Genomic DNA, 53,699 nt, shown 5'->3' on the forward strand with positions numbered 1-53,699 from the left:
ACCTCCGGCACGACCGGGCGCTCCAAGGGCGCCCGGTCGTGCCGGAGGTGTAGAGGATCGCCGCGAGATCCTCAGGCGCCCGGGGCACGTCGGCGAAGGCGGCCCCGTCCTGCGCGTCCGCCGCCTCCGCGGCGCTGCCGGTGCCGGCCGCATCGAGGGTCCAGACCTGCCGCACGCCCGCGGCGGCCCCGGCCAGGGCCTCGCGTTTCGCCGGATCGCACACAAACAGGGCGGGCTCGGCGTCGCCGAGGAAGTAGCCGATCTCGGCCGGGGTGTAGGCGGTGTTCAGGGGCAGGAACATCGCCCCGGCCCGCACCACGCCGAGATAGAGGAAGATCACCTCCGCGCTCTTCTCCACCTGCACCGCCACCCGGTCCCCCGGCGCGACGCCCGCCGCCACGAGGGCGGCCGCGTAGGCGCCGGAGCGGGCGAGGAGGTCGGCGTAGGAATGGTGCCGTCCCTCATGCGTCTCGATGACGGTCCGGGTCGGGTCGGCGGCGCCGTCACGGACGAGGGAGAACAGGTGGTTGGTCATGCGGAGCAGGGTTTGCGGACGTCGATATCCTGTCTCATTAACGGCCCTGCCCGCCTCCCGCGAGCCCTTTCAGGCGGCGAGCCTCTGCCGGGACGACAGGAAACCGCCCTCCGGAGCCCGTTCGGGGGCGAACAGGCCGAGGCCGGTGGGCGCGGGCATGCCCACATAGATCGCCTCCATGCCGCCGCGGGAATAGGCCTCGTGCCAGAAGCCGGAGCCCCGGGCATCCCGGGAGAAGTCCCGCCACCACGTCCGGTGCGGCTCCGAACGGGTGAACCGCTCCAGGCTGTCGAGGTCGCGCCAGTACTGGCGCATGCCGACATGGGTCAGGCCGAAGAACAGGTTTTCATGCGCCAGCAGCCCGTCCGGCTGCGAGCGGACCGAGGCGGCGATGCCCCGCCCGACCCCCATCAGCGCGAGCAGCCCGCGCCAGCGGGTGACCCTGAAGCCGAGATAGACCACGACGAGGTCGGGATAGGTGGAAAGATCCACCGAACGGCGGGCGGGGGTGGCTTGCATCGCACGGCCTCATGGGATCGTTTACAGCGCATACATCGCGCGTTTTGTTTACAGTGTCAACATCCATGCCGGACAAGGACTACCATCATGGCGACCTGCGGGCCGCGCTGGTCTTAGCGGCCCTCGAACGGCTGGAGGCCGGGGGCGCGGCGGCCCTGTCGCTGCGCGGAATCGCCAGGGATTGCGGGGTCTCGGCGATGGCGCCCTACCGCCACTTCGCCGACAAGGACGCCCTCCTCGACGCGGTGGCGGGGCATGGCTTCCAAGAACTGGCCCGTTGCCTGGAGGAGGCCGACGCCACGGCCGGCGGGAGAGAGGCCCTCGCCGCGCAGGGCGCCGCCTACGTCGCCTTCGCCTGCCGACACCCGGCCCTGTTCCGGCTGATGTTCATGGCGCCGCGCCGGAGTTCGGACGGGTCTGCGGCCTACGCGATCCTGGCGCGGCGGGCCGCGGCCCTCGCCGGGCCGGGTCAATCCGCCGGGGACCTGACCCTCGCGGCGTGGTCGCTGGTGCACGGGCTCGCCGCCCTGATCCTCGACCGCCGGGTGCCCCTCGAGCCCGGCGAGGTCGACGGCGTCGCCCGCCGGATCACCCTCGCCTTCGCCCGGATGACGGAGGGTCCGACGGTCGGTTGATCCCCTACGCCTCGGCCAGGGCCACGGCCCGGGGGGGCGGAAGCTTGGCGCGCAGGTCGCGGGTGACGGCTGGGGACGCCGCCACGGTGCCGAGATTGGCGTAGGTCTCGTGGTTCTTCTCGATGGCGGCGAGGTCGTAGAGGTAGTTGACCATCAGCCCGTGGGACTGGTTGAGCCCCTTGTCCGAGACGTCGCCGAGGAAGTTGATCCGCTCCAGCCTCGCGCCGTTGCCGAGGTGGAACCGGGCCACCGGGTCCAGGGGCCGGCCGCGCTCGTTCTTGGCCCGCAGGAAGTAGGCCGCCGCCGCCGGGACCAGGGCCTTGCGCACCGTGTCGGACAGCGCCTTGTCCTCATGCCAGCCGGGCACGTCGAGGGCCCGCAGGGCCTCGACATCCTCGGGCAGCAGGCCCTGGGGGCTGTCGGCCCGCCGCTCCCGGGTGAGCCACGAGGAGAAGCCGGGGACCGGCGAGAGGGTGACGAAGGTCTTGAGGCTCGGGATCTCCCGGGCCAGATCCTCGACCACCTGCTTGATCAGGAAGTTGCCGAAGGTGACGCCCGCGAGCCCCTTCTGGCAGTTCGAGATCGAGTAGAAGATGGCGGTCGTGGCCGAGCGCGGTGCCAGGGGCTTGCGCTCCCGGGACAGGATCGGGGCGATGGCCGGGGCGATCCCCTCGGTGAGGGCGACCTCCACGAAGATCAGCGGCTCGTCGGCCAGCGCCGGGTGGAAGAAGGCGAAGCAGCGCCGGTCCGGCGGCTCGATCCGGGCGCGCAGGTCGTCCCAGTCGGCGATGGCGTGGACCGCCTCGTAGCGGATGATCTTTTCCAGGATATGCGCCGGGGTCGTCCAGTCGATGTGGCGCAGCACCAGGAAGCCGCGGTTGAACCACGAGGCGAACAGGTGCTCGAAGTCGGAATCGAGGCTGTCGGCCGCGTCGAGCAGGGCCGCATCCCCTTTGCCATCCCCCTTGGCGGCCCGGCGGAGGTCCCGGCGCAGGTCGAACAGATCCTCGCGCATCCGCACGAGGCTCAGCGTCCCGCCACGGGCGAGGTTCAGGCGGCGAATCAGTTCCTGGCTGCGCGGCTCCGCCGCCTCGTGCAGGGTGCCGAGGCGGGCGCGGCTCGGGTCGGCGAGATAGGCCGAGATGGCCGCATCCACGGCCCGGTGGTCCGCGTCGAAGTCGAGGGCGATCGTCCGCAGGAATTCGTGCCGTTCGGCACTGCCGAGGCTGGCGTAGCGGTCGAGGATCGCCCGGGCGAGGGCGACGCCCGAGGCCTCGCCCCGCCGGGAGATGAGATCCTCGCACAGGCGGGCGAGTTCGGCCGCCCCCGCCCTGGCCGCGAGATCGCCGCGGCCGAGGCCGACGAGGTCGCGACCGCGCTCGCTGATGGTCTGCAGCAGGTCGCCGAAGAAGGAGATCGCCGCCATCGCCCCTGAAGATCCCCACCGTGACGCCGGCCCGGCCAGACGCCGCCGGTCGATGGCGCTATGTTAGGGCGTCGGCAGGGTTGCGGCCAAGCCCGGAACGCTCAAGAACCACGTGAGACCGAGACGGTCGAGGTCGACAATGTCGCCGGCAATCCTCAGTCCCGCGGGGCGATGAGGGCGAGGTCGGCCCGCTCGCGCCAGTCGCCGACGCCATGCTGGCGGGCGAAGCGCAGTTCCGCGGCGCGGCGGGCCCGTTCGGGGTCGCGGGCCCGGGTGATCTCGACGGACCCCACCGTGAACGGCACCCCGAGGATCTCCTTGGCGAAATCGACCCGGTAATTCGGCATCCCGTACTCCTTGCTGAGGCCCTCCCCCGGGTTCCCCTTGGGAACGGATCGGCACCTCGCTCGTAGAATGACGGCAGGACCGGCGCAGCGGGATCTCTCGATCCCCGGGCCGGTCCGACGCGGGTTTCTGCCCGCATCTCGTGCATATGGTGCGGCCCCCGCCCGATGGCAGATGCACCCGGCGGGGCGCGGCCATGCGGCGCGCCCGGTTGCCGGACGCGACGGCCCGGGCCTATCCGCACCCATCCCGCCATCCCCCGATTCCGCGAGGGCGTCCTGTCCGCTTCATCCAGCGCCGCCTCCCTCGCGCCCGCCCGCCTCGATGGCAAGGCGCGGCTCGGCCTGACGCTGATCGCGGGCGGGGCCGTGGCGAACATCTATTACAACCAGCCGCTGCTGGGGATGATCGTGGCCGAGTTCGGCGACCGGGCTGCCCTGTGGGTGCCCACCACGGCCCTCGTCGGCTACGGGCTCGGGATCGTCGGGCTCGTGCCCCTGGGAGACGCCCTCCCCCGCCGCCGGCTGATCGTGCTCCAGTGCCTCGCCCTGGCGCTGGCCCTCCTCGCGGTGGGCTTGAGCCACAGCCTCCTGAGCCTCGCCCTGGCCCACCTGCTCGTGGGCGTGCTCGCCTCGGCGGCCCAGCAGGCGGTGCCCTTCGCCGCCGAGCTCGCCCCCGATTCGAGCCGCGGGCGGGTCGTCGGTCAGGTGATGACGGGGCTTCTCACGGGTATCCTCCTCGCCCGGACCGCGAGCGGCTTCATCGGCGCCCATCTCGGCTGGCGCCCCGTGTTCCTCATCGCCTCCGGCCTCGCCCTGGCCATGGCGGGGGTCGCCGCCGCCACCCTGCCGCACACGCCCCAGACCCATCGCCTGCGCTACGGCAGCCTGATGGCCTCGATCGTCGGCCTTGCCCGGACGCAGCCGGTGCTTCGGACGGCGAGCCTGTCGCAGGGGCTGCTCTTCGCCGGCTTCAACGCCTTCTGGGCGACGCTGGCCCTCCTCGTCGAGGGGCCGCCCTTCGGGCTGACCGCCGCCGGGGCGGGCCTGTTCGGGGTGATCGGCGTCTGCGGTGCCTTCGTGGCTCCCCTCTCCGGCCGCTTCGCCGACCGGAGCGGTGCGAAGCCGGTGGTGCTCGGCGGCAGCCTGCTCGTCGCCCTGGCCTTCGTGGTGCTTTGGGCGGGGGGGACATGGTCCCTCGTCGCGGTGGCGATCGGCGTGCTGCTCATCGACATCGGCATGAACGGCGCGCTCATCGCCAACCAGACCCGGGCCTACGCCCTGGTTCCGGGGGCGCGGGGGCGGATCAACACGGTGTTGTTCACCACCGTCTTCGTCTTCGCGGCGATCGGGGCCTATGCCGGCTCGCAGGCGTTCCTGCTGGTCGGCTGGCCGGGGGTCTGCGCGGTGGGCCTGACCTTCTCGGCCCTGGCCGTGCTGGTGGCGGCCCGGGATCGCTGAAACCGGAGGTTTCCAAAGGGGATCATCCCCTTTGGTGGGGTCCAGGGGCGAAGCCCCTGGGAGAACCGCAGGGCTCCGCCCTGCACCCGCCAAAGGGCTCGGCCCTTTGGGATCCCACTACTTCAGCACCCGCGACAGGCGGCACCATGCGTCCTTTCCGGCCGGCAGGCCGAAGCGGAGGCGCTCCTGGCGTTCGGCGAAGCGCCGGACGGCGATCCCCGCCTCCGCGAGGCGCCGGTAGAGGTCCGGGCCGTCGGGGAAGTCGGCGGTGCGGAACAGGCAGGTCCCCCCGACGTTGCGCCCCCCGCCCCGGAGGATCATCCGGTCGAGGCGGGCCGCATCCTCCCCCCGGTCCCGGGCCGCCGCGGCCCGCCATGCCCTGTCCGACAGGGCCGCCCGCCCGATCGCCAGGGCCGGCCCCGACACCGCCCATGGACCCAGCGCCCCTGCGATCCGCTCCGCCGTCCCGGGATCGGCGACGGCGAAACCGAGGCGCAGGCCCGCCAGGCCGTAGGTCTTGCCGAAGGAGCGCAGCACCACGAGCCCCGGCATCGCATGCGGGCAAAGGCTCTCCACCGGCTCCAGGTCGGCGAAGGCCTCGTCGGCCACCAGCAGGCCGCCCCGGTCGCGCATCGCCCGGGCCAGGGCGAGGCGCTCGGACAGGGGAAGGGTCCGCCCGTCCGGGTTGTTGGGATCGACGATCACCGCCACCTGCGCATCGGCGAGGGCTCCGGGGTCGTGGCTCTCCACCACGGCGTGCCCAGCCCGGCTCCATGCGGCGGCGTGCTCGGCATAGGTGGGGCCCAGCACCGCGACCCGGGCCGGGGCCACGAGCCGGGGCAGGGTCTCGATCAGGATCTGGGTGCCCGGCGCGGGCACCACGTGGGCGGGGCCGGGGGCGCCGTAGGCCGAGGCCGCCGCCTCCCGGAGGCCGTGGACCTCGCTGGCCTCCGGAAGCCTCAGCCAGGCGCTGGCCTCCACCGGCGGCACGGGATAGGGGACCGGGTTGATCCCCGTCGACAGGTCGAGCCACGGCTCGGGCGCGTCCGGGTAGGCTTTTCGGAGCCCGCCGAGGTCGCCTCCGTGGGCGATCGCGGCAGGCTCACGCGCGGGAACGCTCCACACCGAATGGTCCATCCGCCCGACACGCTCGCCCTTCTCGCCATCGCCCTCGGGGTCGAGGCGGCGGCCGGCTATCCCGACGCGCTCTACAGGGCCGTCGGCCACCCTGTCACCTGGATCGGCCGGCTGATCGCCGCCCTGGAGCGCAGCCTCAACCGCGGCTCCCCGGGCCGGCGTCGGCTGGCCGGCGTGCTCGCCCTGGCACTGCTGCTGGGGGTGGTGGGGGCCGTCGCGGCAGCACTCACGGGGCTCGCGGGGCTCGCCGGCCCCCTCCCCGCTCTGGTGATCCTCGGGATCCTCGCCGCGAGCCTGCCGGCCCAGCGCAGCCTGCACGACCACGTGACCGCAGTGGAAAACGGCCTGCGGACGGGGGGGCTCGAGGCCGGGCGGCGGGCGGTGGCGATGATCGTCGGGCGCGATCCGGAGCGGCTGGACGAGGCGGCCGTCTGCCGGGCAGCGATCGAGAGCCTGTCCGAAAACTTCTCCGACGGGATCGTGGCGCCGTCCTTCTGGCTCGGATGCCTGGGCCTGCCCGGCGGCGCCCTGTACAAGGCGGTCAACACCGCCGACAGCATGATCGGCCACCGCACGCCGCGCTACGAGGCCTTCGGCTGGGCGGCGGCCCGCCTCGACGACCTCGTCAACCTGCCTGCCTCCCGCCTCGCCGGCCTGCTCATCGCCGGGGCGGCGTGGCTGCGCGGCGCCGACGCCAGGGGCGCGCTCCGGGCGATGGCCCGGGACGCCCGCCGCCATCGCTCCCCCAATGCCGGCTGGCCCGAAGCCGCCATGGCGGGGGCGCTCGGCCTCCGGCTCGCCGGGCCGCGGGTCTATGACGGCGCCCTCGTCGCCGACGCCCATATGGGCGACGGCCGGGCCGGGGCGACGCCGGACGACATCGGCCGGGCGCTCGCGCTCTACCGCACGGCCTGCGTCATCCAGGCAGGACTGGTGCTGGCGCTCCTCACGCTCGGGTTCGCGGTGGCGGGATGACGCCGGCCCGTGGCACACCGGGACACGAGGGAGACAAGCCCATGCGCGCCGTGTTCGTGGATGCCAGCGAGACCCTGGCGGAGGTGGCCCGCCGCCTGAGCCGACCCGGCGATCCGCCGCTGACGATCCATGCCGACCCGGACACCGTCCCGGAGGACCTGCCACGCCTCCTCGCCGGGGCGGAGATCGCCCTCATCGACCACACCGCCCTGCCGCTGTCCGTCGCGAAGGCCTGCACGGGCCTGAGGCACGTCGTGTTCCTCGGCACGGGGGCGCGCAGCTACATGGACCCAGAGGCCCTGGAGGCCGAACTCGGCGTGCGGGTGCACCTGATCCGGGGCTACGGCGATACGGCGGTGGCTGAATGCGCCTTCGCCCTGATGTGGGCGGCGGCCAAGGGCCTCGCCCGGATGGACGGGGCGATGCGGGCCGGACAATGGCTGCGCAGAGACGGGATCCAGCTCACCGGCAAGACGGTGGGCCTCGTCGGCTTCGGCGGCATCGCAGCGGAGATGGCCCGCCTCTGCGCCGGGGCCGGCATGCGGGTGACCGCCTGGAACCGGACGCCCCGGACCCATCCCGGCGTGGAGTTCGTGGCGCTCGACCGCCTGCTCGCGGAGAGCGACGTGGTCTCCCTCCACCTGCTCCTGACCGACGAGACGCGCAATTTCCTGTCCGCGGACCGGATCGCCGCCCTCAAGCCCGGCGCCATCCTCGTGAACACCGCCCGGGGCGCCCTCCTCGACGAGGAGGCGCTGGCGGAGGCTTTGCGCACGGGCCGCCTCGCCGGGGCGGGGCTCGACGTGTTCACGCAGGAGCCCCTGCCGGCCGGGCATCCCCTCGCGGCCTTGCCGACCGTGACCCTCTCGGCGCACTCGGCGTTCCGCACGCCGGAGGCGAGCGACAACCTGATCGCCGCCGCCCTGGACCATTGCCGCCGGATCGCCGGGGGTGTGGTCGAGGGCGGCTGAGGGCGGCTCACGACGCGAGCAGCTCGTCGAACTGCGCTTGGCTGCGCGCCACGATCTTGTCGTAGCCCGACGCGAGGTTGGCCCGGAACGACTCGACCTCGGTCGGATTCGGGCTCGCGGAGGAGAGGAACCGCAGAAGTTCGTCGCGGGTGTCGAAGAAGTATCCGAACGGCCCGATGATCCCCGCCAGCTCCTCCCCGAAATCGGTCCGCAGGCCGATCATCGGAGTGCCCGTCAGCAGCATGTCCATCACGGCGCCGCTGGCCTGCAGCCGGTAGGGGTCGCTCGGGAGGTGAAGGAAGAAATCCGCCGCCGCGATCCGGTTGAGGCGGTCGGTGTACTCCATCGAGAACGCCTTGTTGTCGTTGACCCCGTCGATCCTGTTCGAGACCACCTCGACCTCGAACCGGCGGTCCTCCTGATGGATGCCCTCAAGGGCGTCGAGGAGGGCCCGGTTCTTGGGCGACAAAGCGTGCCACCCGGCCATGAAGATGACCTGGGGAAGCCGGTTCGACCGCAGGGGAGAGCCGGCGCCGCGCTGCGGCAGGGGGGCGACGCCCACGGGATGGATGACCGCGCCGATGTTGCCCCGGCGGAAGAGGGGGCCGATCAGCTCCTCGACATTCGCCCGGATCCGGTCGCCGAGCACGATGAACCGCGCGCCGCGGAAGGCCCGGAAGAAGAAATACCACTTGATGACGTTCTTGATCCGCACCCGCCTGTCCGTCGCGGCGGCCTCCACGAGGTGGCTGTGGAGCACCCAGCGGATCGGCTTCCGGCTCGCGCCCTGGTGGAACAGGCACATGTACACGAACATGTCGTATTCCATGTTCGTGAACAGGATCTGGTCGAATTTCTTGCCGCTGATGAAATCTCGGACGGTCTTCCTGATGTCCGACCGCCGATGCCACGGCACGAAGGTGATGCGCTCGCAGGCCTCGGGCCCGAGATACTCCTTAAGCGCCTCGCAGTGACTGACTTCGGCGATGACCGAGATTCGGGAATAGCGGGCCAGGGCGAGACGAACGACCCCGGTGTTGACCAGAATATGTGACTGACCCACGACCGAAGGGTCGATCAGCAGGGCGCTCGGATCGCCTGGAGGTCCTTCGGGATGTTTCATGTGGTGACCTCGACGGTGCTGACCCCGGACAATGAGCGGAACTCAAGCAGGCTTAACGCCCTCAACCGGGACTGCGAGACAGTTTCCCGTTCTCGCGAAGCGAGATTCGGGCCGGGTAATTCGCCGTGTGGAAGGGTAAACCCGTTTCAAAACGGGATTTTTTCACGGCTCTAGTCTTAACGATCTTTTTTGATCATCCCGGCCATCGCGCCCCTCAGGAAGGTGAACTCGTTCTTGAGGTTCTTCCCTTCGATGGCGAACATCGTGCCGAAATAGCAGACGACCGCTGCAAGGATCGCACCGGAGAGCGCCACGATGCTCCCCCCCGCCACATACAGGACGCCCCAGCAGACGAGGCCGCAGAGGACGGCGGCGATCAAGGATCCGCTCACTTCCTTGATCATGCTGACGAACCTCGCATCCGCGACCCGCACGACGAAGGTGCAGACGACGAGGGCGTAGATGGTGTTGGAGAGTGTCACGAGCCACACGGCTTCCCAGGCCTGCAGATAGTAGCCCGTCGCCACCGCTGCCACCCGCCCGATGCTCAAGAGCACCGTCGTCAGGAAAAAGATGAGGTTGGCATTGAGCGCCAGGAGCAGCGCCGTGCCCATCGAGGCCGTGATGCTGAGGGCATAGCCCGGGGCGAGAATCCGGAGGAAGACGCCCGCCTGCTGCCAGCTCGGACCGAGGACCTGCGCCAGCATCTCTGGCCCGGTCGCCGCCAGCACGGCTGCCGTCGGGAAGGTCACGAAGGCCATCAGCCGGCAGACCTTGTAGAAGATCTGGATCAGCCGCTCGTGCTCCTCGCTGAGGCTCTGGGCGTAGAGGGCGGACCAGCTCGGGTTGCTGAACGCCTCGAACAGGAAGCGCGGCACTTGGTTGGCGAAGTTGTAGGCGCCCAGGCTGGCCGCGCCGAAGGCGTTGCCGAACAGCAGGGTTTCCGCCGAGCGGGCGGCCAGGTCGGCGACCCGCCCGCCCATGAGAATGCCGCCGGAGGAGAGATGGCTCAGCATCGCGGACGGCCGAAAGATGGCCGAGGGCCGCTCGAACGCATACAGGTTCACGATCACCGCCTTGACCACGCAGCCGGTGAAGGACTGGAAGGCGAGGGCCATCGCCCCGAAGCCCATCACGCCCAACCCGACGGCGCAGATGGCACCCGCCACCGTCGCGAGGAGGTCGGCGATGGCGCAGGCGACGAGGTTTCCGCTCCGGGTCAGCCGTGCGACGGGCAGCACCGCGAGGCTGAGGAACGGGAAGCCCGCCGCTAGAATCAGCATCAGGATGTTGAGCCTGGGCTCGGACGAGGCCAGCGACAGCAGGTATCCGCTGGCGACCACGGCCAGGGACAACACGAAGCCGGACGCCATCAGCACCCAGAACGCCGTCGACCAGACCTCCGGCCGGTTCGTCCGGTCCCGGGCCAGGGACAGGCCTACGCCGCCGTCGGCGATCAGCGCCAGGAACGCCACGACGGGCACGGTGAGCGCGTAGACGCCGAATTCCTTGGGGCCCAGCAGGTGCGCCATCAGCGGGAGCAGGGCGAGCTGGATCAGGATCTTGACGACGCTCACCGTCCCCCCGGCGCCGAGGTTCTTGAGCATCCGCGTCGTCCGCTCGTGCGGATGGCTCTCGGTGGCGATGTCGAGGTCGGGACCCGGCACGAAGCCGCCGTCCATCATCAGCTCGGGCACGAGGGGAGACGGGCCATGCGGCGGAATAATATGCGACCGCCTGGAGAGATGATCAGATTCCACGCGCTCTAAAACTCTTTCAAGCTCTTCGAGATAGCGACTCTTTTGAGGGTCTAGGCTGCGATCGCCGCAATCATCGAATTCTGCGATGGTTCTGCGCGCGTGATTATAAATTTCCTGCCGCTGGATAGCCGTACTCTCGCCCAGAGACGCGACCGTCGTCTGGACGATACCGTAGAACCTGGTGCTACTGGATGTTTCGGCCATCGCGAGCTACTATAAAATCCTATTAAGGTTGCTTAGGTAGAAATCACCACTTCCCGGGAACGATCGGACGCGCAAGACTTCGCGGGCCGACCCGCGCAGGCGGGTCGGCCCGCGCGGCCCTCGCGGCGGGCGGGCAACCCGGCTCCCAGGTCAGGTGCATGTCAGACATTGAGGCCGGTCGACGCCCCGGATGCCGACCGTGACCGGCGCAGCCAGCCCATGAGCCGGGATCGCACCGGCTCGTCGAAGACCCGCAGGGCGAGTGCACTCACCACCGGGAGTATCACCAGGAGACCGACGGCCTCGACCATGAAGTTCGTCGTCTTGAACACGGTCTGGTAGGCACCGTTGATCCAGCAGAAGACCGGGTAATGGAGGATGTAGATCGGATACGATACGGCTCCGAGCCAGACCGACACCCGGAAGAGACGGCCTTCGATGCGGATCCGCGCCGCCGTGAGCACGAGGGCGGGGGACAGCAGCGCCACGAAGGCGAGTTCCACGGGAGATGGCAGAAGGTAAGGCAGGGGCAGGGCGAAGACGCCCACCATCAGGACGAAGCAGATCCAGAAAGCCACCTTGCCGAAGGCCGTCGGCTCGCCCTCGCCCGCCCGCTCGTAGATGGCGAACAGGATCGCCCCGGCGTAGAAGGAATAGAGGACCCGGGGCAGCCCACTCCAGAAGGTGTCGGCCGTATCGCCGCCGAGACCGAGCCAGAGGAGGCCGATCAGGGACAACACGACGATCGCGACGTCGAGGCCGCGCCGCCCGATGCGGCTCGTGAACCACCACGCGATGTTGGCGAAGAGCTCGAGGAAGATCGTGTATTGCGGCCCGTTGAGGGGGAACAGCTGCGGGCCGCCCAGCGCCGGGGACGCCCCGGGATATGGGATGCTCAGAAGGTTGAGCGCCATCGCTACAGCCACCTCAATGCCCGAGATGGGCTCTCGGCCCTGCAACGTCCGCGCCCACACATAGGCACCGCTGACGAGCGTCGCGACGACGACCAGGGGCATCAGGCGGATCAGCCGGCCGACAACGAACCGGGACAGGGGCATCCCGGCGGCAAACCGGTCCCTGTACGCGCTCGCCAGCACGAAGCCACTCAGACAAAAGAACAAATCCACCGCGAGGCCAGCGTTGACGGCATAGCCGGGGCCCAGCAGCCAGTGCTGGACGTGATAGATCAGAACGAAGAAGGCGGCCACGCCGCGGATGAGATCGAGGGCGGGGTAATATTGTCGTCGGTCTGACACATCGACCCCATGTCTGTTCGCTCCGTCGAGAGCGTCTGTTCGCTCCGTCGAGAGCGCTCGCCACCTACGCATGCCGTTGCCGGTCACAAACGTCTGAACGGCCGGCTTCGTCCCATCCGAACCCGGCAACGGACCGAGTCCCGGTCCCGGTCCCGGAGGCCCAGGACGATTTGAATCGCCTGGGTTGCACTACGTGCGATCTGATACCTGTGAGTTGCATGAGTCGCATATCGGATATGCAACCGGATGCCAGCGGCCGCTCACGACATGGGTTTATGGGGCGGGCGCAAATGCAATTTAAAGGACACGACGGTGCCCGGCACTTGCCGGCGTGACGGTCCCGCCCCCGTCCCGGAAGATTTTTACCGGCCCTGGCCGAGTCGCCAAGTTTGGTCACAATGGCGGGCCGATGAACGGGGTGCGGTTCCGAAGCGGCCGATCAACCAAGATCGAAGGGATCAGTAGGAAAAGCGATGCACCTCATGTGCATCATAGTTGCCAAGCTGAGCGTTGTTTATAAATTCTGCCCCTGCACTTCGAATCCGCACCCTGTAAGCTAAGCAGAATGCCTAGGGTTGGCTTCCTGATATCAATAATCTAGAGTGAATCTAACAACGCCCATGTCAGCGTGAGCTGTCTTAACGATCTCAAAAAATATTGTGTGCAGTGGCCAGATTCCGAGATTCGATCATCTCGTCGGCACTGACTTGTGACAGCGTTCCCCTGAAAAGGGCGATCGCTGCCAGACGACCGCGCCATAAGCGAGAAGCCGGATGCAGACCAACATTTTCGAGACGCTCGACTGGTTGCCCGATGCGCCCGAAGATTTCCGCCAGCGATGCAAGTCCCTGGCTGAGGATGCGAATGCTTCGGGGCGTGAAGTCTCCGCATTGGCCAACGCGAAATTGGACAATAACAAGCTTCGGGTCCTTGGTGGCGTTATTGCCAAGCTGATCGCCAACGGGCGGACGCTACATCCGCTGTCGCCGTTCAAGCTGGGCATTCTCGGCACCGGCACGACCGATCTGCTGTTACCACCTGTGGTTGCAAGCGCGGCCCGGCACGGTGTCGCCCTCGAGGCGATCGCGGGGCATTACGAGAGCGCGCTCCAGGATGCCCTCGACAGCGGTTCCGTCATCAACACGGCCCGGCCCGACGCGGTCCTGGTGGCGCTCGATCACCGCAGCCTGCCGATCACCGCGGTTCCCGGCGAGCCCGAGCTGGCCGACCGGATCGTGGAGGATTGCGCGCAGATCTACGCCGCCATCTGCGGGGCGGTGCGCCAGCACGGCGGCGCGTTCTGCATCCTTCAGACCCTGGCGAGCCCGCCGGAGGCCATCTTCGGCAGCCTCGACCGGTCCGTGCCGGGGACGCTCGAATGGATCATCGGCCGGGTCAACGACCGGATCATCGACCTCGCCCAGCGCGACGGGAACGTGCTGTTCGATGTCGCCCGCCTCGCGGCCACGGTGGGGACGGCCAACTGGTTCTCCCCGCAGGAATGGAACGTCGCCAAGCTGGCCTTCTCGTACGGCTACGTGCCCCTCTATGCGGACCGGCTCGGGGGGCTGCTCGGCGCCCTGCGCGGCAAGTCCCGCAAGTGCCTGATCCTCGACCTCGACAACACGATGTGGGGCGGGGTGATCGGCGACGACGGCATGGCCGGCATCAACATGCGCCAGGGGGATGCCACCGGCGAGGCGCACCTGACGCTGCAGCAGGCCGCCCTCGAACTGCACAAGCGCGGCATCCTGCTCGCCGTCAGTTCCAAGAACACCGACGAGGTCGCCCGGGAGCCCTTCCGGAGCCATCCCGAAATGCTCGTGCGCGAGAAGCACATCGTGGCCTTCCAGGCCAACTGGCGGGACAAGGCGTCCAACATCGCCGCCATCGCACAGGAGCTCAATATCGGGCTCGATTCCCTGGTCTTCATGGACGACAATCCGGTCGAGCGGGACCAGATCCGGCAGGCGCTGCCGCAGGTCCTCGTCCCAGAGCTGTCGAGCGATCCCTCCGACTATGCCCGGCGGATGCTGGCGACGAACGCCTTCGAGGCCGTCGCCTTCCTCCAAGAGGACAAGGCCCGCTCCGAATCCTACAAGGCCAACGCGCAGCGGCTCGCCCTGAAGAGCGACGCCATCAACATGGAGGACTACCTCGCCTCCCTAGAGATGGAGATCCATTTCGACCCGTTCGACGAGACCGGCCGGAGCCGGATCGCCCAGCTCATCAACAAGAGCAACCAGTACAACCTCACCACCCGGCGCTACACCGAGAGCGAGGTCGCCCAGCTGGAGGAGGATTCCCGTGCCTTCACCCTGCAGGTGCGCCTGAAGGACAAGTTCGGCGACAACGGGATGATCAGCGTCGTCATCTGCCGGGCCGAGGGTGACGACGTCTGGCAGATCGACACGTGGCTCATGAGCTGCCGCGTCCTCGGACGGCAGGTCGAGCACATGGTGCTGCAGGAACTCCTGCATCATGCCCGGGCCGCCGGAGTACGCAGGCTGGTCGGCGAATGGCGCCCGTCCGGCCGCAACGACATGGTGCGCGACCACTACGCCAAGCTCGGCTTCACGGCGGACGGGGAAGGATCCGAGGGCAGCACCCGCTGGACCCTCTCCACCGACCACGAGGCCCCCCGGCCACGGATGACGGTTATCCGCTCAGGCGTTTCCGTCTAGTGCATCGATCCAGACGGAGGCGGCAGCCATGTCTGGAAAAATTGATGCAAAAAAGAGCGAGTGCCCGGTCGCATGAACGAAGTGAATGCGTCTGAGCCCTAGGGCATCCCCTCCCCCGACAGGGGCGCCCGCGACGAACGACCTTGCCGCATCGTTCCGCACCGCCCGGCGGAGGATGCTTCAGAGACCGCGGCCGCCCTTCCGGGCGCCGCCCATGGCACGACCGGATCCCGGACCATGAATTTCGTCTCCCTCCACTTCCTCGTCTTCACCCTCGCCACCGTCCTCGCCTACCAGGCGACACGGAGCGTGACCGTGCGGCAATGGGTGCTGCTGATCGCCTCGGCGTATTTCATCAGCACCTACATGCTCGATTTCAAGTCGGCCCTGCCGCTGGCCGTCTTCCTCGGCCTCGGTTACCTCCTCGTGGCGGCGATGGGCGCGACGCCGAGCCGGGCCTACGTCGCAGCGGCGGTCTGCCTGATGATCGGCAGCTTCCTCTATCTCAAGCAGTTCTTCTTCCTCACCGCGGTCGGCCTGCCCTTCATCTACTCGACCGTCGGCCTGTCCTACGTGCTGTTCCGGATCATCAGCCTGATCGTCGATCTTGCCAACCGGGACATCGAGAAGAAGCCGGGCCCGGGCGCCTACCTCGCCTATACCTGCGGTTTCACCACCTTCCTGTCGGGCCCCGTCCAGACCTGGCCGTCGTTCAAGGGCGAGTACGAGAAGCAGCCGGTCCCGATCACCGAGGGCGAGGTGCTCCACGCCATGTCCCGGATCGCCACGGGCTACTTCAAGCTCGCCATCGTCGCGGCGGTGTTCGACTACCTGTTTCAGAACTTCACTGTGCAGTTCACCGGGGCGGCCGGGCCGGTGTCCTGGCCCAAGCTTGTCGCCCTGTATACGGTGAGCGCAGCCGCCTATACGGGATATCTCTATTACAATTTCTCCGGATACATGGACATCGTCATCGGCATCGGCGGCCTCCTGCAATTCAAGCTGCCCGAGAACTTCAACAAGCCGTTCTCGGCCAAGAGCTTCCTGGAGTTCTGGCAGCGCTGGCACATGACCATGTCGCAGTGGTTCAAGACCTACCTGTTCACGCCGATCATGCTGGCGGCGATGCGGCGCCTCCCTGATCCACGGCATTCGGCGGCGATCGGCCTGTCCGCCTTCTTCATCACCTTCCTGGTGATGGGGATCTGGCACGGCTCGACGGTGGTCTTCGTCGTCTACGGCGTGCTCATGGCGTTCGGTGCCTGCGCCAACAAGCTCTGGCAGCTCGCCATGCCCCGCGCCCTGGGCAAGCCCGGCTACAAGAGCCTGCAGAAGCGGCTGGTCTATATCCAGCTCTGCAAGGGCCTGACCTTCGCGTTCTTCACCCTGGCCCTGACCTGCCTGTGGACGCCCGAAATCGGCCAGCTGTTCGGCCTGACCGGCCGCCTGGGCGTCTCGGGCCTCGTCCTCTCCATCGCCGCACTGACCCTGGTCTTCGCCGCGGTCAACCTCGTCTTCGATCGCGTCGGGGCCATCGCTCCCGGCCGGCTCGCCGCGGTGGGGGCGCGGTACCGGGACACGTTGGCGGTCTCGCGCTGTGCGGGCGTCATCCTGGCTGTGATCTTTGTCTCGGCGATCCTCAACAAAGCCCCTGAATTCGTCTACAAGGCGTTTTGATATGGTCGTCGTCGTTCGGGTCCTGCTGCGTGTCTTACTGCTCACCGCAGCGGTCTATGCTTGCCTCGTCGGAATCGCGGCCCTCATGGCCCCCGGGAGTTCCGAACCTCAGACGGTCGACACGGCCAGCGCCGGATCCACGCTCTACGCCACATCCACCAAGTATCTCATGTTCATGCAGCCCGCCCTCCGGATGCCGGGCCGGCGGGTGATCGTCCTCGGCGCGTCGAATGCCGACATCGAACTGCGGCCGCAGGTCTTGGGGGAGACGGTGAAGTGCGCGACGATCGACAACCTGTCGATCGGCAACGAGAACATCACCGAACTCGACGAGACCGCCCGGATCGCCCTGCAGAACCGGCGCTATGCCCATGCGAGCTCGGACGTCTATGTCCTGGGGGTCTGGTTCGGGCTGTTCGGCGACAGCAAGGCGCGCTGGAACGGCCCCACCCGGGAGAATAACGAGAGCGACATCGACCTCGAGTTCCAGCGCTACGGCACCTACAAGAAGGGCGGCGACTTCTACGAAAGCCGTTTCGGCGTCGCCTACGAGCCGCTCCTCAACGGCCTGGTGAGCCCTTTCCCCCTGATCGAGAAGGTCTCCCGCGAGACCACCAAGCGGTTGAGGGACTTCTTCTTCATCCGCCCCGACTCACGGACCGATGCGGAACGGGAAGCGGCCGTCGTGTCCGACGCCGACCGGTCGGCGGCCGTCACGTACTGGCAGCGGCAGCTCGGCTCCCCTGACCGGCTGTCCCCGGCCCAGTTCGACCTCCTCGCCAAGACCATCACGATGCTGAGCCGCGGCGGGAACAAGGTCATCGTCGTCGACCTTCCCGTTCCGAACTGGTGGGACGCGGCATTGCCGATGAACCGCGAGTACAAGGACCGGCTTGCGGCCATGGAACGGAGCTTCGCCGACGACGGTGCGGTCAAGTTCGTGAACCTCGACCGTTTCAACAACTCCGAGAACTTTTCCGACGAGGTTCACGCGAAGCCGAGTATCGCCAAGCAGATCGGCCAGAGCGTGGCGAAGGTCATCAACGCCGAGACCTGCGACCTCACCCGCCAGACGCACCTCCTGGAAGGACACCATTGATGAGCCAACAAGAAAAGCTGCAGCAGATTTTCCGTGACGTGTTCGACGACCCGTCGATCGAACTCGAGCCGAGCATGACGGCCGACGACATCGCCGAGTGGGACAGCCTGAGCCACGTGCGGCTGATGCTGGAGGTGTCGAAGGCCTTCGGCGTGCGGTTCTCGGCCTCCGAGGTGAGCAGCCTGACCAATGTCGGCGACCTGGAGGCGCTGATCGCGGCCAAGGGGGGCGCATGATGCGGCCGGGCGATGGGCCGGCGCAGGGTGAGACGGACGGGCCGGGGGAGGATTCTCCCTTCCGGTCCCTGACGTTCCACCACTTCGCCGTCGCGACCGACGATGCCAAGCTCTCGTCCGAGTACCTCGCCGCCCTGGGCTACCGGCGCGGGGCGAACGCCTACGACCCCCTCCAGAACGTCAACCTGGAGATGTGGCACCATGCCGGGATGCCGGATGTCGAACTCGTCTGGCCCTCGGGCACGAGCGGCCCCGTCAACACGATGCTGAAGAAGAAGGGCGTGGGGATCTACCACGTCTGCTACGAGGTCGATGACCTCGCCGAAACGGTGGAGACGTTCCGGGCGAAGGACCTGAACTTCCTGGAAGTGGTCGAACCGAGGCCGGCCGTCCTGTTCGGGGGCAGGCCGGTCGCCTTCTACCTCTTCGAGGGGTTCGGGCTGGTGGAGCTCCTCGGCAGGGCGTGACCGCCGGCCGTGACGGGCCGTCCGATCCACCGGGACAGACGGTGGGTCGGACGCTCGATAAAGCGGTAAAACAGGATCGCGACGGGGAAGCTCGCGACCAGGGAGATCGCGAGGGCCCCCCAGAGCGGGAGGACCCCGTGAAAGGCCCTGACGGTCACCTGCAGCACGATGGCGTGGGTGAGATACAGGCTGTAGCTGATCATCCCCAGAGCGATCAGGGCCCGCCAGCGCAGGATGTTCTGAAACCGCTTCGACCCGATGGCGACGTACATAAGGATCGCCGCGCCGAGGCTCGCCGGCTCGTCCCGGAAGATCATCAGCAGACCCAGGGCGGCGCAGAGGAGCAGCCCCGCCTTCATCGGCGTCCGGTCCAGATCGGGAATCGCCGCCCGCGAACACCAGACCGCGAGGAAGATCCCCAGCACGAACGGCATTACGAAATGCACCGTGACGTCGAGGTTCGAGACGAGATCGGTGGCGTGGAACGGGACCGGGTCCCACCGGAACCGATTCGTGATCACCTCCACGACGACGAAGGCCCACAGGCTCCAGGGGAAGCGCACCGCCAGGAGGTACAGGAAGGGCAAGAGCAGCGAGATCCGCAGCTCGTAGACGAGGCTCCAGGCGACGGTGTTGACCGTGTTGGCCGCGGGCGTCCCCGCCAGAAGGAAGAACTGCGCGAGGGTGCTGTCCCGGAGGGGCTGGCTCCACATCTCGTTAAATGTGATCGCCGTGTCGGACAGGACCCGCGGCTGCAGCAGGAAATAGCAGGCGATGGCGATCACGCCCGAGGCGACGTAGGGCAGGTAGATGCGCACGAGGCGGCGCAGGACGAAATTCGGGTACGAGAATTTCCGTGATCCGTTCAAGATTCCGTAGACGATCACGAAGCCGCTCAGCACGAAGAAGAAGATGACGCTGGAGCGGCCGTTGATCAGGAATCGCAGGGGCGTGAAGCGCACGACCTCCTGAAGGAACGGAGCAGTCATGTAATGATGGTGAAGGACGACCATCAGGGCCGCGAGACCGCGCAGGGATTCGAGATAATCCAGCCGCCGCGGCGCCGATACGGTCCCTTCCGTTCTCTCTATCACCCTTGCTTCCGCCATTGAGAAAATCTCGTCCAGGTTAAGCATAAATTTCAGAATTGGGCAATTTTCATCCTGAAACGACTCCGAGAAGCCTACTGGCAATTGTCTTTGCGCGCTTTTGTGGGCGGCGCCTATCCGTAAGATTACATAGCCTTGCGCGAAATGCCTCAGCCCCCGTCATCCATGTGACGGCAATTTGGTGTTGTCATGGGGAAAGACTGCTGAGCCCGGGCTTCAGGGCCTCCGCATTGTACGGCGGGTCTGGAACGGCCCCTCGCGCGTCCGAACCGGCGCAGGACAGTCCCTGCGCCCGGCCGGGGACCGGCGGGGCGGGGCAGTTCGAGCAGCCTCTGTTGGGATCAGTGTTCGGTGCCGGGCCGGTTCGGGCGCGGGGGCCCGCCATGGTCCTGCACGAAGTTGGAGCGGGTGGGATCCCCCTTGGAATCCGCGACCTGCTTGCGGGCGGCCGCCGCCAGGAACCAGATGCCGCCGATCGTGCCAAAGGCGAGAACCAAAAGTGGAATTCCGTCGCTCATCGTCCGCCTCCACCAGAAGCGCCCCGGGTGAGGGGACGCGGTTCCATTCCGGCCGCCGCGAGAGCATGACCGAAACGGCCTTCCCCGGCGGTCCGGCGGAGAAGGCATCCGGGGTAAACCCGAATCCGACACGCCGGCTTTCGCGTGATTAACGCACGGTTGCGGTTTTCGTTCAGGTTGCCGTGGCGGCGTGGGCAGGCACTCCCCGGCGTGCCGCGTCCCGCCGCAGGGCGGAGAGCACGAGGAACATCAATCCCGCCCCGGCGGCGAGGCAGGCCGAGAGGAACAGCATCGGCACGAGGTCGCTGCGGGTGGCGTCGCGGATCATTGGCACCGCGTTCTGGGCCACGAACCCGCCGAGGTTGCCCACCGAGTTGATCGCCGCGATCCCCGCCGCCGCCGAGGCGCCCCGGAGGAAGGTGCCGGGCATCGACCAGAAGACCGGCTGCGCCGAGAACGCCCCCGCCGCGGCGATGCACAGGCAGGCGAACTTCACGGTGTTGCCCGGCAGCACGACGCTGAGCGCCAGCCCCGCCGCACCGACCAGCGCCGGCCCGACCACGTGCCAAGTGAGCGCGTGGCCCGTCGCCCCCGTCCGGGCGGCGTGCCGGGGTACCCACCACAGGGCGACCGCAGCCCCGAGCCAGGGGATGACGTTGATGAAGCCGTTGGCGAGGTTCGACACGCCGAACCCCTTCACCACCGTCGGCAGCCAGTAGCTCAGGCCGTAGGCGGCGAGCGGCAGGCAGATGTACACGCCGGCCAGCATCTGCACCCGCCGGTCGAGGAGCGCGGCGAAGGGGTTGCCGTGGTCCACATGGCCGGCCCCCGTCTTCTCCGCCTCAATGGTGCGGGTCAGCCACGCCTTCTGCTCCGGGGCAAGCCAGGAGGCGGAGGCCGGGCCGTCCGGCAGCACGAACAGCACCACCACGGCGAGCAACAGGGCCGGGCCGCCGGTGGCGAGGAACACCCATTGCCAGCCGGCGAGCCCGAGCACCCCGTCGAGGCCCAGCAGCGCCCCGCCCACCGCCGCGCCCACCGCATTGGCGAGCACCGAGGCGATCATGAACCAGCCGATCATCCGTGCCCGGTGTCCTTGCGGGAACCACAGGGTCAGGGCGAACAGCACGCCGGGGAAGAACCCCGCCTCCGCTACCCCGAGGAGGAAGCGCAGGACGTAGAACATCACCGTCCCCTGCGTGAAGCCGAGGAGGATCGTCACCAGCCCCCAGGTGAACATGATCCGCGCGAACCAGATCCGCGCCCCGACCTTCTCCAGAAAGACGTTGGCCGGCACCTCGAACAGGAAGTAACCGAGGAAGAACAGCGAGGCGCCGAGCCCGTAGGCGCTCTCGCTGAGGCCGAGGCTGCCGACCATCTCCAGCTTGGCGTAGGAGATGTTCTGCCGGTCGATATAGGCGACGAGGTACATGAGCCCGAGGAGCGGCATCAGCCGCAGGGTCACGGTGCGGATCGTGGCCTCGCCCAGCCCGGCCTCGGCGGACGTTGCCAGCCCCGCCCCCGCGGGATTCGTCTGAGCCGTCATGGTCGCGCCTCCTCCGACTAGGCCCCGTCGCTGTCGTCATGCGGGTCCATTAACTCGGAGTATATCACCGAAGCCGGCGCCGGAGCCATTCCCGTTCACGCCGCCCGCGCAACACCCGCCGCCCTCGTGATGGCGGTGGCAGGGCCAATGACATCCTCTCCGTCATTGCGAGGCCGTGCCGAAGCAATCCAGCGCGCGACTGATCCGGACAAGGCGCTGCCCTGGATTGCTTCGCGCCACTCGCAAGGACGGCGGCGGTTCGGGCGTCCCTCACCGGGCGAGGGCGAGGAGCCGATCACAATCGATATGCGCCTCGAGATGCCGTGCGAGCCGGTCGAGGGCGGCCTCGACGCCGGCCTCGTAGGATTGCCCCCCTGCCCTGCCCCCGAGGCGGGCGAGCCATGCGGCCCGCTGGGCGTCGTCGGCGAAGAAGCCGTGGATGTAGGTCCCGCTGACGAGCCCGTCCGCCGAGACCGCCCCGTCCGGTCGCCCATCCGCCAGCTGCAGGAGCGGCCGGGCCGCGTCTGGCCCCGCCGTGTCGCCCACATGCATCTCGTAGCCCGCGAAGGGCAGCCCGTCCGCCATGCTGGTGCCGCCGACGCAGGCGAGGCGCTTGTCCGGCGTCAGCACCGTCTCGACGTCGAGGAGGCCAAGCCCCGCCACCGTGCGCGGCGGTCCCTCGATGCCGTGCGGGTCGGCGACGCTTCGCCCGAGCATCTGGTAGCCGCCGCACAGGCCGAGCACGTGGCCGCCCCGGCGGCGGTGGGCGCGGATATCCACGTCCCAGCCCTCCGCTTGCAGGAACAGGAGGTCGTCGATGGTGGTCTTCGACCCCGGCAGGAGCACCAGGGCGGCCTCCGTGGGGATCGTCTCCCCCGGCCGGACCAGCACCACCCGCACGCCGGGCTCGGCCCGGAGGGGATCGAGGTCGTCGAAGTTGCTGATCCGTGGCATCACCGGCACCGCCACCGTCACGGCGCCCTCCCCCCGGGCCTCGGAGCCGCTGAGCCCGAGCACGTCCTCCGCTGGAAGCCGCGCCGCCTCGGGCAGGTGCGGCACGAGACCGAGCGCCTCCCAGCCGGTGCGCTCGGCGACGATCCGCATCCCCTCGGCGAACAGGCTCGGATCCCCCCGGAAGCGGTTGACGAGGAAGCCCGCGATCATGGCCGCGTCCTCCGGGTCGATCACGGCCTTCGTACCGACGAGGCTGGCGATGACCCCGCCCCGGTCGATGTCGCCCACGAGGATGACGGGCGTCTCGGTCGCCCGGGCAAAGCCCATATTGGCGATGTCGCCGGCCCGGAGGTTCACCTCCGAGGCCGAGCCCGCCCCCTCCACGAGGATCAGGTCGGCCTCCGCGCGCAGCCGGGCGAAGCTGTCGAGGACGGAGGCCATCAGCCGAGGCTTCCAGCCCTGGTAGTCCCGGGCCTTCACGGTGGCGACCATCCGCCCCTGCACCACCACCTGCGAGCCGACTTCGCTCTGCGGCTTCAGCAGCACCGGGTTCATGTGGACCGAGAGCGGCACCCGGGCCGCCCGGGCCTGAAGGGCCTGGGCGCGGCCGATCTCACCGCCATCGGCGGTGACGGCGGCGTTGTTCGACATGTTCTGCGGCTTGAACGGGCGCACCCGCAGGCCCCGGTCGGCGAAGACCCGGGCGAGGCCGGCGACGATCAGCGACTTGCCGACATCGGAGCCGGTGCCCTGGACCATCAGGGCGCGGGGGAAAGGGGTTTCCAAAGGGCTAGTCCTTTGGTGGGGGGCCGGGGTGAAACCCCGGTGAACGGGCCGGGCACCCCCGTCGAGGGGGTATCCGGCCCGTTTCGCAGGGCTCCGCCCTGCACCCGCAAAAGGGACCCATCCCTTTTGAATCCCGTGACGTGTCCGTGGTCATCCTCAGAACTCGATGCCTTCCTGCGCCTTCACCCCGGCGGCGAAGTGATGCTTCACGCTGCCCATCTCGGTGACGAGGTCGGCGGCCTCGATCAGGGCCGGCTTGGCGTTGCGCCCGGTCACGACCACGTGCAGTCCTGGCCGGCGGGCCTGGAGCGTCGCCACCACCTCCGCGAGGTCGAGATAATCGTAGCGGAGCGCGATGTTCAGCTCGTCGAGGACGACGAGGCGGATATCGGGATCGGCCATCAGGCCCTTGGCGACCTCCCAGGCGTGGCGGCAGGCGGCGATGTCGCGGGCCTTGTCCTGCGTCTCCCAGGTGAAGCCCTCGCCGAGGGTGTGCCAGACGACCCGGTCGCCGAAGGCCGCGACGGCGTGGCGCTCGCCCGTATCCCAGCCGCCCTTGATGAACTGCACCATCCCGACCCGCCAGCCGCGTCCGAGGGCCCGGAGCATCAGCCCGAGGGCCGCCGTGGTCTTTCCCTTGCCGGGGCCGGTGTTCACGAAGAGCAGGCCCTTCTCGAGGGTCTTCCCCGCGACCTCGGCATCCTGCACGGCCTTGCGCTTCTCCATCTTCTCCCGGTGGCGGGCGGCATCGTCGGTCATGCGGGGAATCCTGGGACGGGCTGGCCTGGGGCGGGTTGGGGCTTCACGACGAGGGGCAGGCCGGCGACGGTGAGCACGACTCGGTCGGCGAGGGCGGCCATGCGCTGGTGGAGGCGCCCGGCCTCATCGCGGAAGCGGCGGGCCAGGGCGTTGTCGGGGACGATGCCGAGGCCGACCTCGTTGGAGACCAGCACGACGGGCCCCGGGGCGGCGGCGCAGGCGGAGGCGAGGCGGTCGCAGGCCTGCCCGACGTCGGCCTCCCCCAGGATCAGGTTGGTGAGCCAGAGGGTGAGGCAATCGACGAGGACGGGCCCCTGCGCGGCGGCCAGCGCCTCGGGCAGGGCGAGGGGCACGTCGCGGGTGACCCACCCCTCCCCCCGCCGGGCCCGGTGGAGCCTCACCCGCTCGGCCATCTCGTCGTCCCAGGTTTCGGCGGTGGCGAGGTAGAGCCAGGGCGCGGGGCAGGCCATGACCAGCCCCTCGGCATAGGCGCTCTTGCCGGAGCGGGCGCCCCCGAGGACGAGGGTGAGACGGGGCGGAAGCGGCGACATGGCCCCTCTTCGCCCGATCCGGACCGCGGGTCAAAACCGCCAGTTGCCGAAGCCTCGCCATCCGACTATAGAACCCCGGCCCGCGCGAGCGCCCTTCGTCTAGCGGTCCAGGACGTCGCCCTTTCACGGCGAAAACACGGGTTCGATTCCCGTAGGGCGCGCCAGCGGCAATCTAGCGAAATATCTGAACGTCACGAAGGCTTTGGTCACTCTGGTGCGATTTGCATCCGTTTGCCGTCAGCCGGCATCGGGGGCGGTCTTGGCCCAAAGGCAGGCCCGATCTCTACCGGGGCAAAGGCGGGCTCCCCGCCCCGACCGGATGCGCGAGAGTCAGCGGCCTGTGAGTCCAGAAACACCCGCCCCTTTTCCGCCACATGCTAACACAACCTTGACCGTAATGGCCGCGCAGCGGTTGCAGGGATGGGTTGATGGCCTCGATCAAGATCCGCATGGCCGGTGACGGCACCTTCTCGGTCTTCCGCGATGGCTCCTCCGTGGCGTCGGGCCTGACCCGGGCGCAGGCCGAGCGTTGCGCGACGGTTCTCGGCTGGATCGCCAAGGCGTCGTGAGCCTCCACCCCGCACGGGCTGCGCCCGCGGGGTTCGGCGGCGAACCGCCAATAAGCCTGTGGGTCGTCCTGCGTTCCAGGAACCGTCCCGCCGCTCGACCGTAGCCATATTGCCGCCGGTCGGCAGGGAGGCCACCATGATCCCGTTGGGTGTGTTCTGTATCGTGGCAGGTGCCGGCATCGTCGCCGGATCCCTCTGGACCCGCCGTCAGCGCCCGGTCTTCGAGATGGTGGGGGGCGGCCTGTTCCTCGCGGGCCTCGGCTTGGCGGGCGCCGCGTTCGTCCTCGTCACCTAGGGCATCGATCCGGACGAAGGCGTCCGCCAGGTCCGGAAAACCTGACGCAGAAACAGAGGGCGCGGGCGTGGGCGCTTGAACGAAGCGGGTGCGGCGGAGCACGAGTGGGACTGGCCTGGATTGCAGGCGCTCGGGCGCGCCCCGCGGACGCGACACCAGGGTTCGACCGTGCACTGAGGCGCCAGCCTCGCCAGTGAGCGCCGCGGCGGCGATGGCCCCGACCTGTCGCGGGCGTCGCCGCAGGACGGTATGCCACCGGCGATTGTCAGAAGGCCCGATCGCCGCAGCCCTATCTAGAGATCTTGCGGCTCGGGATCTCGGCCATGTGGTACCTCTACGGCTTCGTGCTCCTGGCGGGCGTCGCCAATGCCGTCCAGGCGGGGCAGAACGGGGCGCTCTCGAAGGGGCTGGACGAGTCCTTGACCGCGGGCCTCGTCGTGGTGGCCGGCACCGCCACCTGCATCCTCGTCGTCGGCCTGTTGTCCGGGAAGCTCGCGTGGCCGACGGCGGCCCAGGCCGTGGCGATGCCGTGGTGGGCGTGGCTCGGCGGCATCCTCGGCGGCGGCATCATCCTCGCGCAGTTCCTCGTCGCCCGGAAAATCGGGGCCGCGCCGTTCCTCGGCCTCCTCGTGACCGCCGGCGTGGTGACGTCGATCCTGCTCGACAACTTCGGCTGGGTCGGCTTCGAGCGCCACCCCGCGAGCCTCTGGAGGATCCTGGGCGGATGCCTGATGGTGGTCGGCGTCGCCCTGGTGGCATTCTTCTGATCGCCCGCGGTCAGAACCGCCGATGGCGAGGGGTAGAGACCGTATCCCGATCCGTCGACCGGGCCATTCTCGTTCCATCGTGCCCGTGTCATCCTGGCGTCAAACCGGGGAGGACGCGCGATGTGGCGAGACTTCGTAAGACTGAGTTTTGCCGTCTTCGCGCTTGGCGAGGTCTGTGCCGGAGGCAGCGTCGTGGCCCAGGAGATCAAGCGAACCGAACTCAGCCGCGCGCCGGTCTCCGGCGATGACACGAAAGAGATCATCATGCAGCTCGTCGAGTTCCCACCGGGGGCGACCTCGCCGCGGCACTTCCACAACGGCGAGGAAGCGTTCTACGTGCTGGAGGGTGGCACCGTGCAGGTGCCCGGCAAGGAGCCGAGGGTGCGCGCGGCCGGCGAGCAGGGCATCAATCGCCGCGGGGTGCCGCATGCCGGCTACACCGTGGTGGGTGAAAAGCCGATCAAGATCCTATCCGTGTACGTGGTCGACAAGGGCAAGCCTCTGCAGGAGCCGGCCCCTTGATCGCCCCGCAGGGTCACACGACGTGATCCGCAAGGGCGTCAGCTTGCATTGGAACACAAAGGGCTCCCTGACGTGACCGACCCCGGCGATCAGACCAATAAAATGGCTGAAATCGCCGGCCTTGCGGCATCCCTGGCCGATCGCATTCTCGAGAAACACGCGGCAGGCACATCGATTCCGCCGGAGCTCTTCAAGATGCTCGTTCGTGCGGCCCGGATTCTCCACGATCACAGCGTGCCCTGGCCCCCATCCGTCGAGTTCGTCGTGATGGAGGTCGGCCGGCGGGTCGCGGAGGCGCAGGCCAGCGGTCGAGCCGTCGTGATCGACTTGCCGTCGGATCACGACGCGGCCAAGCGCTAGCGCGTTGTCGGGACGCGTTGGATCGCCTCCTCTCCGTTGCCGCCTCTCCGTCTTTGCGAGCGAAGCAAGGCAAGTCAGTGGGCCGTCGCCCATCGGGCGAGCAGACTGCCGGTGCCGGAATTCAAGTCTTAACAATCCTGTGTCGTAGTTTGGTTAACAACGTTTTGCTGATTGCAATTTACGTCGTGTTCATGACCATTGATTTCGTGAGTCTATCTCTGAGCATCTGCCATGAACTACGTAGGTATGTGCTTCTATGAAGCAATCGGGAACTGCCTGTGCAGTCCCTTTGCAGGAAGCGGCACCAACTCCACGGTCGGCAACGCGACCAGCAGCGCGCCCTCGAGCCCGCTGAGCTTGGCAGCGACCGTCCAGATGATGAACAGGACCGCAGTGCCGTCCGTCGATATCTTCAGCCTCGGGCCCATTCACAAGACGTCGTACCGGTCGTCGAGCCAGAGCCCGGCAGGCTCCGCCTTCGATCTTGTGTCTTCGAGTGAGACAACCCGGACTTGGGGCGGTGGGGGCCCGTCGGGCGGCGCGCCTGCGCCCGAGGTCGATGCCGGGCTGGCCTTCGTCCTGGTGGCGGGAACCGTCGCCGTCCTGCGACGGCGGCAGCGCAAGGCGGTCGACGCGACACTCTGACGGTCCCGCCGTGGCACCCGCCGTGAGCCGGCGCTGGGCAGGCCTGTGGCCCGCCGCAGGGCGCACCCTCGCCCTCCCCCGCCCTGTCTCGGCCGCGGGCGGTGTGCTGCTGGCCTTCTCCTGCGGGACGAGCGTCTCGGCTGCGCTGCAGCGCGTCCTGCTCGAACCGCATCCCGGCACGCAGCGCCTCGTCGAGCTCAATCTCGGGGAGATGTTCGGCACCGCTGCCGTGTGCTCGCTGATCCTCGCCGAGCGTCGCCGCCGGCCGGCACTGACCCGGGTCGACTTGGCCATCCTCATCCTCGGCGCGCTGACGTGGTGCCTGCCAGAGGCGCACGCGGTCTATGCCGGGATGACCCTGGTCGCGGTGTGGCTCTTGGCCAAGCGTTCCGCCGACCGGTTGCTGGCCGGGATCGGACAGATCTGGCTCGCCCTGGCATTCTGTGAATTGTGGAGCAAGCTCGCCTTCAAGCTGCTCTACCACGCCATCGAGCCGTGGGAGGTCGCCGTCATCGCCGGGCTCGGGCGTTGGGCCTACCCCACCCTGCACGCGACCGGGGTGTACCTCAGCAGCCGTCCGGGCTGGTCCATCGTCATGCTGGAGGGCTGCTCGGCGTTTCACAACCTGTCGCTGGCGGCCATGATCTGGCTGTGCGTGCTCAAGATTGCCGGCCGGCAGGTTGGTCCGGGCGCACTCGGCGCTCTGGCGGTGAGCGCGGGCTTGGTCGTGGCGATCAATATCGCGCGCATCCTGGCCATGCTCCCCTCCTCTGCGGCCTACCAGTTCTGGCACAATGGGACTGGCTCGGTCTTCGTCGCGGTGGCCTCCGCCGCAGCCTCGGTGCTGCCGATCGTGGTCCAGATCGAGAGGACGCCGTGTCCGGCCCCGCCATGCGCCTAAGGACGGCGGATCGTACCGCGCTGGCCATCCTGTGCCTGCTGCTCGCGGCCTCCGTGTCGGCGCGCGTCTCTGCGGGCACGGCGCTCGCGCCGGGTTCGACGCCCGCCGCCGCGACCGACGCGGTCGACCTTGGGAATGGCGTCTCGGTGCTGCGCCGGGACGCCGTGCGCCGATCGGTGTGGATCGCCACGTGTCCGGCCCCGGTGACGGCCGACTTCGTCGAGCCCTCGCCGCACGGCAGCGACACGTCCCTGGCCTCCCCGCCCAACCCGAACGACCGCGTGGTCTACCTGTATCGGGGCTGGACCCTCGAGGGCCGCCGCGCGGCGATGGAACTGGGTGCGCTGTATTTCATGCGGCGGGCGGCGGCCGTCCTGCGGCTGAGCGGGTCCGGTGCCCGGGACGAACTGGCCGTGAAAGTCATCGTCCCGGACGGCTGCAGCGCGTCGCCCGGAGAGGTGATGGCGCATCTCGGTCTCGCGCTCCGACCGGAACCGCTGGCGGAATAGTCCTCGATCCGCAGGACACCGGGGGAGCGCGACACCCCAAGCATCGGCCCGGGGACCGCCATGATTTCACGAGATCAAATTGTTTCAGAACGAATGCGCCGCCGGGGGAGTTGAACATTCGGAGTATCGTTTCGACACTTCGGAGGACACACCATGTCGATGAGAATACTGACGCTTGCTGCCGCGTTGACGGTCGCTTTCTCCGGCGGCGCCTTCGCGCAGACGCGCGCCGGCGGTGGCAGTGCCGAGGGCAACATGAACAGCCCGGGCAGCGTGAAGAGCAACTCGCAGAAGATGAACGAGCAGAGCGGCGGTGCGATGCGGACGGGTGCGCCCGGCGCGAGCGGTGGACCGCCCGTCAGCACGCCCGGCGCGGCCGCCGGGAGCGGTGGAGGGAATGGGGCGACCGGAAGCGGTGCGGCCCCGAGCGGCAAGTAAGCCGGGCGCGTCATCCTGACGGCCTGCGCCCGGTCGCGCAAAGGACAGGATCAGCGCCCGGAAGCGGGCGTTGATCGACCCTCGCGGCGGTCGAGCGTCTCCGCACTCCCGCCTCCGAGCGCGCCGGCCGCCATGCCCACCCCGTGCACGCGCGGCCGGCGTGTCGCCCCGGGCGCACGGAGGCGGCCTAGCCGGCGCCGCAGCCCGTCGAAAGTCTCTGTTTACCCTGCCGGCAACGCCGTGAAACGCTATGCCCGCGGCAACCGTACGAATGGAGGCAGGAAGAGGATCCGGCTTATGCCTCCGAACCACCCTTCGGCCTCTTCCGTGGAATTGGCCCTGTTGACGAACGACGAGTTCGCGGCCCGTTGGACCGCCCTGGTGGGCGAGCCGCCCGCCATCATGCTGCAGGATCGCGCGCAGATGGTCAGGCTGCTGGTCGAGAGCATGGCGGCCGAAGCCTCACCGATCCTGGAGAGCGCATCCGGGACCGGCCGCCCGAGGAAAGGCGGCGCCATGGGAACGCGGCCTTCGTGCCGCTGACGGATCCGGACCGGACCGCTCAATCGGACACGTCGTTGTCGGGGGATGCCCGTTGCGGCTCGTCGTCGGGACACCCCAGATCGTGGCGCTCCAGGTCCGATGTCGCCTGGGCGCAGGCGGCGGCCCGCGCGGCCGCCGCATCCTCGGCCCGCGCCGGGGGTGGAGCGATCAGAAGCACCGCTGTGAGCAGGGCAACGCGCATGATCCCCTCCTGTGATGGGCACGATGCAGGCTACGGCACCGCGACACTCCCCACATCCTCCGTTTGGGTGATGCCGGTCCGCTGGCGGTGAGGTCCGGCCCGGCCGGAGGCGCCGAGACGCGCGCCCGCCCTCCGCGGGCACAGGTCCGGCGCATGGGTCCAGAATTAATCGTCCTGCCCGGCATGGTGGGCGGGATACCCGAGTGTGCGACCGGTGGTTGTGCGATTGAAGCGTCTCCGCTTCGCAATCGACAACCATCGAGGGCATGTTCATGGCCGCGAAGCCAAAGACCCTGCAAGACGCATTTTATGAAACTCTGAAAGACGTCTACTACGCAGAGAAACAATCCGTGCGAGCGCTGAAGAAGTCAGCCAAGGCCGCCGAGCACGAAGACCTGAAGCGGGCCTTCGAGACCCATGCCGAGGAGAGTGCCAACCAGGTCGAACGCCTGCAACAGGTGTTCGAGATCATCGGCAAGCCGCAGCGTTCCAAGACCTGCGAGGCCATGCAGGGCCTGACCTCTGAGATGGAAGAGGATCTCGAGGATTTCGGCGACAGCCCCGCGGCGGATGCCGTGCTTGTCGGCTGTGCTCAGGCGCTGGAGCACTACGAGATCGCCCGGTACGGCACGCTGAAGACCTGGGCCTCGCAGCTCGGCCACGAGGATGCGGCGAAGCTGCTCGACGAGACGCTCCAGGAAGAGAAGAAGACCGACGAGATCCTCTCGCAGATCGCCGGGCGCATCAACGTCGAGGGTTCCGAGGAGAGCCCGGCGGAAGGCAGCGGCAAGGGCAAGGGCGGGCGCAAGTCCGCCTGATCGGAGAGGGGGCCCCGCCCGTCCAAGGTGGGCGGGGCCCTGGCAGGCGTCCGGCGGGGGCGGATCACGGCGTATCGGCGGCGGATCAGGAACCCAAGGGGCGGACACCGCCTTGGTCCCCCGGACGGCCGAGGAGGATCCCGTGGGAACCGACGACGACACAGCACGCGAGGCACGGGGTAGCGTGCCCCCCGGCAAACCGCTCGGGCAGGATCGCAAGCCCGAGGACCCCGGCGCGGCAGGGCCGACATCGCCCGGCAACCCGACGGGCCAGGACGACAGCGGCCCGGAAAGCGGTGGCTATGACAATCGCCCGCCCACACCCGCCCCTGACAATCGCAAGGGTGGATACGGCGCCGGCTGAGCCGGCCCGCCGCCCCCGTGGCGCATGGTGAGCGCCCGGGGCGCCGATCACATTCCGTGTCGAAGGATTCCCCAGGCGCGCGCTGCCCCTATGCTCCCATCATGGCGTGGGATGGCGCCCCCGAGGCGGATCGATCGACCCGGACGCATCCCCCTGGCCGCATCGCATCGAATTGGACACCGCGGATATGAACCTCGTCGCCGGCTTCTTCGCCCGTGTCGCTCGTGCGGCCGCCGCCTACGCCGGAGATGAGACGCTGATGCAGGCGGCCGTCTCGGCGGCGGCCAACGTGATCGTCGCCGATGGGGAAGTGGCGGGCGACGAATTCGACACCGCCCTGACCGGCGTCCTGGCGAGCCCGATCATCGAGAAGGGCTACGACGCCCTGATGCTGGAGGAGGCGCTCTACGAGGCGATCGGCCGGGCGCGCACGCGGGCCGGTCGGGCCGACAACCTGCGCCGCGTCGAAGCCCTTGCCGGCAGGCCCATCGATCAGCGGGAGGGCGTTTTCCTGGTGGCGGCCGACGTGGCCGACCACGATGGTATCGTCGAGAGTGAGCACGTGGCGCTGGCCGAGATCGCCGCAGCGCTGATCGTCGACAAATCGCGGCTACTGGGAGCGGCACCGGTCCGATCCGCGCGCCCCTCCTCCCTGCCGTAAGGCGCCCGACCCGGTGACGGCCCGCCTCCCCTCCCCTCAGCCCTCGCCGGGCACGGGACGGTCCACGTTCTGCTCCTGCTCGTCGTCGGTGTAGCCCGCGAGCCAGTCGGCGCTCTCCTGTGAGCCTGCGCGGTAGGGATCGGCGGTGTAGGGCGCACCGGATTGCTTGGCTGCCTTGCCTGCTTCCCACTCAGCGGAACGGGTCGACATGCTGATCTCCTTCATGCGCGTGCGATCGGGTTGGGCCAACGCCGACCGCGCCGAAAGGATGCCCTACCCTCCCCCCGGCCAAGCCGATTTGCGGCCGACGGCCAGCGCGGGCGAGCGACACTCCCTGTTGCCGTAATCTGCGTCGCCTTCGCACGCGACACGGGCAAGAACGCCCGAATGCGAAGGCTAATTTCTGCGCAGTGCGTGTTTCCAAACTAGGCAGAGAAACACTAAGCAATATTGTTCGGAAACATCGCGACACAAATCATCCAAGCCGGCAAACATCGCGGAGTCTGTGCTTTCTAAGTCACGGCATATCCAAATGAAGACTCCACGGCATATGAGATCTTGCTTGCGATAACCTTTCGGGCAAAGTCGCGTTGTGTCGGGCCATCGCCAAGCGAGGACCCGCAGGAGCCCACCGCCAAGACGTGGGCCTGATAAAATGCAGGAAGACCCGGAAAACCGGGCAGCCTGCACCCCCGGGTCTCGAAGCTTTGGAGAGAATGATGAAGCTCTTGAAGAGCTGCCTGCTCGGGTCAGCGGCAGTGATCAGTGCCGGCGCCGCGAATGCTGCGGACTTGCCGGTGAAGAAAGCGGTTCCGATCGAATTCGTCCGTGTCTGTTCGGCCTATGGCGCGGGCTTCTTCTACATCCCCGGCACCGATACCTGCCTGCGTCTCTCGGGCCGTGCCCGCTTCGAGTACGGCTACCAAGCCCCCCTCGGCCGCGGCCAGGGCAATGGCGACTACAGCGGCTACCGTGGTCTCGCCCGCATCAACCTCGATGCCCGCACCCAGACCGGCTACGGCACCCTGCGCGCCTTCATCCGCATCGAGGCCGCCAGCCGCACCGGCATCCCGACCGTGCACTCCGGCACCCAGATCCGGATCGGCAACGCCTTCCCGGGCACCGGCATCGACCAGTACGGCCGCGTCGAGCAGTACTTCAACACCGACAAGGCCTTCGTGCAGTTCGCCGGCCTGACCGCCGGCCGCGCGTCCTCGTTCTTCGACTTCTACGCCCACGATTTTGAGTTCATCGCCGGCACGTCGGGCTCGGACGTCTACTCCACGAACCTCCTCGCCTACACCGCGACGATCGGCAACGGCCTCTCGGCCACGATCTCGATGGAAGACCCGAGCTTCCGCCGTTCGCCCGTGTATTCCCCGACCTCGGCGCTGGCCGCGACGGTGGGCAACACCTCGACCGCCATCTTCGGCCAGTCGAACTCGCTGATCCCGGTGGTGCTCGGCGTCAACGCCGCCGGCCAGCCGACGGGCTTCGGCTTCACCGACGGCATCCAGCGCAACCGCATGCCCGACTTCGTCGGCGTCCTGCGCTACGACCAGCCCTGGGGCTCGGCTCAGATCTCCGCCGCGGTCCACGAGATCAACACCGGCAACGTCATCTCCCAGGGCGGCTTCCTCGGCGTGAACAGCGCCGGCGCGGCCCTCACCACGGCCAACGCTGTCGCCGCGACCACGAAAAGCGAGTACGGCTTTGCCGTGCAGGGCGGTCTGAAGGTCAACGCCCCGTTCATCGCACCGGGCGACGCCTTCTACCTCCAGGGCGCCTATGCCGAGGGCGCGCAGATGTACACCGGCAACGGCTCGTACAACGGCTCCTACTCCATCAACCCGACCTCGATCGAAGGCGCGTCGTTCAACCAGAACTTCTCCGACGCGACGATCAACCCGTTCACCAACCAGCTCCAGCTCTCCACGAGCTTCTCGGTGGTCGGCTCGTTCCTGCACTACTGGGCGCCCGAGTGGCGGTCGGCGGTGTTCGCCTCCTACGGTGAGAACACCTTCGGCGCCGGCGCCCGCGCCGCGCAGGGAGCCTATTACGGCTTCGTCCCGGCCGCCGGCACCAGCGCCGGCAGCACGGTCCTCTCGACGCTCGGCGTCGGCACCCCCGGCACGCGCTTCTACGCCCTCAACGGCAACCTGCGCGACACGTACATGCTCTATGCCGGCGCGAACTTGATCTGGTCGCCGGTGAAGGACCTCGATATCGGCGTCGAGGGCATCTACGCGCAGTACGGCGTGCAGAACGGCCGGGTGCTCGACACCCAGAAGTTCAACTACTCCGCTGCCTACGTGAATGCCGGCAACCCGGTGAAGACGATCTCCAGCACCGACGTCTTCCAGGCCCGCTTCCGCGTCCAGCGCGACTTCTGATCACCGATCCCGGTCGGGTTCTCCAAGGCCCCGACCGTGATGTCCCCCGTGCAAGAGGGATTCAGACTGCCCGGCCTCGTGCCGGGCAATTTTTTTGCGGAGCCTCACCGGAGCGACGCAACGCCGGGACCTGCCGGGGCTCGACACGATCAGTCGGAGCGTTTTCCGTCATCCTTGGATCGCCTACCCCACGGTCATTGCGAGCGAAGCGAAGCAACCCAGGGATCCGCCATATCCTGAGAAGTCCCGCTGTCCTGGATTGCTTCGCTTCGCTCGCAAAGACGGAGCGCAATTCTCTGACACATGCGTGCAAACACTCGGGCCGACGTTCGTTATGTCAGGCCGCTCGCCGTCGAGGCGTGAGGGCGATGGCCCCAGCGGATGCCTGCCACGCTCAGAGAGGAACCGTCCCGATGAAATTGCCCACCATGATTGCCGTCGCCTCCACCGTGCTCCTGATGGGCGGAGCGGCCCAGGCGCTGCCGGTGGCGCCGCTGTCGGGCGGCGAGGCCTCGATCACGCTGGTCCGCGGCGGCTGTGGCTTCGGCGAGCATCGCGGCCCCTATGGCGGCTGCCGGCTCAACCGCGGCCCCCGCGGCGCGATCCGCCGTGCGATCTCAGGCGCCCCGCGGGGATGCCCGCCCGGGATGATCCGCGGGCCCCGCGGCTACTGTCACCGCTAACGCCTTTTCCGCCGAAGGGGCGCCGGCTCGGCGCCGGAAACAATCCAGGCCCCTTAGGCCGGGCGCGCCTCGACAACGGGCCGCCCGGCCTTCGTGGCCCTGTCAGCGGGCCGACCGCTACCCCTTCTTGAACGGCGTGTTGCCCTTGAAGTTCTTGCCCCGCAGCTCCGCCTTGCGCGGGTCCGGCTTGTCGGCGAGCAAGCGCTTCACGCGCTCATTGAAATCTTCGCGGGTGACCGGCTGCGCTTTGCCGGTCGTAAATTCACGTGCCATCTCGGTCTCCGCTTCGCGGCCCAGGCACGAAATTGTGCAAAGGGATACCAGTCCTATGGGCCCTCCCGGCCAATAATGCGAGTCAATCGCGCTCGTTTCAGTTCGAAGACGGACAAATCGGCGTTGTCTGCTCCGCACAATATTCGAATACGAGTGTCCCGTAAGGCTCTGCCTGGCGTCGACCTGTCCCGACCAGGACATGGCTAGGGGCTGAGCGTGGGGCACCGTCGCACCTGGCCTCCGGCGATCACGAAGCGAGCACCGGAGGCTGCCGAGCCGAAAGCCTCTCAGCCCTTCAGGCGCTTGTTGCACTCGCTGTAGTAGCCGCCGCCCTTCTGAATCCATTTCAGATCGCCGAGCGTGCCGGACGCCTTGGCGGCGTTGTAGCTGTCGAGGCACGTGTGCATCCGCTGCTTGCCGGCGGGCTCGCTGGCGTATTTCGGATCGACGCGGCCCGGGAAAGCGGCGGAGCCGGCCTTTGCCACCGGCGCGGGGGCGGGAGCGGGGGCCGCTGCGGGCGTGGCCGCAGGCGTGTTGGGCTTGGCGGCGCCCGGGGCCATCGGGTTCGGCACGGTCGCCGTTGCGGCGGCGGGCGCTGCATCGGCGCCGCATTCCGCCTTCCGGAAATCGTTCCACTTCTGCCCGTTCAGCGTCCCGGCCTGCTTGGCGGCCTGGTACTTCACCGAACAGTCCTTGGTCGACAGGGCGAAGGCAGGTGGGGCCATGAGGCACGCGCCGAGGGGGAGAGCGAGGAGCGCAACCGGAAGTTTGGAACGGACCATGGCGTAAGGTCTCCCTAGGGCGGCATCGCGCCGCAGCCTCACGATAACCCTGCAGCTACACGGTGGAGAAGGCACCGTGGTTGCTATTCACGATTGAAATACCGTGAGGACGGCGGTGATCCGGCCGAACTGCCTGCGAAGTTTGCCGCGCCGCCGATCCCGGGGGGCTGTGTCCGGCGGAGTGGGGCCGGCAGGGGATCCTCCGATCCGTCCACCCGCTCCCTCGTCCAGAGGTGCCGGACGGCGCCGTTTTCCCTCAGCGGGTCCGGCGGACGAGCCAGCCCGCGGCGAAGGCCAGGGCGGCGATGCCGAGGAGGGTGTTCGTCCGGTGGCCGTCCGCGTAGCGGATCGCCTGCCGGCCATAAGCTTCCCCGCGGCGGCGGGCATCGCGGGCGAAGTCGCGGCCGTCATCGATCAGGTGGTCGGCGCGCTTGCGGGCGGCGCGGGCGATGTGGCGCCCGTCCTCGGCGAGGTCCTCCGCCCGGTCGCGGGCCTGGCCATAGGCGTATTGCGCACCGCCGGCCACTTGGTTCACCGCACCGCGCACCTGCCGGGCCGGATCGCCGGTCAGACCGCCGAGGGTAGTCTGCGCGCGGCCCTTCAGGTGACGGGTCGCGCCATGGATCTGGTCGCGATTCATGGAAATCTCCGGGTTAGAGCGTTTTCCGCCGAAGGGGGCACCGGTTCGGCGTTAGGAAATGCCGCCAAGAACAATGGCCTAGGGCGGGATGGCACTGGATCGTGTCCGGGGCGGCGACGGCGGGGCCGGCGCCGCCCGCGGCGGTCAGTGCTTGCCGGTGATCTTGTCAGCGAGGTTCTTGGCACCGTCCTTGGCGTCGCCGACGGTCTTCTGGGTCTCGCCCTTCAGCTCCTGCGCCTTGCCTTCGGCCTTGAGCTTGTCGTTGCCGGTCATGTTGCCGACGCCCTGCTTGACGTTGCCGACGGCCTCGTTCGCAAGACCCTTGAGCTTGTCGGTGGTGCTGCTCATCGCGTGTGCTCCTCGAGTGGTGGCCGGCGTCTCGCCGGGGGTGAACGGCGCCCGTTCGAGGCGGGCGCCGATGGGAATGGCGTGGGACGGATCAGTCGCGGGATGCGCTGACGAGCAGCCCGATCCCGAAGCCGACGAGGCCGGCGACGACCACGGAGGCGAGCGGATGCTCGCCGACCCGGTGGCTCACCTCGCGCGTGCCCCGATGCAGGGCGTGGCGCCCCTGCCCGTAGATATCTTCGGCGTAGTCGGCGGCCTCGTTCGCGCTCCGGCGGATCGTCCGTCCGGCCCGGTCGCCGTAATCCTGCGCGGCCCCCTGGGCGTGCCGGGCCCGGCTCTCGAGGTCATCCGAACCGATGACATCGCCCACAGCCTCGCGGACCTTGCCGCCGATGTCCCGGGCGGTGTCGGCGACATGCCCGGCGGCATCGCGCACGGTGTCCTTGGCCTGTCCGTAGAGACCCTCGGCCTGCCCGGCTGCCTCCCGGGCACGGCCTTCGGCCGAGTCCTTGTGCGACCCGGTGAGATCGCCCACCGCGCCCTGCACCTTGCCGCCGAACTCCTTGGCGGCGCCCGTGATCCGATCCGTATCCACCATGCTGCTCTCTTCCGTGATGCCGTCCACCCGGGACGGTGTTGTCATGCTCCCGCCGCCGACGGGGCGCCTTGACGAAATGTGGGACTGGTCCGTCAGCGCTGCGTCGTATCCTTTGCGGGATCCGTCGCCTTGAGCCCGGCGGCGACGGGCGGCCGTGCGTCGTGCTTCTGGCGCCGGCCCTCGGCTGCGATCCGGTCGTCGCCGATGAGCTTGCCGATCGCCTCCTTGACCGAGCCCTCGAGGTGCTCGGCGGAACCCGGGTTCTTCTGTCCGGCCATGGGTACTCCGTCGTTAAAGAGACAACCCTGAACCGTCCTGAAGATGTGCTGGCAGACCCCCCGTTCAATAGTCAGTTTCTACCAGTGAAACCGCCTAAATGTTTCAATCCCTGCCGCCGGGAGTGAGGCTCAAGCCGCCGCTGCTTCCCCGACGGCGAGGCACAAACGGATTGCACGCAAACCGGTTCCCACAGGCGCCCCCCGGATTGATACGCATGCATCACCTCCCTGGGGTGTCCCGACCGGTCCGCGTTCGGCGACGGACCAAGCCGGTGGGTCAGCCGTCCGTCCGGCGCGCCGTCGCGGCCCGTTCGATCACGTCGCAGGCCGCCTGGAGGCTTCCGTTCGTGCGGAGCCTGTCCCGGGCCTCGTCGCAGGCGGCGCGGACCCGTGGGTCGGTGAGCAGGCGCCGGATCCTGCGGGCGGCGGGACCAGGGGAGAACCGTCGGCGGCTCAGCGACAGGCCGAGGTTCAGGTGCCGCAGGCGGCGGGCCTCGTCGAAATGGTCGAAGGCGACCGGGACCACGAATTGCGGGATGCCGGCGGCCATGGCCTGGGCCACCGTGCCGATCCCGCCGTGGTGGATCAGGGCGGCGCAGCGCGGAAGGAGCTTGCCGAAGGGCGCATAGGGGACGTGGAGGATCCCCTCCGGCAGCGGGCCGCTCACCTGTCCGTCCTGCGGAGCCAGGAGCACCCCGCGGCGGCCGAGGCGACCGCACACGGCGACCGCCGTCTCGAAGAAGCGCCGGCCCTGGCGCATCCCCGACCCGTAGGTGAAGGCCAGCGGCGGCGGTCCCGCATCGAGGAAGCTGGCCAGCGCGGGATCCAGTTCGGGGGCATCGCCGAACGCGTCGGCGATCGGGAAATCGAGCTGAACCGCCTGGGGTGGCCAATCCGGCTGGGGCGGGGCGTACCAGCCGGGGAACATCAGGAGCATCGCGTCGGGGCTGTTCCACCAGTGGATGAGGCGCCGCACCGGAGGCAGGCCCAACCCGGAGCGGAACGCGTTCAAGCCCGGCAGGATGAACGGATCGACGGCGACCTCGAAGGCGCCCCGCCCCATCCAGTGCCTGAACCGGGCGGGGAGGAACTCGGGCAGCGGCAGGCCCGGCAGCCGCGGCGGCGCGGAGCGGCTCTCGATGAGCATGGGCAGGACGTGGAGCGTCACCAGGGGCACGCCGAGGCGATCCTGGGCCGTCCGTGCCCCGAACATGCTCGACGACGCGACGGCGACGCAGTCCTCCGACCGGTGAGCCTCGATCCAGCGGTAGACGTCCGGCGTGAAGCGCAGGGCGTGGCGGAAGGCAGTCCTGGCGCCCTTGCGGGGATGCCAGAGGTCCGGTTCGCACACCAGCCGGTTGAAATCGGCCCGGTCCCCGAGGGGATGGAAGGTCAGGCCCGCCCGCCGGGCCGCCCCTTCGAACGGGGCCGGGGCGGTGAGCAGGACCTCGTGGCCCCGGCCGGCCAGGGCGCTGCCGAGGGCGATGAACGGCAGGACGTCGCCGTGCGTGCCGAGCACTGCGAGGAGGCACTTCATGGGAGGGGATGCGATGCTGGCATGAAGAAGGAGCTCCGCCGGATCCGGCAGGGCGTCGGCGTCAGCCGCTTCCCAATGGGGTGCTGACCTCGCCGAGGACGCGCTCGCGCAGGTACCGGCTGCCGAGGGAGAGGGCGAAGATGTCGAAGACCCCGGCGTGGTCGTTCGCCATCAAAAACTGGAAGTGCATGCGGAAGGGACGCATGCGGATCTGGCGGTAGGTCTGCGCGTCGATGATCTCGCTGAAACGCGCCGACCGGATGATCGGGTTGACCGTGTCCGCCACGGGGAGGTCCAGCGGGAGATCCTGCCCAGGGTTGAAACCCGGAAAGTTCATCCAGTCCTGGGGCGCCTGGTAATCCACCCAGACCAACCGCTGCGAGGTCATCAGTTGTTCGACGGCGGCGCGCGTGGCGTGGGCGCTGGGCTGGAGCGCCACGATCGGCAGGCTGGAGCCGAGCGTCAGAAGGGAGAAGACCGGCCCCTCGCGGCCGAGGCCGGGATCCTTCGCCAGGAGGCGGGCCGCCAGCTCGACGGCGGTGAGGCCGCCCGTGGAATGGCCGACGAGGAGGATCTCGTCGCATTCCGCCTGACGGATCCGGGCCAGGACGTGGTCCGCGAACTCGTCGAGCCGCGCCTCGTAGTCCCGGCGCCGGCCGCCGGCATGCTGCCAATGGAAGATCCAGTCGTGCATCAGCTGCCAGAGGAAGGCGCGGTCCAGCCGGGGCGCCGTCTTCTTCAGGGCGTAGAAGCCGACGGCGCATCCCGCCGACAGGGCGATCCAGGTCGGAAGCCCCAGCCCGATGCCGAGGAGGCCGTGCCCCAGCAGTCCGGCCAAGAAGAACGCCGCCAGGAGCAGGAGGGACATGACGAACGGATAGACGATGACGTTCGCGCATTTCCAGCTGGCGCGATACAGGCGCACCAGCGTGCCGCTCGCGGCGGCGTGGAGCAGGGCCCAGGCGTTGAGGCAGGCGCCGAGGATGTAGGACCGCTTCATGTCCCGGCGGGCCAGATCGCTCCAGAGGAGCACGTCGTAGACCGTGCGGGTGCTCGCCCGGGAATCCTGCGACTGGATGGTCCAGTGCTGGGTCCGGCCGTCGTCGCTGGTGATAGGACGCGAGATCGTCGGCAGCGCGATGCCGAAGCCCCGGGCATACCGGCGGATCTCCCGCACGAACAGGGTGCGGTAGCGCCGCTCGGCATCCGGATCGTAGCCGGGAAGGTAGAAGAGGATCCGCCGCTCGACGGGCTGCGAGGGATCCCGCGACACCTGCCGTGGCGTGAACGCGATGGGCTTGGACATGAAGAGCCGAGAGAGCAATGGAACCCGCGCGGCCGGACTCGAGCGCGGCCCCTCGGCCTGCCCGGCACTCGTCGCGCCCGGTGATGGAATGGTCAACCGCCGCACCCTCATCCGGCCAGCGGACCCATGATCCTCGCCTGCATCGTCGTCGGCGATGGGATCAAGGCCGGCCTTCACGCTGTCGCTCTGGCGGCAGCGTCCCCCGCCCCCGACACCCCGGCATATCGGGAAGACTTAGCAGCTCGACAACAAGGGGGAATGACATGAGTTGAAGGATGAAGAATCTTGGCCAGCTTATGGTGTAGGCGTAATTTTTCTGTCAATGGCGCAGACATACTAGTACATTTACGGAATCCGCGCGAGCGTGGCAAGCGTCCACGACGGCCGTGCGGCCTCAGGCGCGCACGGCCGTGGCCTCTCCCGGGGGCCCGAGATGGTCAGGCCCGCTCCCACGTCAGCAGGTCAGGCGGCGACCTTCCGCACGGCCGACCTTCCGGTAATGGAAGAGGCCGGACTCGACCTGACCGTTGACGACGGCACGGCGTACATCCGGGTTGCACCGCAGATATTCGCGCTCGTCGAACGCGTAGTCGCCGCGGCCGCCGCGCGATCCCCGGTCGTAGTCGCGCCGAGAGTCGCGTCGATAATCGCCGCGGTCGCGGTCGTCGTAGTCCCGGTCGCGGGATCCGTACTCGCCACGGTCATAGCCGTAATCGCGCCCGCCGTAGGGTTGAGCGAACGCTGGAGCCAGCGTCCCCAACAGGGTCAGGCCCACGATGGTCGCGGAGATCACTTTCATGGCACTTGGTCCTCCCTCATGGAGGACCGAGAACGCCCGAAGGCGGAGGTGGTTCGATGACCCGCCGGGGCGACAGCGGCCGCCCTCCCCGACAAGGGGATCGCCGCGGGTTTCGGGGAAGCACGAGACTCAACCCTTCATTGTAAACGAAAGCCAAGGCAAGACGGTGAGGATGTCAGAACTCTTCGAGTTTGGCCAATGACACCCCACCCCCGCAAAGCCGAAAACCTCAGCCCGCCCAGTTCTCAAAGATCGTATTTGATAATGCCAATTGCAAATCTCTATACGTTAGGTTGGTTGACGCCACTGTCTCGGACGGATGTTTCTAAGCCACGTTCACAAGACCGTGAAGCGAATTATTATATATTGCAAATTTTGTATTGATGATAGATCTATTACATAACTTACGGAGTCTCGCAAATATAAGAGGCACATGATGCGAATGCATTGTGCGATATATTTAGCTGGGTTCGCTTTCGGCGTGATGCCGATGTCAGCCGCCCTGGCCTGCGGCGACAGCGAAGCGGGCCTGTCATGCGACGACAGCGGCTCCGGGGCCGAGATGGGCGCGAAGTGGATGCTCGATCGTGCCACCAAGGCCGTGGCCGCCGACAAGCCCCGGGCACTGATCGCGTTCACGAAGGGCACGGACGGCTTCCGCACCGCCGACAGCTACGTGTTCTGCGTCGGCCCGGATGGTGTCATGGCGGCCCATCCCAACCCGATCCTGCAAGGCCACGATGTGAGCGGCCTGCACGACCAGACTGGCAATTATTTCATCCGCACGATGATGCGCGACGCGACGAGCGGCAAGATTTCCGTCATCCATTACCTCTTCCCGAAGCCCGGCAGTACGGTGGAAGAGCCGAAGACCACCTACTACACGAAGGTCGGCGATCAGATGTGCGCCGTCGGCATCTACGATATGGATACCGCCTCTCCCGCCGCGGCCACGCCCGATGGACGCGTCGCGCAACTTCGCCGCAAGCTCGACGGGGAAATCCCGGCCTCCGTCAAGGCAGATTGGACCGCCTTCCTGGAAGCGTTGAGCGCGCAGAAGGATGCCAGGACCGCCGCCATCACCGAAGCCCGGCGCAATCTCAAGGCCGCCACGGCGGCGCTCGATCCGGCGCCGCAATCGTCGGGCGGCGACGAGTAGGCCGCCGGTCCGGGGATCGCCTGATGGGCCTGTCCCACGTCGTGCCCCTCACGGAGGCGGCAGCCTTCACCGCCGGCTGCGCGATGCTGCGGGTCCGCTGGCTCGACGCGGAGCGAGTGGGAATGACCCTCGCGGTGATCGCGGCGGTGTTGAGCGCCCTCCTCCTGGTGTTGCTGACGAGCGAATGGATCGCGCTCGATAGTCAGGCTCTCGATCCGTCGTGCGTTTGGCCTCAGCCGGAGTGAGCCGAACGCGGCGCCCGGAGCGCCGGAGACCGGTCCGGACGGTTACGGCGCGACCGGCACGCTACCGAAACCGTGGGCGTCGAAGATCCGCCGGACGAGCCCCGAATGCTTGGCGTCGTCGAGCCATTCCGTGACGCCGTGGAGCGCAGCCGGCCTGCCCTTGGGCAGGGCGACCGCGACCTGCGTCTGCTGAAAGCCGCCGGTGACGATCCGTGATCCCGGGACCTGCGGCACGATGGGTTGCAAGGTGTCGCGCGACAGGGCCAAGGCGTCGGCCTGCCCGCTCCGCATCCGCTCGACGGCGACCGCGACCGACGGCACGGCGACGGGCTTTGTCTGCGTCAGCGTGCGGGCGGACGCTCGGATGGTGGTGGTGCCATCGATGGCGATGACCCGGACGCCGGGCCGGTCGACCTGGGCGACGTCGGTGATGCCGGAGGCGCCGCTGACGAGATACGTGCTCTCGAGATCGTAATAGGCCGGCCCGAAATCGAGAACCTGCCGCCGGGTGGCATCGACCGGCATGAAGCTCATGTCGATGGCGCCGGCCTGCAGGGCCGACGCGGCGGCACCGGAATTCGGGAACACTGTGAAGGCAAGGGGCAATCCGCGCGTGCGTGCAAACGCGGCGCTGAGATCCGCCGTGACGCCTTCGGGTTTCCCGGCCGTCGACCGGCTGATGAAAACCAGCCCGGCCGATGGCGCTTCGACGAGACCGACCCGCAACGAACCCGTCGGCGCCAACTCGGCATTCATGGAGGCCTCCTGCGCAGGGCTGTGAGCGGTCATCCCGATCAGGATGAGGAAGGCGGACAGAGCCGAACGTCCGGCCCTCGGGCGACCTGTCGGTAGGCTGCCCCGCTCACCGAACGGGACGATCGCTGCGCCAGTCAAGACCACGATGCCAACTCCTCCGTGAGCGGTTTTGCTCGGCCCGCAAAAGGCCGGGCCGCCGCCCCGGACCCCGTGGCGCTGTCCGAGAACCTCCACCGGGAGGCAGCCGGTTCCCGGGAGGGTCGACGATGAGGGGCGCCCGATCGGTCCCCCCTGGAACCGGGGGGATCCCGAAGGCGTCAGGTTCCGAGAGGAGCCGCCCGGGCCTTTCTCCTCTGCGCCGGATCGACAGTTCGCGAACTGTGGTGATCGAGGCCGGTCGGGCGTTCGGTTCAGGGATGCCCCCACGATGACCCAGGATCTGCCGCCGGACGCGTTCGCCAAGTTCGATCCCGATCCCGACCCCATCTTCTACGCCCGGCCACGCTTCGTCACCCATATCGATGACGCCGCGATCGCGGCCGTGACCGACCTGTATCGCCAGATCGTGCCGGCGGGCGGTGTCGTCCTCGACCTGATGTCGAGCTGGGTCAGCCACCTGCCGGACGAGGTGTCCTATGCCGGCGTCATCGGTCACGGCCTGAACGCGGCGGAACTCGCCGCCAACCCACGCCTGACCCGGTCCTTCGTGCAGGACCTCAACGCCGAGCCGGGCCTGCCCCTTCACACGGCCTGCGCCGATGCCGCCCTGATCTGCGTCTCGGTGCAGTACCTGCAGAAACCGGTCGAGGTCCTGTCCGAGGTCGCCCGCGTGCTGCGCCCCGGTGCTCCGGCCCTGATCAGCTTTTCGAACCGCTGCTTCCCGACCAAGGCCGTGGCGGTCTGGAACGCCCTCGACCATGAGGGGCATGCGCAGCTCGTGAGCCTGTATCTCCGACAGGCCGGCTTCGCCCGCATCGAGGGGCACGTGCTGAAGCCCGAGGGGCGCTCCGGCGATCCCCTGACGGCGGTGGTCGGCTGGACCGCCGCAGCGTGAGAGATCGGCTGTCGGGCGGCAAGACAGGCCGCCCGACGGACGCGTCAGGTAACGCTGACGCGCAGCCGGTGCCAGCAGGTGCAGAGGTAGCCCTTGTGGTTCCAGACGTCGTCCGGCAGGGCCGGTTGAGTTTGGCCAGCCGAGTCCCAGGCCCGGACGGCGAGTTCGTGTTCACCCGGCGGCAGGTCGAGGTCGACCGTCCAGAAGGTCCAGGCGAACGGCGCCCCGGGGTCGTGCTCCAGGGCCGCCTGAGCCCAGCTCCGCCCGCCATCGCCGGAGACATCGACGCGGACCACGGCCCGGTCCCCTGCGAGCGCATAGCCCCGGATCCGGTTCGGTCCGGCCCGGAGGGCGGCGCCGCGCGCCGGCTCACAGATCGCGGCGTTCAGCGGCATCACATCGATGGTGTGGCCCCGGGTCGGATCGGCGGTCTCGGTGGTCACGTCGGGCGGGTACAGCTTGTAATCGCCGGCCTGGATCGGATTGTCCGAGGGCCGGTCCTGCACCGTGATGCGCCGGAGCCATTTGGGGCTGCGCACGCCGGCGTAGCCCGGGACCACCGCCCGGAGCGGGAATCCATGCTCGCGCAGCAAGGGATCGCCGTTCATGGCGTAGGCAAGCAGGGTCTCCGGGGCGAGGGCCTTGGCGAGGGGGATGGAGACCCCGTACGGCTGGCCCTCGACCCTGTCGTGGCTCTCGAACGCGACATGGCGATGATCGGCCCCGCGGATCCCGGCCTCGGACAGGAGGTCGCCGAGACGCACGCCCGTCCAGTCAGCGGTGCCGATGGCGCCCCCGTCCCAGGGATCGCCCGAGACGGGCGCGACCGCGCGCATGTCGGCCCGCCGGTTGCCGGCACATTGCATCGTGGCCGTCACCGTGACCTCCGGGAAACGGGTGCGAAGGTCGCGGAGCGAAAGCTGCATCCCAGGACCGACGTCGCCCTCCACGATGAGGCGCCACGTGTCCGGATCGAGATCCGGCAGGTCGCCGTGGGAGCGGACGTAGAAGTCGCGGGTCGCGGTCCGGTAAGCGGCCCGCAGCCGATCGAGCGGCGGCTCGGCATTGTAGGGATCGTCGCCGTGCACGATCAGGCGCGCCTTGCGCTCGGACAGGCTCGACATCACGCTTCCCTTCCCCTGGGGACACGACCCGGGCCCACCGTCGGCGAGGGCGGCAGACCCCTGATCGATGGTGTCGCCGTGCCCCCAATCATGCGTCCGGCCGCTCCCATCGTATGCGATCTTGCTAATCGGCCTTGCGATGCCCGCGCCCGTGTTGCTCCTTGGCGGCGCCCGCCGCCGCGGCGGCCTCCTTCTCGGCCTTCCCCACCGTCGCCGTGCTCGTGGCGGCGTCGTCCGTCGCGCCGGCCGGGGCGTTGGATGCGGCCGATTTCGGGTGCCCCTTGCCCTCCGTCGGCGCCTCGGCCTTCCCGCCTTCCATCACGGCCGGGTGGCCGGCATCGGCCTTGGCGCTCCCGGCCGCCTGGACTTCGGCCGCCTTCTGCTCCTGCGCGCTCATCGTCTTGTGCTGCTGACCGTCGCCGGACTGACCCTTCGCGGGGTTCGACATCGTGACCTCCTGATGGCTTGGTCACGCGGCAACCAGCGACCCCGGAGGTGGTTCGAAAGAACCCATTCGGTGCGACGAATGGCCGAACGCGTGTCGCCGGGTCCGAAGGCCGAACCGCGGGGCCCGGCCCGTGCCGGGGATGCCGGCGCTCGCTCCATGAAGGAGGATGCCGTCACCGGGGAGACGTTCGAACGGGACAGGGTCGCCCGGCGCATCGGGCCATGCGCCGGGCGACCGGGATGCGGTGACTTGTTGGCGTTTACTGGCCGGCAGTTACTTGCCGGCAGTTACTTGCCGGACTTGGCGCCCGTGACGGAGCCGGTCGCCTGCGACGGGGAGGTGCTCGCCGCAGCGTTGCCCTTCTGCGGAAGCGCGATGGCATCGATCACATCGAAGCGCATGGCGTCCTGGGCCGTCTTGAGGACCGCGTTGGCCTCGTAGTACTTGCCCTGGCCGATCAATGTCGCCGCCTGATCGACATCGGAGATGGTCTTGTTCAGCGGCAGGACGGCCATCGTGAAGTTGACGTCCACATGGGCAAGCTTGAGCTTCTCGAGGGCGCCCTTCTGGTCCCCATTGGCGAGATTCTTGTTCGCCTCGGTCACGGCGGAGGCCTTCTCGGGCGTGGCCACGAAGTCGTCACCCAGCGTCAACTGAGCATCGACGGGCACCCACGCAACCTGTTCCTTGGAGGGCGGGTTGGCCTGCGTCGTCGCGGAATGGGTCGCGTCCTTATGGCCGGCGAGATCGGCTTGCGTCTTGAGATCCGCCTCCGCCTTGTTGAACTGCGCATCGTCGGTCTTCGCCTTGGCGAAGGCCGCCTGCGCCTTGGCGATCATATCCTTGGCCTGGGCGGGGTTCGCCTCAAAGATGGCAAGGCGCGTGAGCTGAAGGTCTCTGTAGCCCTGCGCCCCATCCTTGGAGAGCTGTCCGACATCCTTGTCGACCATGCTGGTCTGCGCATTGTTCGCCTGGGCGGCCTGTTCGGCGGCGAAGGCGGTCCCGCTGAGGAGGGTGCCGAGCACCAGTGCCGCAGCGATCGATGTACGACGAGCCATTCTTCCATCTCCGTCTAAACATGAAACGGGGTCAAAAAAACGTTATCTTCTTCGTTAATCCCGCATTCAGATAATAGACTTCGGCTATTCTGGCCGCATGTCCATTGAATTAAAGATTGGCAATGTCGATGGCATTGCCGTATCCAAGTCGGAAGAAACAGAGAGTTCTTGCCGGGGGCGCCCGGACTCCGCAGGACCGCCGATGCACCGGACGCCCCTCAGGCCGATCCTCATCCCCGGCCAGCGCGAAGAGGCGCGATCGTCCCGGCCCTCCCGATCATGGCCGCGTCGAGCCCTGCAGAGATCCGCGCCCACGCTGAGAGCGACGATGCCGTGTGCGTTTTTGCCTCAAGCCCGTCGCAATCGGCGAAGGTGCATTGGGGCCTAGTTCAGGTCCGACGAACTTTTGCTCGCGGATCGGACATTCTTACAGGCACAAGCCTCCGGCGGGGCCAATGTCCGTCCGCACCCCGCAAGCAATGAAGAGTTCTCCGTCTTTCGAGGCTGCAACAATGCGCGTCCTTCCGACTGGTGCATTCGTGTTTATCATGATGGCAGCGCCGGCTCTTGCGCTGGACGTGGGCGACACCATGCGAGACTGGGCTAGCGCATCGTCCGCGGATAAGGACGGCCTGTTGCGCAAGCTGGATGCCGTGAACGGCGGATCCGCCTCCAGGGATGGGGTGCGCTCATGCCTCGACGACACGTCGAAAGCCGCCGGCCATTCGAATTTGCCGATCGCGGAAGTGGCGAAGGCGTGCTCCGATCAGGTTTCGCGAGAGAACATATAGGTTCTTCACACCGATCAGGCCGGGATACGCGTCGCATGCCGACGCGTCGTTTTCTGCCGTCGATGGAATTTCTGGCCTATGCTTGGTTTCGGGTGGCGCTCGCAGCGGATACCCGTGAGGTGGGCCGGAAGGCGTATTTCCGCTTTGGCGGTGTGCCCTGGCGGAAGCAGCCCGGTGGCTTTCGGCCAGCGTCGATCATCGCGCAGGTGTGACCGCCTCAAACGGGTGGAACGCGCACCAACCGCTCATGAAGCCATTTCGAAGGAAATTGCTTGGCGCTCACATCAAGGAGCCAAGTCCTTGCTTTCCTGAGGCAAACTGTTGGCGCACCCGACACGATTCGAACGTGTGACCTTTGCCTTCGGAGGGCAGCACTTCAACGATTTCTGAGGCTTCCGCGCGCTTCCGCAGCGTTTCCCAACTTTACTAACCCACTGATGCCGGTCATGTTCAGCCATATGTGGTGAGCAACGGTCATTCCGGCAGATTGCCGCGATTTACCGCCTGCTGCTTCCGCAGTGCTTCCGCGGAAGCGGATCGAGGTAGACATGCCGAAGCTGACGAAGCGGGTGGTCGAGGCCGCCGAGCCGCAGGGCCGGGACAGCTTCCTGTGGTGCGATGAACTCCCCGGCTTCGGCGTGCGCATTTTCGCGTCCGGCCGCCGCAGCTACCTCGTGCAATACCGAATGGCAGGCAGGACCCGCCGCGTCACGATCGGGCTGCACGGCCCGGTCACGACTGAGCAAGCCCGAAAGGAGGCGCTGACGCTTCTCGGGCAGGTCGCGCGCGGTGCGGATCCGGCAGAGGATCGAGCCTCGAACCGCGCCGCCATGACGGTCGCCGAGCTTTGCGCCGCCTACCTCGCTGCGGCCGACGCAGGGCTCATCATGGGCAAGGGCGGCCGGGCCAAGCGCGCCTCGACGCTGTACGTGGACCGGGGACGGATCGAGCGCCACATCACGCCACTGCTCGGTCGGCGCCTAGTGAAGGATCTGCAGCCGAGCGATGTGGCTCGCTTCCTGCGCGACGTGCAGGCGGGCAAGACCGCCGCCGACGTGAAGACCGGCCTGCGCGGGCGCGCCATCGTCGAGGGCGGGGCCGGCACGGCCGCTCGGACCGCCGGCCTTCTCGGCGGCATTCTCAGCTATGCCGTGAGCGAAGGCATCATCCCGACGAATCCGGCCACAGGGGTCCGGCGGCCCGCCGACGCCAAGCGGACACGGCGCCTCACGGCGGCCGAGTATGGGGCACTCGGGCGAGCCCTCGACGCGATGGAAGCGCAGGCAGGACGCTGGCAGGGTGTGGCCGCCATTCGCCTCCTCGCGCTCACGGGCTGCCGGCGGCAGGAAGTAAACGGGCTGCGCTGGCCGGAAGTCGACATGGACGGCTGCGCCCTGCGCCTCACCGATACGAAGGAAGGCGGATCGGTGCGCCCGCTCGGCATCGCCGCGCGGCGCGTCCTGGCCGGGCTCCCTCGCCTGCCGCGCGAGCCGTGGGTATTCCCGGCGGTACGAGGCTCAGGGCCGTTTGGAGGGCTGCCGGGTGTGGTCGACCGAGTGATGGAAGCCGCCGGCCTGGACGACGTGACGGCCCACACCCTCCGGCATTCCTTCGCCAGCATGGCCGGCGACCTCGGGTTCAGCGATGCCACGATCGGCGCGATGCTCGGCCATGCCGGCGGCACGATGACGAGCCGTTACGTGCACCACCTCGACGCGGTGCTGGTCTCGGCGGCCGACAAGGTGTCCAAAGCGATCGCCGCAGCGATGGGCGGGCCGCCGGGCGCGGCCGAGAGCCCCTCCCCTGCCCAAGCTGTCGAGGCTGTCTCGTGAGCGGCGGCGCGGATGGGCTCGCCGAAGCCCTGGCCGCAGCGCAGGCCCGGCTTCAAAGCCCCGCCGAGAGCCGTCAGGAGCCGGTTCCGGAAGACGAAGCCCTAGCGATTCTGCGCGGGCTGGCGCGCCTGTGCGGTCACGACCCCGACGCGGTCGCTGGCAGCTTCCTGAAGGGCGGCCCGCTCGCTGACCTCGTGCGGGCGGTCATCGGCGCGCAGAAGCCGTCCAGGCAGGGGCGAGGCGCACCAACGCGAGACGACACGTTGCAAACCCATCTGCGGGTGCTGGAGCTCATGGGCGCCAAAGGCATGAGCCGATACAGAGCGATCGAAGTCTGTGCAGATGAACTCGATCTAAGCTCAGAAACCGTGAAAGCCCGCGACGCGCGGTGGCGGAAACGTCGAGGTAAGTTGGCTGCGATTTACAGGCTTCTGAGCACGTAGGGTGCATAAATCGGAGGCCAATTGCGTGCCTAGATCGACCGATTGACCCCGTCATTCTCGGAGATGCGCTTCGCTACCGCGCGTCAACCCGAGGTGACCACATGCTGCCTTCTGATCCCGTACCGACCGAACGCCTGATGCGCCGCTCCGAGGCAGCGGCGTTCATTCGCGAGACCTTCGGCGTGTCGTGCTGCACCGGCACCTTGGCGAAGCTCGCCGTCATTGGCGGGGGCCCTGAGTATCAGAAGTTCGGCCGCTTCCCGCTCTACTCGCAGAGCGCCTGCCGCGCGTGGGTGCAGGGACGCCTGTCTCGCCGCGTGACCTCGACATCCGAACTGTCGAGCGCCGCGTGATAGACCGGGCTGACGAAGATGATCTGACGCGCGCATTGGCCGAAGCCTACGGGCGCGGGCAAGGCATCGGTGACGTCAAAGCCAACACCGTCGCGGGATCAAGCCAAAACAGGACGGCACGGCCCCGCTACGCATTCCCTAAAGGCTTCTTCACGAACGAGTTTCGCTGGGGCTTTCTAGTGGGCCGTTTCGCCAAGAGCGGCAAACCATACCACGCATGGTTGAATTGGTTCGACTTCACGCACGGTAACGAGCACTTCTTCGATCTCGACGATCCGACACGGATTAAGCTGCGCCCATTGATAAGCAGCGACCGCCTCAACCCCCGCCGATCCGAATGCATGTCTTCGTGCTGGTTCGGAGGTGATGTGAACAGCCTGTTATGGGCCGATCACCCGGAAGGGAGCGGGGCCACCGCGTTCCTCGTGCACCTTTTCCCGCGAGGCGACTGCGAAGATCCCAAGAATGTCGCCCGTGCGATCTGTCACGCGAGGCATCAATACGGAACAAGCTATCCGGCCGCCGTGGCGCTCCTGACGTAGTACAGCCCGCCTGCCCGCCCCTGAGAGCATCGCCCCGCCACACACTACGGACGCGAAACGGCGGCCCCCGCACCACCGGGAAGCCGCCGCCGCAAATCTCAACTCGATGCACGGGAAGCGGAATCAGCGCCGCCCGGCGGGGAACAGTCATGGATAGCATCAGAGATACATTCGATGAGCGCGATCCGCAACGGATCGACCTTCCCCTCCCGGTGGCAAGTAACGCGTGCGCCCAAGCCACTTCCCGGGCGCTCACAGGAAATACCGCCAGAGCGGTGCAGTTCTTCGACGATATGTTCGGTGAAGGTCGCGTGTCGTTCGGTGCACTCAATCCGGAGACAGGTGAGTTCAGAGGCGCGACTGCGGACCTGCGCACCGAGCGAGCCCGTATCCATGCGGGGATCGAGGCGGCCCAGGGCAAACACAACCTCTACTATCGGATGAACGAGCCCGCCCCGCGCGATCAGCAGCAGGGCAAGAAAGGTGCGATCGTCCGCGCTGACGTGCGCGTGATCCGAGGCGTCGCCGTCGACATCGACCCACCGAAGGATGTGGAGAGCCAACCCGGCGGTCTCGCGGCATGGCAGCGCCGCAGACTGGAGGAGCTCGCGCCGCTCATCGAAGGCCCATACGGCCCGACTGTCATTGTCGGAAGCGGTGGCGGCTATCAGCTGCTCTGGATCTTCCAAATGGGGTTGCCGGCTACACCGGAGACCATCGCAGCGGTCGAAGCGCTGTCGAGGTCCCTTGCCCGTCTGTACGGCGGCGACGCGATCCACGACGTCACCCACCTCCTTCGGATTCCGTTCACCGTCAACCTGCCGGACGCGCGCAAGCAAGCTCGGGGCCGCAAGCCGGCGGTCTCGTGGGCTGCGTTCGCCGATCCGGCGAAGCGGTACACGCTGGAGGAGCTACAGGCAGGCGTGCCGGCTGTTCCCGACGAGGAGGCCGCGGGTCCCACCCCCGCGCCGCCGTTCGACACGGACCTAGCGTGGGCGGTAGCAGGGCGGCCCGAGGACTTACCAGCCGATCTGGCGGACCGCCTTGCGACGGCCCGAGCCGGGGGTGTCAACCTCAACCGGCTGCTGAGCATTGACCCGGCGAACATCGCTGACCGATCCGTTCACGACATGGCAGTGGCGCACGCCTGCTGCGATGCCCGCGTGTTCGACCGGTCGGAGGCAGCGGCGATCCTGACGGCACATTTCCCCGGCAAGTACGAGGACAAGGAGGAGGGCGGCGGGCGTAGCCGCGCCGACAAGTACCTCACCGACACGGTCAACAAGGCCTTCGACAAGAATAAGGCCCTGCTTACGCCCATTGAGGACGAGGACGCCACGACCGGCACCACCTCAAGCGAGACGAGTGCCGAAGCCTTCGGCGAGCCCGTCGACATCTTTAACGACGACGATCCGGCCGCGGCGTCCACAGCCCTCGTCGACACCCTCCCGGGCCCGAGCGCGGCGCACGTCCGTACTCTCGCCGCCAGGATGGGGACGTCAGAGGACTTCGCCGCCGCGACGGCCGTTGCGGTCCTGGCCGCGGCGATCGGCGGTGCATTGAGGCTCCGGGTTCACGAGCACGACGCCGATTTCGAAGTGACGGCGCCCATAGCCATCGTGCTTGTCGGCAGGCCGGGCCGGAAGAAGTCGCCCCTGGTCAAGGCTCTGATGAAGGCGCTGCGCAAGATCAACGCCGAGTTGCACGCCCGCTCAGCAGCACAGTGGGCGGAGTGGCGGGCGAAGTACTGCACCGCGAAGGGCACGCCCAAGCCGAAAGCGCCGCCGCCTCCACCTTGGCGACAGATCACCGTCGACAACGCCACGGTCGAGAAGCTCATTGCCATCATCGCCGACAACCCTGAGGGCCTGCTTCTCGACCCCGACGAACTAATGGCCTTCCTCGGGATCATGGACGCATACAAGCGCAAC

At 68.1% G+C, this 53,699-nt stretch carries 62 protein-coding genes and 2 tRNA genes (1 of these 64 running past the window's edge); 34 read left to right on the forward strand and 30 right to left on the reverse strand.

The annotated features are described in order from the left end of the window. Both MFF22_RS22300 and MFF22_RS22305 read right to left on the reverse strand, forming a co-directional pair. A partial coding sequence (locus MFF22_RS22300; protein WP_238252825.1) for an AMP-binding protein occupies positions 1–535 on the reverse strand: 535 nt, incomplete at its 3' end. Between the two features lie 69 nt (positions 536–604). Next, positions 605–1,054: a monooxygenase family protein gene (locus MFF22_RS22305; RefSeq protein WP_238252826.1), complete on the reverse strand. Its 450-nt coding sequence runs from the start codon at positions 1,052–1,054 to the stop codon at positions 605–607. Positions 1,055–1,119: 65 nt separating this feature from the next. Between MFF22_RS22305 and MFF22_RS22310 the strand changes: the two genes are divergently transcribed. Then, positions 1,120–1,689, forward strand: coding sequence for a TetR/AcrR family transcriptional regulator (locus MFF22_RS22310; RefSeq protein ID WP_238252827.1), 570 nt, complete (start codon positions 1,120–1,122; stop codon positions 1,687–1,689). Between the two features lie 4 nt (positions 1,690–1,693). Here the strand turns inward: MFF22_RS22310 and MFF22_RS22315 are convergent, their stop codons facing one another. After that, positions 1,694–3,115 carry a malonyl-CoA decarboxylase gene (locus tag MFF22_RS22315; protein ID WP_238252828.1) on the reverse strand — a complete coding sequence of 474 codons (1,422 nt, stop codon included), beginning with the start codon at positions 3,113–3,115 and terminating at the stop codon, positions 1,694–1,696. Positions 3,116–3,270: 155 nt separating this feature from the next. Continuing rightward, positions 3,271–3,462 (reverse strand): hypothetical protein, encoded by a 192-nt coding sequence (locus MFF22_RS22320; RefSeq protein WP_238252829.1) that lies wholly within the window; start codon positions 3,460–3,462, stop codon positions 3,271–3,273. A 165-nt stretch (positions 3,463–3,627) separates the two neighbouring features. Between MFF22_RS22320 and MFF22_RS22325 the strand changes: the two genes are divergently transcribed. Next, on the forward strand, positions 3,628–4,920 hold the full coding sequence (locus tag MFF22_RS22325) for an MFS transporter (RefSeq protein WP_238252830.1): 1,293 nt from the start codon (positions 3,628–3,630) through the stop codon (positions 4,918–4,920). A 117-nt stretch (positions 4,921–5,037) separates the two neighbouring features. Here MFF22_RS22325 and cobD read toward each other — a convergent pair whose 3' ends face one another. Beyond that, entirely contained in the window at positions 5,038–6,057 is a 1,020-nt protein-coding gene (gene cobD, locus MFF22_RS22330) for a threonine-phosphate decarboxylase CobD (RefSeq protein ID WP_238252831.1), read from the reverse strand. Here cobD and cbiB point away from each other — a divergent pair. Further along, positions 6,049–7,032, forward strand: a complete 984-nt coding sequence (gene cbiB, locus MFF22_RS22335; RefSeq protein ID WP_238252833.1) for an adenosylcobinamide-phosphate synthase CbiB — start codon at positions 6,049–6,051, stop codon at positions 7,030–7,032. The two genes, cobD and cbiB, sit on opposite strands and share 9 nt — an antisense overlap. 41 nt (positions 7,033–7,073) lie before the next feature. After that, entirely contained in the window at positions 7,074–8,003 is a 930-nt protein-coding gene (locus MFF22_RS22340; protein ID WP_238252834.1) for an NAD(P)-dependent oxidoreductase, read from the forward strand. Positions 8,004–8,010: 7 nt separating this feature from the next. Here the strand turns inward: MFF22_RS22340 and MFF22_RS22345 are convergent, their stop codons facing one another. The 3 genes from MFF22_RS22345 to MFF22_RS22355 form a co-directional block, all read right to left on the reverse strand. Then, the gene (locus MFF22_RS22345) at positions 8,011–9,126 is read right to left on the reverse strand and encodes a hypothetical protein (RefSeq protein ID WP_238252835.1); all 1,116 of its coding nucleotides are present in this window, start codon (positions 9,124–9,126) and stop codon (positions 8,011–8,013) included. Positions 9,127–9,302: 176 nt separating this feature from the next. Next, a complete protein-coding gene (locus tag MFF22_RS22350) occupies positions 9,303–10,823 on the reverse strand; it encodes an oligosaccharide flippase family protein (protein WP_238252836.1) in 1,521 nt (506 codons plus the stop codon). A gap of 428 nt (positions 10,824–11,251) precedes the next feature. Next, entirely contained in the window at positions 11,252–12,346 is a 1,095-nt protein-coding gene (locus MFF22_RS22355; protein ID WP_238252837.1) for an acyltransferase family protein, read from the reverse strand. 773 nt (positions 12,347–13,119) lie between these two features. On the opposite strand from MFF22_RS22355, the gene MFF22_RS22360 reads away from it, so the two are divergent. The 5 genes from MFF22_RS22360 (at position 13,120) to MFF22_RS22380 (ending at position 18,509) form a co-directional block, all read left to right on the forward strand. Next, a complete protein-coding gene (locus MFF22_RS22360; RefSeq protein ID WP_238252838.1) occupies positions 13,120–15,030 on the forward strand; it encodes an HAD-IIIC family phosphatase in 1,911 nt (636 codons plus the stop codon). 237 nt (positions 15,031–15,267) lie between these two features. Next, positions 15,268–16,707 carry an MBOAT family O-acyltransferase gene (locus MFF22_RS22365; RefSeq protein ID WP_238252839.1) on the forward strand — a complete coding sequence of 480 codons (1,440 nt, stop codon included), beginning with the start codon at positions 15,268–15,270 and terminating at the stop codon, positions 16,705–16,707. Between the two features lies 1 nt (position 16,708). Then, the gene (locus MFF22_RS22370) at positions 16,709–17,806 is read left to right on the forward strand and encodes a hypothetical protein (RefSeq protein ID WP_238252841.1); all 1,098 of its coding nucleotides are present in this window, start codon (positions 16,709–16,711) and stop codon (positions 17,804–17,806) included. Continuing rightward, positions 17,806–18,042, forward strand: coding sequence for an acyl carrier protein (locus tag MFF22_RS22375; protein WP_238252842.1), 237 nt, complete (start codon positions 17,806–17,808; stop codon positions 18,040–18,042). The genes MFF22_RS22370 and MFF22_RS22375 overlap by 1 nt, the downstream gene beginning before the upstream one ends. Then, entirely contained in the window at positions 18,039–18,509 is a 471-nt protein-coding gene (locus MFF22_RS22380; protein WP_238252843.1) for a VOC family protein, read from the forward strand. The genes MFF22_RS22375 and MFF22_RS22380 overlap by 4 nt, the downstream gene beginning before the upstream one ends. Here MFF22_RS22380 and MFF22_RS22385 read toward each other — a convergent pair. The 6 genes from MFF22_RS22385 to cobU form a co-directional block, all read right to left on the reverse strand. Continuing rightward, the gene (locus MFF22_RS22385; RefSeq protein ID WP_238252844.1) at positions 18,461–19,603 is read right to left on the reverse strand and encodes an acyltransferase family protein; all 1,143 of its coding nucleotides are present in this window, start codon (positions 19,601–19,603) and stop codon (positions 18,461–18,463) included. The genes MFF22_RS22380 and MFF22_RS22385 overlap by 49 nt on opposite strands. Positions 19,604–19,959: 356 nt before the next feature. After that, positions 19,960–20,136 (reverse strand): hypothetical protein, encoded by a 177-nt coding sequence (locus MFF22_RS22390; RefSeq protein WP_238252845.1) that lies wholly within the window; start codon positions 20,134–20,136, stop codon positions 19,960–19,962. A 172-nt stretch (positions 20,137–20,308) separates the two neighbouring features. Further along, a complete protein-coding gene (locus tag MFF22_RS22395; protein WP_370877604.1) occupies positions 20,309–21,682 on the reverse strand; it encodes an MFS transporter in 1,374 nt (457 codons plus the stop codon). Between the two features lie 270 nt (positions 21,683–21,952). Further along, a complete protein-coding gene (locus MFF22_RS22400; RefSeq protein WP_238252954.1) occupies positions 21,953–23,395 on the reverse strand; it encodes a cobyric acid synthase in 1,443 nt (480 codons plus the stop codon). Between the two features lie 183 nt (positions 23,396–23,578). Further along, entirely contained in the window at positions 23,579–24,181 is a 603-nt protein-coding gene (gene cobO / locus MFF22_RS22405) for a cob(I)yrinic acid a,c-diamide adenosyltransferase (protein WP_238252846.1), read from the reverse strand. Beyond that, positions 24,178–24,732, reverse strand: coding sequence for a bifunctional adenosylcobinamide kinase/adenosylcobinamide-phosphate guanylyltransferase (gene cobU, locus MFF22_RS22410; protein ID WP_238252847.1), 555 nt, complete (start codon positions 24,730–24,732; stop codon positions 24,178–24,180). The genes cobO and cobU overlap by 4 nt, the downstream gene beginning before the upstream one ends. Positions 24,733–24,820: 88 nt before the next feature. Between cobU and MFF22_RS22415 the strand changes: the two genes are divergently transcribed. From MFF22_RS22415 to MFF22_RS22465, 11 genes are all read left to right on the forward strand, one after another. After that, positions 24,821–24,896 (forward strand) — tRNA-Glu (locus tag MFF22_RS22415). Positions 24,897–25,160: 264 nt separating this feature from the next. After that, the gene (locus MFF22_RS22420) at positions 25,161–25,301 is read left to right on the forward strand and encodes a hypothetical protein (protein WP_238252848.1); all 141 of its coding nucleotides are present in this window, start codon (positions 25,161–25,163) and stop codon (positions 25,299–25,301) included. Between the two features lie 136 nt (positions 25,302–25,437). Next, positions 25,438–25,596, forward strand: coding sequence for a hypothetical protein (locus MFF22_RS22425; protein WP_238252849.1), 159 nt, complete (start codon positions 25,438–25,440; stop codon positions 25,594–25,596). 323 nt (positions 25,597–25,919) lie between these two features. Beyond that, on the forward strand, positions 25,920–26,363 hold the full coding sequence (locus MFF22_RS22430) for a DMT family transporter (protein ID WP_238252851.1): 444 nt from the start codon (positions 25,920–25,922) through the stop codon (positions 26,361–26,363). Between the two features lie 192 nt (positions 26,364–26,555). Continuing rightward, positions 26,556–26,885 carry a cupin domain-containing protein gene (locus MFF22_RS22435; RefSeq protein WP_238252852.1) on the forward strand — a complete coding sequence of 110 codons (330 nt, stop codon included), beginning with the start codon at positions 26,556–26,558 and terminating at the stop codon, positions 26,883–26,885. Positions 26,886–26,957: 72 nt separating this feature from the next. After that, complete coding sequence (locus MFF22_RS22440) at positions 26,958–27,245, forward strand: hypothetical protein (RefSeq protein ID WP_238252854.1); 288 nt, start codon at positions 26,958–26,960, stop codon at positions 27,243–27,245. A 375-nt stretch (positions 27,246–27,620) separates the two neighbouring features. After that, the gene (locus MFF22_RS22445) at positions 27,621–27,890 is read left to right on the forward strand and encodes a hypothetical protein (RefSeq protein WP_238252856.1); all 270 of its coding nucleotides are present in this window, start codon (positions 27,621–27,623) and stop codon (positions 27,888–27,890) included. Between the two features lie 10 nt (positions 27,891–27,900). After that, entirely contained in the window at positions 27,901–28,791 is an 891-nt protein-coding gene (locus tag MFF22_RS22450) for a hypothetical protein (RefSeq protein ID WP_238252858.1), read from the forward strand. Beyond that, positions 28,782–29,300: a hypothetical protein gene (locus MFF22_RS22455; RefSeq protein WP_238252860.1), complete on the forward strand. Its 519-nt coding sequence runs from the start codon at positions 28,782–28,784 to the stop codon at positions 29,298–29,300. Before MFF22_RS22450 ends, MFF22_RS22455 begins: the two co-directional genes overlap by 10 nt. A gap of 153 nt (positions 29,301–29,453) precedes the next feature. Then, positions 29,454–29,738 (forward strand): hypothetical protein, encoded by a 285-nt coding sequence (locus MFF22_RS22460; protein WP_238252861.1) that lies wholly within the window; start codon positions 29,454–29,456, stop codon positions 29,736–29,738. A gap of 342 nt (positions 29,739–30,080) precedes the next feature. Then, entirely contained in the window at positions 30,081–30,281 is a 201-nt protein-coding gene (locus MFF22_RS22465) for a hypothetical protein (protein ID WP_238252862.1), read from the forward strand. Between the two features lie 19 nt (positions 30,282–30,300). Here MFF22_RS22465 and MFF22_RS22470 read toward each other — a convergent pair whose 3' ends face one another. Next, entirely contained in the window at positions 30,301–30,483 is a 183-nt protein-coding gene (locus MFF22_RS22470) for a hypothetical protein (protein WP_238252863.1), read from the reverse strand. Between the two features lie 272 nt (positions 30,484–30,755). On the opposite strand from MFF22_RS22470, the gene MFF22_RS22475 reads away from it, so the two are divergent. Together MFF22_RS22475 and MFF22_RS22480 are read left to right on the forward strand one after the other, a co-directional pair. Next, positions 30,756–31,301, forward strand: coding sequence for a YciE/YciF ferroxidase family protein (locus tag MFF22_RS22475; protein ID WP_238252955.1), 546 nt, complete (start codon positions 30,756–30,758; stop codon positions 31,299–31,301). A 551-nt stretch (positions 31,302–31,852) separates the two neighbouring features. After that, a complete protein-coding gene (locus MFF22_RS22480; RefSeq protein ID WP_238252865.1) occupies positions 31,853–32,326 on the forward strand; it encodes a tellurite resistance TerB family protein in 474 nt (157 codons plus the stop codon). Positions 32,327–32,362: 36 nt separating this feature from the next. Here the strand turns inward: MFF22_RS22480 and MFF22_RS22485 are convergent, their stop codons facing one another. Then, on the reverse strand, positions 32,363–32,536 hold the full coding sequence (locus tag MFF22_RS22485; protein WP_238252866.1) for a hypothetical protein: 174 nt from the start codon (positions 32,534–32,536) through the stop codon (positions 32,363–32,365). Between the two features lie 509 nt (positions 32,537–33,045). Here MFF22_RS22485 and MFF22_RS22490 point away from each other — a divergent pair. Together MFF22_RS22490 and MFF22_RS22495 are read left to right on the forward strand one after the other, a co-directional pair. Further along, the gene (locus tag MFF22_RS22490; RefSeq protein WP_238252957.1) at positions 33,046–34,719 is read left to right on the forward strand and encodes a porin; all 1,674 of its coding nucleotides are present in this window, start codon (positions 33,046–33,048) and stop codon (positions 34,717–34,719) included. A 413-nt stretch (positions 34,720–35,132) separates the two neighbouring features. Continuing rightward, positions 35,133–35,402, forward strand: coding sequence for a GCG_CRPN prefix-to-repeats domain-containing protein (locus tag MFF22_RS22495; RefSeq protein ID WP_238252867.1), 270 nt, complete (start codon positions 35,133–35,135; stop codon positions 35,400–35,402). A gap of 117 nt (positions 35,403–35,519) precedes the next feature. On the opposite strand, the gene MFF22_RS22500 is transcribed toward MFF22_RS22495, so the two are convergent. The 9 genes from MFF22_RS22500 to MFF22_RS22540 all read right to left on the reverse strand — a co-directional run bounded on the left by MFF22_RS22500 (position 35,520) and on the right by MFF22_RS22540 (position 41,963). Further along, positions 35,520–35,675 (reverse strand): hypothetical protein, encoded by a 156-nt coding sequence (locus MFF22_RS22500; RefSeq protein ID WP_238252868.1) that lies wholly within the window; start codon positions 35,673–35,675, stop codon positions 35,520–35,522. Between the two features lie 287 nt (positions 35,676–35,962). Further along, entirely contained in the window at positions 35,963–36,457 is a 495-nt protein-coding gene (locus MFF22_RS22505) for a hypothetical protein (protein ID WP_238252869.1), read from the reverse strand. 256 nt (positions 36,458–36,713) lie between these two features. Further along, on the reverse strand, positions 36,714–37,097 hold the full coding sequence (locus MFF22_RS22510; RefSeq protein ID WP_238252871.1) for a CsbD family protein: 384 nt from the start codon (positions 37,095–37,097) through the stop codon (positions 36,714–36,716). Positions 37,098–37,241: 144 nt separating this feature from the next. Then, positions 37,242–37,445, reverse strand: coding sequence for a CsbD family protein (locus MFF22_RS22515; RefSeq protein ID WP_238252872.1), 204 nt, complete (start codon positions 37,443–37,445; stop codon positions 37,242–37,244). A 91-nt stretch (positions 37,446–37,536) separates the two neighbouring features. Next, a complete protein-coding gene (locus tag MFF22_RS22520; protein WP_306424697.1) occupies positions 37,537–38,088 on the reverse strand; it encodes a CsbD family protein in 552 nt (183 codons plus the stop codon). 47 nt (positions 38,089–38,135) lie between these two features. After that, entirely contained in the window at positions 38,136–38,321 is a 186-nt protein-coding gene (locus MFF22_RS22525; RefSeq protein WP_238252873.1) for a CsbD family protein, read from the reverse strand. A 277-nt stretch (positions 38,322–38,598) separates the two neighbouring features. Then, the gene (locus MFF22_RS22530) at positions 38,599–39,858 is read right to left on the reverse strand and encodes a glycosyltransferase (protein WP_238252874.1); all 1,260 of its coding nucleotides are present in this window, start codon (positions 39,856–39,858) and stop codon (positions 38,599–38,601) included. Between the two features lie 61 nt (positions 39,859–39,919). Beyond that, positions 39,920–41,164, reverse strand: coding sequence for an alpha/beta fold hydrolase (locus MFF22_RS22535; RefSeq protein WP_238252875.1), 1,245 nt, complete (start codon positions 41,162–41,164; stop codon positions 39,920–39,922). Positions 41,165–41,618: 454 nt separating this feature from the next. After that, positions 41,619–41,963, reverse strand: coding sequence for a hypothetical protein (locus MFF22_RS22540; protein WP_238252876.1), 345 nt, complete (start codon positions 41,961–41,963; stop codon positions 41,619–41,621). A gap of 490 nt (positions 41,964–42,453) precedes the next feature. Here MFF22_RS22540 and MFF22_RS22545 point away from each other — a divergent pair, with 490 nt between their 5' ends. Together MFF22_RS22545 and MFF22_RS22550 are read left to right on the forward strand one after the other, a co-directional pair. Further along, positions 42,454–43,122: a cache domain-containing protein gene (locus MFF22_RS22545; protein ID WP_238252877.1), complete on the forward strand. Its 669-nt coding sequence runs from the start codon at positions 42,454–42,456 to the stop codon at positions 43,120–43,122. Between the two features lie 23 nt (positions 43,123–43,145). Continuing rightward, positions 43,146–43,367, forward strand: coding sequence for a hypothetical protein (locus tag MFF22_RS22550; protein WP_238252878.1), 222 nt, complete (start codon positions 43,146–43,148; stop codon positions 43,365–43,367). Between the two features lie 42 nt (positions 43,368–43,409). On the opposite strand, the gene MFF22_RS22555 is transcribed toward MFF22_RS22550, so the two are convergent. After that, complete coding sequence (locus MFF22_RS22555) at positions 43,410–44,123, reverse strand: transporter substrate-binding domain-containing protein (RefSeq protein WP_238252879.1); 714 nt, start codon at positions 44,121–44,123, stop codon at positions 43,410–43,412. A 427-nt stretch (positions 44,124–44,550) separates the two neighbouring features. Between MFF22_RS22555 and MFF22_RS22560 the strand changes: the two genes are divergently transcribed. Next, a complete protein-coding gene (locus tag MFF22_RS22560; RefSeq protein WP_238252881.1) occupies positions 44,551–45,177 on the forward strand; it encodes a methyltransferase domain-containing protein in 627 nt (208 codons plus the stop codon). Positions 45,178–45,221: 44 nt separating this feature from the next. On the opposite strand, the gene MFF22_RS22565 is transcribed toward MFF22_RS22560, so the two are convergent. The 3 genes from MFF22_RS22565 to MFF22_RS22575 all read right to left on the reverse strand — a co-directional run bounded on the left by MFF22_RS22565 (position 45,222) and on the right by MFF22_RS22575 (position 47,807). After that, entirely contained in the window at positions 45,222–46,301 is a 1,080-nt protein-coding gene (locus MFF22_RS22565) for a molybdopterin-dependent oxidoreductase (protein WP_238252884.1), read from the reverse strand. Between the two features lie 124 nt (positions 46,302–46,425). Beyond that, positions 46,426–46,749, reverse strand: a complete 324-nt coding sequence (locus MFF22_RS22570) for a hypothetical protein (RefSeq protein ID WP_238252886.1) — start codon at positions 46,747–46,749, stop codon at positions 46,426–46,428. 287 nt (positions 46,750–47,036) lie between these two features. Further along, positions 47,037–47,807 (reverse strand): YfdX family protein, encoded by a 771-nt coding sequence (locus MFF22_RS22575; protein ID WP_238252887.1) that lies wholly within the window; start codon positions 47,805–47,807, stop codon positions 47,037–47,039. Positions 47,808–48,319: 512 nt separating this feature from the next. On the opposite strand from MFF22_RS22575, the gene MFF22_RS22580 reads away from it, so the two are divergent. Both MFF22_RS22580 and MFF22_RS22585 read left to right on the forward strand, forming a co-directional pair. Continuing rightward, a complete protein-coding gene (locus tag MFF22_RS22580) occupies positions 48,320–48,598 on the forward strand; it encodes a hypothetical protein (protein ID WP_238252888.1) in 279 nt (92 codons plus the stop codon). 35 nt (positions 48,599–48,633) lie between these two features. Then, positions 48,634–48,810 carry a hypothetical protein gene (locus MFF22_RS22585; RefSeq protein ID WP_238252889.1) on the forward strand — a complete coding sequence of 59 codons (177 nt, stop codon included), beginning with the start codon at positions 48,634–48,636 and terminating at the stop codon, positions 48,808–48,810. Positions 48,811–48,920: 110 nt separating this feature from the next. Here the strand turns inward: MFF22_RS22585 and MFF22_RS22590 are convergent. Beyond that, positions 48,921–49,039 (reverse strand) — tRNA-Arg (locus MFF22_RS22590). Between the two features lie 107 nt (positions 49,040–49,146). Here MFF22_RS22590 and MFF22_RS22595 point away from each other — a divergent pair. The 5 genes from MFF22_RS22595 to MFF22_RS22615 all read left to right on the forward strand — a co-directional run. Then, positions 49,147–50,430: a tyrosine-type recombinase/integrase gene (locus MFF22_RS22595; RefSeq protein ID WP_238252890.1), complete on the forward strand. Its 1,284-nt coding sequence runs from the start codon at positions 49,147–49,149 to the stop codon at positions 50,428–50,430. Next, complete coding sequence (locus MFF22_RS22600) at positions 50,427–50,873, forward strand: hypothetical protein (protein WP_238252891.1); 447 nt, start codon at positions 50,427–50,429, stop codon at positions 50,871–50,873. The genes MFF22_RS22595 and MFF22_RS22600 overlap by 4 nt, the downstream gene beginning before the upstream one ends. 101 nt (positions 50,874–50,974) lie before the next feature. Next, on the forward strand, positions 50,975–51,226 hold the full coding sequence (locus MFF22_RS22605) for a hypothetical protein (protein ID WP_238252892.1): 252 nt from the start codon (positions 50,975–50,977) through the stop codon (positions 51,224–51,226). Then, complete coding sequence (locus MFF22_RS22610; protein ID WP_238252893.1) at positions 51,223–51,768, forward strand: hypothetical protein; 546 nt, start codon at positions 51,223–51,225, stop codon at positions 51,766–51,768. Before MFF22_RS22605 ends, MFF22_RS22610 begins: the two co-directional genes overlap by 4 nt. A 275-nt stretch (positions 51,769–52,043) precedes the next feature. After that, on the forward strand, positions 52,044–53,699 hold the 5' portion of the coding sequence (locus MFF22_RS22615) for a DUF3987 domain-containing protein (protein WP_238252894.1). It continues 933 nt past the right edge of the window; the window shows 1,656 of its 2,589 coding nt (coding positions 1–1,656); the start codon lies at positions 52,044–52,046; its stop codon lies off the right edge, out of view.

It is taken from the genome of Methylobacterium persicinum (genome assembly GCF_022179525.1).
GTDB lineage: Bacteria > Pseudomonadota > Alphaproteobacteria > Rhizobiales > Beijerinckiaceae > Methylobacterium > Methylobacterium persicinum.

Bases quoted from the DNA above. Each gene is read 5' to 3' on its own strand.
- MFF22_RS22305 (WP_238252826.1), bottom strand. From the start codon at position 1,054: ATGCAAGCCACCCCCGCCCGCCGTTCGGTGGATCTTTCCACCTATCCC.
- MFF22_RS22310 (WP_238252827.1), top strand. From the start codon at position 1,120: ATGCCGGACAAGGACTACCATCATGGCGACCTGCGGGCCGCGCTGGTC.
- MFF22_RS22315 (WP_238252828.1), bottom strand. From the start codon at position 3,115: ATGGCGGCGATCTCCTTCTTCGGCGACCTGCTGCAGACCATCAGCGAG.
- MFF22_RS22320 (WP_238252829.1), bottom strand. From the start codon at position 3,462: ATGCCGAATTACCGGGTCGATTTCGCCAAGGAGATCCTCGGGGTGCCG.
- MFF22_RS22325 (WP_238252830.1), top strand. From the start codon at position 3,628: ATGGCAGATGCACCCGGCGGGGCGCGGCCATGCGGCGCGCCCGGTTGC.
- cbiB (WP_238252833.1), top strand. From the start codon at position 6,049: ATGGTCCATCCGCCCGACACGCTCGCCCTTCTCGCCATCGCCCTCGGG.
- cobD (WP_238252831.1), bottom strand. From the start codon at position 6,057: ATGGACCATTCGGTGTGGAGCGTTCCCGCGCGTGAGCCTGCCGCGATC.
- MFF22_RS22340 (WP_238252834.1), top strand. From the start codon at position 7,074: ATGCGCGCCGTGTTCGTGGATGCCAGCGAGACCCTGGCGGAGGTGGCC.
- MFF22_RS22345 (WP_238252835.1), bottom strand. From the start codon at position 9,126: ATGAAACATCCCGAAGGACCTCCAGGCGATCCGAGCGCCCTGCTGATC.
- MFF22_RS22360 (WP_238252838.1), top strand. From the start codon at position 13,120: ATGCAGACCAACATTTTCGAGACGCTCGACTGGTTGCCCGATGCGCCC.
- MFF22_RS22365 (WP_238252839.1), top strand. From the start codon at position 15,268: ATGAATTTCGTCTCCCTCCACTTCCTCGTCTTCACCCTCGCCACCGTC.
- MFF22_RS22370 (WP_238252841.1), top strand. From the start codon at position 16,709: ATGGTCGTCGTCGTTCGGGTCCTGCTGCGTGTCTTACTGCTCACCGCA.
- MFF22_RS22375 (WP_238252842.1), top strand. From the start codon at position 17,806: ATGAGCCAACAAGAAAAGCTGCAGCAGATTTTCCGTGACGTGTTCGAC.
- MFF22_RS22380 (WP_238252843.1), top strand. From the start codon at position 18,039: ATGATGCGGCCGGGCGATGGGCCGGCGCAGGGTGAGACGGACGGGCCG.
- MFF22_RS22390 (WP_238252845.1), bottom strand. From the start codon at position 20,136: ATGAGCGACGGAATTCCACTTTTGGTTCTCGCCTTTGGCACGATCGGC.
- MFF22_RS22395 (WP_370877604.1), bottom strand. From the start codon at position 21,682: ATGACGGCTCAGACGAATCCCGCGGGGGCGGGGCTGGCAACGTCCGCC.
- MFF22_RS22400 (WP_238252954.1), bottom strand. From the start codon at position 23,395: ATGGTCCAGGGCACCGGCTCCGATGTCGGCAAGTCGCTGATCGTCGCC.
- cobO (WP_238252846.1), bottom strand. From the start codon at position 24,181: ATGACCGACGATGCCGCCCGCCACCGGGAGAAGATGGAGAAGCGCAAG.
- cobU (WP_238252847.1), bottom strand. From the start codon at position 24,732: ATGTCGCCGCTTCCGCCCCGTCTCACCCTCGTCCTCGGGGGCGCCCGC.
- MFF22_RS22420 (WP_238252848.1), top strand. From the start codon at position 25,161: ATGGCCTCGATCAAGATCCGCATGGCCGGTGACGGCACCTTCTCGGTC.
- MFF22_RS22425 (WP_238252849.1), top strand. From the start codon at position 25,438: ATGATCCCGTTGGGTGTGTTCTGTATCGTGGCAGGTGCCGGCATCGTC.
- MFF22_RS22430 (WP_238252851.1), top strand. From the start codon at position 25,920: ATGTGGTACCTCTACGGCTTCGTGCTCCTGGCGGGCGTCGCCAATGCC.
- MFF22_RS22445 (WP_238252856.1), top strand. From the start codon at position 27,621: ATGATGAACAGGACCGCAGTGCCGTCCGTCGATATCTTCAGCCTCGGG.
- MFF22_RS22455 (WP_238252860.1), top strand. From the start codon at position 28,782: ATGCGCCTAAGGACGGCGGATCGTACCGCGCTGGCCATCCTGTGCCTG.
- MFF22_RS22460 (WP_238252861.1), top strand. From the start codon at position 29,454: ATGTCGATGAGAATACTGACGCTTGCTGCCGCGTTGACGGTCGCTTTC.
- MFF22_RS22470 (WP_238252863.1), bottom strand. From the start codon at position 30,483: ATGCGCGTTGCCCTGCTCACAGCGGTGCTTCTGATCGCTCCACCCCCG.
- MFF22_RS22475 (WP_238252955.1), top strand. From the start codon at position 30,756: ATGGCCGCGAAGCCAAAGACCCTGCAAGACGCATTTTATGAAACTCTG.
- MFF22_RS22480 (WP_238252865.1), top strand. From the start codon at position 31,853: ATGAACCTCGTCGCCGGCTTCTTCGCCCGTGTCGCTCGTGCGGCCGCC.
- MFF22_RS22485 (WP_238252866.1), bottom strand. From the start codon at position 32,536: ATGTCGACCCGTTCCGCTGAGTGGGAAGCAGGCAAGGCAGCCAAGCAA.
- MFF22_RS22490 (WP_238252957.1), top strand. From the start codon at position 33,046: ATGAAGCTCTTGAAGAGCTGCCTGCTCGGGTCAGCGGCAGTGATCAGT.
- MFF22_RS22495 (WP_238252867.1), top strand. From the start codon at position 35,133: ATGAAATTGCCCACCATGATTGCCGTCGCCTCCACCGTGCTCCTGATG.
- MFF22_RS22500 (WP_238252868.1), bottom strand. From the start codon at position 35,675: ATGGCACGTGAATTTACGACCGGCAAAGCGCAGCCGGTCACCCGCGAA.
- MFF22_RS22505 (WP_238252869.1), bottom strand. From the start codon at position 36,457: ATGGTCCGTTCCAAACTTCCGGTTGCGCTCCTCGCTCTCCCCCTCGGC.
- MFF22_RS22510 (WP_238252871.1), bottom strand. From the start codon at position 37,097: ATGAATCGCGACCAGATCCATGGCGCGACCCGTCACCTGAAGGGCCGC.
- MFF22_RS22515 (WP_238252872.1), bottom strand. From the start codon at position 37,445: ATGAGCAGCACCACCGACAAGCTCAAGGGTCTTGCGAACGAGGCCGTC.
- MFF22_RS22520 (WP_306424697.1), bottom strand. From the start codon at position 38,088: ATGACAACACCGTCCCGGGTGGACGGCATCACGGAAGAGAGCAGCATG.
- MFF22_RS22525 (WP_238252873.1), bottom strand. From the start codon at position 38,321: ATGGCCGGACAGAAGAACCCGGGTTCCGCCGAGCACCTCGAGGGCTCG.
- MFF22_RS22530 (WP_238252874.1), bottom strand. From the start codon at position 39,858: ATGAAGTGCCTCCTCGCAGTGCTCGGCACGCACGGCGACGTCCTGCCG.
- MFF22_RS22535 (WP_238252875.1), bottom strand. From the start codon at position 41,164: ATGTCCAAGCCCATCGCGTTCACGCCACGGCAGGTGTCGCGGGATCCC.
- MFF22_RS22540 (WP_238252876.1), bottom strand. From the start codon at position 41,963: ATGAAAGTGATCTCCGCGACCATCGTGGGCCTGACCCTGTTGGGGACG.
- MFF22_RS22545 (WP_238252877.1), top strand. From the start codon at position 42,454: ATGTCAGCCGCCCTGGCCTGCGGCGACAGCGAAGCGGGCCTGTCATGC.
- MFF22_RS22550 (WP_238252878.1), top strand. From the start codon at position 43,146: ATGGGCCTGTCCCACGTCGTGCCCCTCACGGAGGCGGCAGCCTTCACC.
- MFF22_RS22555 (WP_238252879.1), bottom strand. From the start codon at position 44,123: ATGAATGCCGAGTTGGCGCCGACGGGTTCGTTGCGGGTCGGTCTCGTC.
- MFF22_RS22560 (WP_238252881.1), top strand. From the start codon at position 44,551: ATGACCCAGGATCTGCCGCCGGACGCGTTCGCCAAGTTCGATCCCGAT.
- MFF22_RS22565 (WP_238252884.1), bottom strand. From the start codon at position 46,301: ATGTCGAGCCTGTCCGAGCGCAAGGCGCGCCTGATCGTGCACGGCGAC.
- MFF22_RS22570 (WP_238252886.1), bottom strand. From the start codon at position 46,749: ATGTCGAACCCCGCGAAGGGTCAGTCCGGCGACGGTCAGCAGCACAAG.
- MFF22_RS22575 (WP_238252887.1), bottom strand. From the start codon at position 47,807: ATGGCTCGTCGTACATCGATCGCTGCGGCACTGGTGCTCGGCACCCTC.
- MFF22_RS22580 (WP_238252888.1), top strand. From the start codon at position 48,320: ATGCGCGTCCTTCCGACTGGTGCATTCGTGTTTATCATGATGGCAGCG.
- MFF22_RS22585 (WP_238252889.1), top strand. From the start codon at position 48,634: ATGCCGACGCGTCGTTTTCTGCCGTCGATGGAATTTCTGGCCTATGCT.
- MFF22_RS22595 (WP_238252890.1), top strand. From the start codon at position 49,147: ATGCCGAAGCTGACGAAGCGGGTGGTCGAGGCCGCCGAGCCGCAGGGC.
- MFF22_RS22605 (WP_238252892.1), top strand. From the start codon at position 50,975: ATGCTGCCTTCTGATCCCGTACCGACCGAACGCCTGATGCGCCGCTCC.